The sequence below is a fragment of the Chroococcidiopsis sp. genome (assembly GCF_051657925.1).
Lineage (GTDB): Bacteria > Cyanobacteriota > Cyanobacteriia > Cyanobacteriales > Chroococcidiopsidaceae > Chroococcidiopsis.
Map to the genome: position 1 here is coordinate 1 of NZ_JBOFLP010000271.1, position 44843 is coordinate 44843.

The following is a 44843-nucleotide window of genomic DNA, read 5'->3' on the forward strand; positions in this document are numbered from 1 at the left end:
ATGACTAATTCCCCACCTCCCGATCCTCGGTCTTCCAGAACTCCTTTAGGATTTGATGAATTTCTTGCAGTCGTGCTGGCTTTGGCTGCGCTCGGCGGAATACTATTTTGGTCGCTATCTCGTTCGGGGCGAGGTTTTCAGATTCCCAATATCTTACCGTTGGTGACTGCTCCAGAAGCGCGATCGCCTGTGGCTTTGACTCCCCAGCCGCAAGCTAGCCCTGAACCTAGAGCGGAGCTAGCGCCGATCCCCAGTCCTGTCCCAGAAGCGATCGCTCCAGAAACGCCTGTCACGCCCCGCAGACAGCCCGTAGCTCCACTTCCGGCGATCGTCCCTGTTCCCACCACACCAACCACTCCAGCATCTCCAGAATCATCTCCAGCGCAACAAGTTAAGTTTCAAGATGTGCCTGCGGATTATTGGGCATATCCATTTATTTCAGCCTTGGCTGAGCGTGGCATTGTCAGAGGTTTTTCCGGCGGCTACTATAAGCCTACCGACCCTGTGACTAGAGCTGAGTATGCTGCGATTTTGCAAGAAGCCTTCAATCAATTGCCTGGAGTCGATAACCAGACTAAATATATAGATGTGCCCGATACTTTCTGGGGAGTTCCAGCGATTAATCGTGCCATTCAAACTGGGTTTTTACGGGGATATCCTGATAATACATTTCAACCCCAGCAAGAAATTCCTAAAGCTCAAGTTTTAGTGTCTCTTGCTAGTGGCTTAAACCTCGCACCACCTGCTTTACCAGAGCAAGTCTTGAAGGAAGTGTACGTCGATGCAGACCAAATTCCCAATTATGCTAGGGAAAAAATTGCCGCAGCGACTACCGCTGGGTTAGTTGTAAATTATCCTGATGCAAAACAGCTCAATCCTAATAGCAACGCTACCCGTGCTGATGTAGCGGCGATCGTTTACCAAGCTTTGGTAAAAGCAGGACGGCTCGACCCGATTCAATCTCCCTACATTGCAGGAGTTCAACAGCAGTAAATGGTAAATGGTAGTTGGTAATTGGTGAGTGGATAGTGACGCTTTGGCTAGACTCTTCATCCAGTTACTAGTCACTAGTCACCAGTCACTTCACTGTCAACTGAAAAAGCGATCGCGCCAAGATATATTTATTTGGGCGATCGCTTTTATTTGTTTGTGTTTTTATTCCGATCTTCGCTACTGCTGCGGACTATCTCTTACTACCAACGACTTGACTGGTAATAGCTTGAATTTCTTGCCCCAATTCTTCCCGTGTCTCTACTTTGAGTAGGTAACGATAGACAAACCAAGCAGAATAACCGATCCCAATTAATTCAAAAGTTGGTGCAAGCAGAGGAATATCATTGAGAGCATCTAAGATTGCCAAGACGACTTTAACAGTGACAAATGCTGCCACAATCAAGATAGCAACAGTAATTGGCTTTTGGTTTTCGTTATAAAACTTGGCAATGTATTCTGGTAGTTCGTCCAGAAAGGCTCGGACTTGAGCGCCTAGTTTTTTCAATTGCGTATTTGACTGAGGAGCGGGAGGAAGCGCCAAAGTGCCTGCGGGTTCGCTAGCTGGCATTCCTTCAGGTGTGGTGGTGTATTCTTGTTGTTGTATCTGAGATTCCATAGTTTTACCTTGTTTTTGATGATGACTACTTTAATATCGCTGATTTAGCAACTGTCTGCATGTACTACTGAACTGATTAGTTTGAAAATCAAAAATTCAAAACAAGTTCTTGGTTATTGTTCAAATATACTTAACTTCCGCGGACGACTCGATCGACTTCAAGATAGATAAATCAGATCGAGTTTGTCAGCACTCGGATTGTCATAAGTTGTAAATTAAGTTACTTGACATTGCTAGCAACCGCTTGAGGAGACTCTACTTTAATTTGATTAGGACAAGGTTTTCCGCTTTCAAAATCGCTAATATTGGCAAGGGTAGTCTGGGCAATACTAGTCAGCGCATCTTTGGTAAAAAAGGCTTGATGACCAGTAATCAGGACGTTGGGAAACGTCAGCAACCTCTGTAATACGTCATCTTGCACGATGGTGTTTGAGAGATCTTCAAAAAAAATATCTCCTTCTTGCTCGTAGACATCTAAACCAAGATATCCAATTTTACCGGATTTTAAGCCTTTAATAGCTGCTTTTGAGTCGATCAACGCTCCACGACTGGTATTAATCAGCATTACACCTGTTTTCATCAAGGCGATCGCTTCAGAATTAACTAAATGATATGTCTCTGGTGTTAGCGGACAGTGAAGGCTGATAATGTCAGTATGGGCAAATAATTCCTGAAGCGAGACATACTGCACGCCTAAAGCTTGACAGTCAGGGTTTTGATATTTGTCATACGCTAGTACATGACAGCCGCAAGCATGGAGAATTTGCGCGACGATAGCCCCAATCTTTCCAGTGCCAACGATCCCCGCTGTCTTGCCGTGTAAGTCAAAACCCATCAAACCTTCTAGCGAAAAATTCCCCTCGCGCACGCGATAATGAGTGCGGTAAATTTTACGATTCAAGGCAAGAATCATCCCTAGAGTATATTCTGCTACTGCATAGGGTGAGTAGGCTGGCACGCGCACGACTGGTAAACCTAATTCAGTAGCAGCGATGATATCTATGTTGTTATATCCGGCAGCACGCAAAGCAATTAACTTCGTACCGCGATCGGCTAGACAAGTCAAGGTTTTACAATCTAATTGGTCGTTGACAAAGACGCAAACTACTGGATAGTCTTTTGCTAAAATGCTCGTTTCGCAGGTCAGACGAGGTTCAAAAAATACCAGTTCGTGTTTGTATTCGGCGTTAGCAGTTTCTAAAAAGGTGCGATCGTAGGATTTGGTGCTAAATACAGCAACTTTCATCCTTGTTCCTCTACTCAGTAAGTCAACAGTGAAAAGTCAAAAGTCAAAAGTCAAAAGTCAAAAAAGCGAACTTTTAGCTGTTGTGCTGTTGTAAAGATGTCATCCTGATGTGGCAAAGCTGCTTTTCATTGTACTTGAGCCAGCAGTCGTTACAGTTCTTTGCGAACTTATTCGTCATTTGTCATTTGTCATTCGTCATTTGTTAGTAGTTGGTTAATTGAATCGTTAGTTAATTGGCTCTTGCGTCTTGCCGAAAGAAGATGAGTGCTGCGATCGCACCCGATGGATTGTATCGTTATTCCCTAACTAGAGTTTGGGACACCGATCTACCATGCATTGGCTTTATTATGCTCAACCCCAGTACAGCAGATGCAACCAAAGACGATCCCACGATTCGTCGCTGTATCAATTTTGCTCGTAACTGGGGATACGAAAGTCGGGAGTTGGGGAAGAGAAATAAAGACAGTCACTGATAACTGATAACTGATGACTGTCAACTGATAACTGATTCAGCCTCCAGCAGCAAATGTAACCAGAATTATTACTGAAAGCAAAATCCCAGGAGTTAAAAGCATTACTAGTGTTAATAGATCGTGGGCGTTCATGATTTTGCTGTTTGATAGCCTTACTTTACTACTCTAATCATTGTGGGGGAAAATTGAATTCTCACCATCGTCAGAGCTATTGATTTAAGATTTCATGTTGTAGAGACGTTACATGTAACGTCTCTACTTTAACCCCATCAAGGGCTGTGCTACTTCTGCCTCAGTGAGTTCCCGGCCTTGAATCAAAACGCCGAATCCGCCTAAACCCATAGGATCGAGCAGTTGATGTAGGGCATCACGCCGCCATAGGACTTGTTGGAGCGATTGGCTTGTGGTTTGAGATAGTGCCGCAATGCGATCGCCCAATCCTAAAGCCATCAAAAATAATCCTTGTTGGGTGAAACCTATGGTCTGCAGATCGCAGCGCTCGCCCCATCGCTGTAGAGCTGTAAAATCAACGTGAGCGGTGATATCTTGTTGTCCGATATTGATATACGGATCGTTGTGGTGATGGTGTTGATAGTAACACTGTAAAGTCCCTTGCGATCGCGCTGGATTGTAGTATCGACTTGCAGGATAACCATAATCAATTGTCAATACATATCCGCGCTGCAACTTCTGAGCTACTGATTGCAACCAGTCTAAAGCAGCCAAATTTACCTCGCTGCGATATCCATCTGGATAGGTAGAAGAAGTTATATTGATGCCAACCAAGTCGAAATATTCTTGCAGTCTGGGTGTAGATATCTCATCTGTAATTTCTGTAAAAGGAGAGTGGCTAGTGGCTAGTGGCTGGTGGCTAGAATTGCTGCTTCCTTGTCCCCCTTGTCTCCCTTGTCCAACGTACACCTCTCGCAGCACACCTCGTTCGATCGCAATTTGATGTACGGGTAGTGCGTCTATGAGTTCGTTGGAAAAGAAACAGCCAGCGATCGAATTATCTGGGATTTCTTCTAAACTGCACCAGCGGATAGATCCCCCTGCCTGCGGCGACCCCCTTTTTAAGGGGGTTGTAGAGGAAATCTTGCCCCCCTTGAGAAGGGGGGTTGGGGGGATCGTCTTGCCCCCCTTCTCAAGGGGGGATGCCGAGGGAACATTGCCCCCCTTCTCAAGGGGGGTTGGGGGACTCGCCTCGCCTTGCTCAAGGGGGGTTGTAGAGGAAATCTTGCCCCCCTTGTCAAGGGGGGTTGGGGGGATCGTCTGCTGTTGTAACTCTCGCAAAGCAGGAGACTGCTCGACAATGATGTAGTCCAGTGCAGCGAAAAACTCTGGATAATTCAGTTGGACGTATTGGATCGAATCTAAAGCCAGAAAACCTTGTCCCGCCCCCATTTCGACCAAAGTAAAGGGCTGAGGTTTTCCTAAGATCTGCCACATTTGGACGAACTGCTCTGCGAGCAACTCGCCAAAATCAGCACCCAGATGAGTAGACGTAAAAAAATCACCCTGCTTGCCCATTTGGACGGCTTTAGTCGTGTAATAGCCGCAAGTAGGGTGATATAGTGCTAATTCCATATACTCAGCAAAAGTGATTCGCTGCTGAGAACTTGAGGCGATTCGACGTGCGATCGCCTCCTTCAACTCTAAACTGGAGTCATTTGTCATTGGTCATTGGTCATTTGTAGCTATTATGTCTAACTTACGACTTACGACTTACGACTTACGACTTATTTATCGGTCTACCGATCCCATGATGATGTCAATACTACCCAGGATCGTGACAATATCGGCAACCTTCACGCCTCGGAGAATGTGAGGCAGAATTTGCACGTTGTTGAAATCAGCTGCGCGGATTTTCCACCGCCAAGGGAAGACATTATCATCGCCGATAATATAAATGCCTAATTCCCCTTTGCCACTCTCGACACGGACGTAGTGTTCGCCTTTGGGAATCTTGAATGTGGGGGCAACTTTCTTACTGATGTATTGGTAATCAAAACCACTCCATTCAGATTTTGGACCAGCTTGCATCCGCTTGGCTTCTAGGTTTTCGTAGGCTCCACCTGGTAGTCCGGCAATGGCTTGGCGCAGAATTTTCACCGATTCGCGCATTTCCCGAATTCGCACTAAGTAACGCGCAAAGCAATCCCCGGCGGTTTCCCAGTGAACGTCCCAGTCGAAGTCGTCGTAGCATTCGTAGTGGTCGACTTTCCGCAAGTCCCACTTTACGCCACTTGCCCGCAGCATGGGACCGGAAATCCCCCAGTTAATGGCTTCTTCTCTTGTAATCGTGCCTACACCCTCGACACGACGACGGAAAATCGGGTTGTTGGTGATCAGGCGCTCGTATTCGTCTACTTTGGGCATGAAGTAGTCGCAAAAATCGAGGCACTTATCGATCCAGCCGTAAGGTAGATCGACGGCTACACCACCAATGCGGAAGTAGTTGTTATTCACCATCCGGTAGCCTGTAGCCGCTTCCCAGAGGTCGTAGATCATCTCGCGTTCGCGGAAGATGTAAAAGAAAGGAGTTTGAGCGCCAACATCAGCCATAAACGGACCCAACCACAGTAAGTGATTGGCAATCCGGTTCAGTTCTAGCATGATGACGCGGATGTAGCTAGCGCGTTTGGGAACGGGAATATCGGCTAATTTTTCGGGGGCGTTGACAGTAACAGCCTCGTTGAACATCCCCGCTGCATAATCCCACCGACTCACGTAAGGAACGTACATGATGTTGGTGCGGTTTTCGGCGATTTTTTCCATTCCTCGGTGCAGGTAGCCGATGACGGGTTCGCAATCGACCACATCTTCGCCATCCAGAGTCACGATCAACCGCATCACACCATGCATGGAGGGGTGATGCGGTCCCATGTTGAGTACCATGGGTTCTGTTCTGGTTTCTATCCTTGCCATATGTTTAGCGATCGCTCCTTGACCAAACAGTTGTCCGTTGTCAGTTGTCGGTTATCAGTTATCAGTTATTAACGATTGCCGATCGCTAACCGCTAACTGCTTTTATTGCGTTTCTTTAATAATTATAAGAATTGACGGCTCCGAAAAAGTTTTATAAACCACTGATATTCATAAACTTTGGCAACTGCTGGTATAGATGGTTTAGCTGCCGATCGCCACTTGCTGCTCGTCGGTCTGTCGCAGGCAAATCCGTAAATGACTTGCCGTTCCTTCGCGATCGCGCACGACGGTTGCCGTCAAGAGTGCGTCATAGGGTTCCCATTTGTGGGGTTGGATGCGGACTTGCCAGTTTTGCAGTCGGTCAATTTGGTAGCATAGTCGATTGAGTTGAGAACGAAAGGATGAGCGATCGCCTCGTTCGACAAACAAGACAAGTGGTTTGCCAACTAAATACTCTGGCGCTGCATTCAGTAGACTAACAGCAGCACGGTTAGCTTCAAGAATAACTCCCGCAGCATTGGTGACAAAATAGCCATCTGGAGCCAATTCAAATAAATCTTGGTAGCGTTGGCGCTCCTGCTCGACTAAAAATCTAGCTGCTGCCAATTCTTCATTTTGCTGCCGCAGCTCCTCAATAGCAACATAAATCTCTTCTAGAGAACAACTGAGTTCTCTAAAAGATTCTGCCAGTAACTCGGCTGGCGACCAAGCTGGCGCTTTTGCACGAATATACAAATTTTCTAAGCGCCAGCACATTGCTTCTAACTGACTCGTCAGCTCGTCTGGATGCTTGGCAAACTTATTTGGATTGATTGGCATTGTCTGCAAAAATAGCAATTTTTCTACAACACTTTAACTCTCAAGTATGACATTCGCTATGGAAAGCAAAAAAAACAACAACTTCTGACCTCCTATCTCAATACTTTTCGGTTAAGGCAAGATTCCCCCTAACCTTGCCTTATAAAGGGAGAACGAGAGAAAGTTGCACATTGGACAAAACTCTCCAGAAACCCACCCTTTCCATGCAGCAAAACCATGAAAATCAAAGTCATCAACCCCAATACCACAGCTAGCATGACCCAAAAAATCGGGTTAGCAGCAAAAGCCGTCGCAAGTCCTGACACTGAGATTATTGCTTGCAACCCCACTATGGGACCAGTTTCGATCGAAGGACATTACGATGAAGCACTCAGCGTAGTTGGCTTACTTGAAGAAATTCACCAAGGAGAAGCGACGGGGGTGGATGGTTATGTCATCGCTTGTTTTGGCGATCCTGGCTTGCTGGCTGCCCGCGAACTAGCACGGGGTCCCGTCCTCGGGATTGCGGAAGCGGCGATGCACGCTGCGAGTTTTGTGGCTACTGGATTTTCCATCGTTACCACCCTCAAACGCACGCGAGTCATTGCTCGGCAATTAGTAGAGAATTACGGTATGAGTCGCTTTTGTCGTAATATTCGCGCGATCGATCTCCCCGTGTTGGAACTGGAGATTGCAGGATCTCCAGCTCGCAAGGCAATTATTCAAGAGTGTAAATCTGCCCTAGCTGAAGATGACTGCGGGGCGATCGTTTTAGGATGTGGTGGTATGGCTGACCTACCTGCTGAAATTAGCGACGAGATTGGTATTCCCGTCATTGATGGTGTTACTGCTGCTGTCAAATTTGTAGAAGCTTTGGTAAGTTTGGGTTTAAGTACTAGCAAAGTTGGTGATTTAGCATATCCCATTCCTAAACCCTATACTGGTATGCTTGCCCCTTTTGCTCCCAAAAAGTAACAGCGATCGCCTTTAGCTTTCGATCGAACTGGTTTTGTAAGCAGCCCACCCACCAAGATGCGAAATATCAGTCCAATTGTATTTTTCGATTAATTCTTTCGGATAAAGAAATGCTGTCAAGACTTCTCCATCCTCTAGAACGATATCGCTTGCATACATATTCGGTGGCTCATTTGCCGACAAATATTCAAACTGCTCCTTCGTCATTTCATAGACTTCCCCAGGAATAGAAATTCCACCTTCTGCTACTTCATAAATCGCCGGATGCCAACCGTCACCAGCAGCATGAAGACGATAGCGGGGTTGAGTTGCTGCTGTTTTGACAAACTTTGCTGACTGAAGATTTTGATGATCTGGTTGTCCGCGCAATGCCGAACCACAAATAAAAACTTTCTTCATACCTGAATTGGTTGTTGTCATATTGAGGGGTAATTGGTAAGTCGTAAGTCAGAATTAACTGGTCACTGGTCACTGATAACTGCTCGTGCGCTCCCTGCTCCCTGCTCCCCTGCTCCCTGCTCGTGCGCTCCCTGCTCCCTGATAACTGTCAACTGTCAACTGATTTCTGTAATTGCTCGACTTCTTGTACGACTCGCGCTTTACTTGCTCTTAAGTGGGCAACCATTGCCTCAACTGCTGCTTTTTCATCTCGCTGCTGTATGGGTTGGTAAATTTGTCGATGTTCTGTACGAATTTCTAATACATCGGGGTTATGTTTGGTTGTCTGAATCCTTAACAGTTGCATTTGATCGAAGACTCGATCTAACAGGGAGACAAGCCAGGGATTGCTGGAACTCTGCGCTAATAACCGATGAAAACGGTAGTCAATATCTAATAAGCGAAAGCTAGTCAGTTGTGTAGGTTTACTATTCACTAACTTTTCTGCTTGCTCAACCATGCTTTCAAGTTCTTGCAGTTGCATTTCTGTCGCATGGTGACAGGCTCCCCGGACAGATAATTCCTCTAAAGCAATTCGACAATCGTACAATTGCATTGCATCCACAATTGAGATCGTCGCAACCCGCAGGACTCCATCTAGGTCGCTTGTAGCTAGATTTTCATGCTGAAGCAAGCGAATTGCTTCTCGGATCGGCGTTCGACTTACCTGAAGCTTGTTCGCTAATTTGGTTTCTACTAGTCGCTCTCCTGGTGCTAGTTCCCCTGAGAGTATGGCATTCCGTAACGCCTGATATGCTTGTTCTTGTAGCGATCGCTGTCGCTGGAGCGACTGAGGAGACAGGGACAAAGCGGGACTCCTTAGCATCTGTCTGAAGAGGGATATTTTAGCTATTCTTATTTTATGTTTTTGACGGCACGATCTCCCTTAACTGTATTTGTACGTGTGATTGAGGAAGAAGTCAGGCGATTGGAGCCAGAATGAATTTTGTGCGGCTAGCTCCTGACCTCTTTAGAAGTTTTGCATACAGTATACAATTTTTTCTGGACGAGCGTGAGTTTTTGCTAGCGATCGCCACCCTCAATGATTAAATAGACATCCTTAATCATCGAGATCCCTCGCCTGATATAGACATGCTCTTTCTATCGGGGAAGATTGTAGTCCAACATACAGTTTATTTTTTCGATTTATTCTTATATATCATCGTATACAGCATACACAGTTCTCAGCTAGACTTCTGAGTCCAAACGTGCATACCTGCTGATGAGTAAAGTGCAAAGACAAGAGCGAACTACTGTTACAGCTTTTCTAGCATCGCCCGTTCGCAGCAGGTTTGAGTCAAGCTAGCAATTGCACTACAGAACTAATCATGACAACAACTGGAGTTAGACAAGAATTCCTCCAAACGAGTTCAGCAACGCAACAAGCCTTAGCTGATGCAGCGGCTGGCGTATCATTGCGATCGGTGACGAAGAAATACGGCTCGTTTACAGCAGTTGAAAATTTGACCTTAGATATTCCTGCTGGAAACTACTGCTGTTTGTTGGGTCCGAGTGGATGCGGCAAAACTACGGCACTGAGAACGATCGCCGGACATGAAGAAGTAACAAGCGGTGACATTTTAATTGGCGATCGGCGCGTCAACGACATTCCAGCAGCGAAACGCAATACTTCGATGATGTTCCAAAGCTATGCCTTGTTTCCACATAAAAGCATTTGGGAAAACGTCGAATTTGGCTTGAAAATGCGTAAACTCCCAGAACAGGAACGCCGTACCAGAGTGGGAGAAATGCTAGAAATGGTGGGTTTAAGCCATGTTGCCGAGCGTAAACCAAATATGCTCAGCGGCGGACAACAGCAGCGGATCGCTTTAGCAAGAGCCTTAGCCACCCGTCCCCAGGTATTGATGTTAGATGAACCTTTAAGTGCCTTGGATGAAAACTTAAGAGTCAGGATGCGGACAGAGTTGCGCCGAATTCAGAAACAATTTGGTATGACATTCATTCAGGTAACTCACCACGTTGAGGAAGCTTTTTCTCTCTCTGATATGGTGGTGGTGATGACCCACGGACGGATCGATCAAGTTGCTACACCTTCAGAACTTTTCAACACTCCTGCTTCCCAGTTTGTAGCTAAATTTATGGGAGACAACAATATCTTTACAGGTAAAGTTGTCAACAGCGTTGCCGATACGAGTTTGGATTTAATTCAACTGGAAGTAGAGGGCATTGGCTCGCTATTTTGTCGCGGTTACGCTGCACCAGTAGGATCTACAGCAGCGTGTTCGATCCGTCCCGATTTAATGCAGGTCGAGCCTCATTCACCTATGGTTCCCGTTCAGTCTTCTCTCGCTGCCAATCAAATTACAGCTCGGATTATTGCTGTAGAAATGACGGGTTTTGTAACGCGAGTTTCCTTGATGGCAGAAGCTACAGGGCAAGAAATATTATACAAAGCCCGTACAACTGATTGGGATGCAAACGCACTTGCAGAAGGGCAATTAGTCGTACTCAGTTGGTCGAAAGATAACTGCGTTTTCTTAGCTGCGTAGAAAAGTCAAAAGTTATGGCGAAAATTAGTCGGCGCAAGCTGCTTAAAACAGGTTTGGCAGCTGGGGGAACCGCGATCGCGGCTGCTAGTTGTTCCAACCGTGGTCCAACAGTTATTACTAACAAACTTCAAGATGTGACGCTGCGATTAATTGGCACGGGTGCGGCACAAATTAACGATATTCGCGTTCAAGCAGAGAAAGATTTGGGTTTCAAAATTCAAATGCGGGCATTGAGTACGGCAGAAAATATTCAAATTGCCATTACTCAACCCAAGCAATACGATATTTTCGACGGTGAATATTTTGCCCTGCCATTAGTCGCTCCTTCTAGCAATCTTCAGGCAATTGATACTAGAAAAATCAAAGAATTCGATAAAATTACGCCGATCTTCACGACTGGAGAATTATATCCAGGGGCAAGAGTTAACACCTCTCAGGGAACGGCTCCACGCAAAGTCATGTTTCTGAAAGGCAAGGATTCAACTGAATTTGCTTCAGAACCGACTGACTGGGCGACGATGATTCCATTTCAGTACAACGCCGATACGCTGGGATATCGTCCCGATCTAGTAGGTAAGAAAATTGAATCTTGGGCAGATTTATTTGACCCTCAATTTAAAGGCAAAACATCTCTGCTCGATATTCCTTCCATTGGCATTATGGATGCAGCAATGGTGATGGAAGCAACGGGACAGATGAAGTTTGGCGATAAAGGTAACATGACCAGAGAAGAACTCGACAAGGTGACAAACCTTCTAATCGAGCAGAAGCAAGCTGGTCAATTTCGTGCCTTTTGGAAGACCTTTGATGAGTCTGTCAACCTAATGTCATCTGGGGAAGTGGTGCTGCAATCGATGTGGTCGCCTGCGGTTACTGCTGTGAGAGCAAGGGGAATCCCTTGCGTTTATGCACCCTTGAAGGAAGGCTATCGCGGTTGGGGTGGTGGTTTGGGTTTGTCGAAGAATCTTTCGGGAATAAAATTAGACGCTGCTTACGAGTATCTCAACTGGATGCTAGACGGTTGGGTAGGCGGATTTCTCTCGCGTCAAGGTTACTACAGTGCAGCCCCCCAAAATGCCAGAAAGTTCATGAAGCCGGAAGAATGGGACTTTTGGTATGAAGGAAAACCTGCGGCGATCGACATTATCGATCCTTTTGGTAAAAAGATCGAGTCTAAGGGTGCGGTGCGCGATGGTGGTTCCTTCACAGAACGAATGGGTAATGTCGTCTGTTGGAACTCTTTTATGCAGCAGCAAGTTTATCTCGTTTACAAGTGGACTGAGTTTATTGTGGCGTAATTAATTTGTCATTTGTCATTTGTCATTTGTATTTTTACTACTCCCGACTCCCGACTCCGGTACGGGCGGGTTTAGCAAAGAGATTGACAACCAAAGCCTTCAATTTTTAGTCAAAACCCGCCCCTACGACTCCCGACTCCCCATGAACAACTCAAAAACCTTACGTAATTATTTGCTGGTAGCTCCACAAACACTGGTGTTTGTCTTGTTTTTGGTGCTGCCAATTATCGCGATCGCAATTGTCAGTTTTTGGAATTTTAACGGCTTTGCGATGACCCCAGGATTCACTTTAAATAACTACCTGGGAATTTTTAGTTCGAGAGTTTACTTGTCAACTTATCTCAATACCTTTAAATTTGCTTTCCTCGTTTGGTTGTTTTGTTTACTGATTAGCTATCCGGTTGCTTACTTTTTAGCTTTTCACATTAAAAGCCCGAAATGGCAAACAATTTTATTTTTAATCTGTACTGTTCCCTTTCTGACATCCAATATTATTCGGATGATTTCTTGGATTCCATTTTTAGGTAGAGAGGGGTTAATTAATCAGGCATTAATGGGGCTAGGTATCACTAATCAGCCAGTGGAGATTTTTCTGTTTTCCGATTTTTCCGTCATTCTAGCAATGGTGCATCTCTACTGTTTATTTATGGTTGCCCCAATCTTTAATAGCATGATGCGGATCGATCGCTCTTTAGTAACGGCGGCTGAGGATCTGGGGTCTTCTCCATTTCAAATTCAAAAGGAAATTATTCTACCTTTATCTGCTTCGGGAATTGCGATCGGTTCGATTTTCGTGGTGACGTTGGTGATGGGAGAATTTGCCACGATGCGGATTATGAGTGGTGGTAAGTCTTCTTCTGTTGGCTATTTAATTAAGAACCAACTTGATAGCTTGCAGTATCCACTAGCAGCAGCAAATGCGATTGTGTTGTTGATTGTTACGCTGATAATTGTCTTTGCTATTTTGCGCGTGGTTGATATTCGCAAAGAGTTATAAAAAGTCAAAAGTTAAAAGTTAAAAGGTAAAATGACTGACCACCAGCTACCAACTACCACTCTTTACTGGTCACTGGTTTCTACTCCCTACTCCCTAATTAATATGGCTGAAAAAAGACGATCGCTTTCATATTATTTGCTAGCAGGATTTTTCGGATTATTTGTCTTATTCCTTTATGGTCCGATGTCGGCAATTTTTCTCTTATCGTTGCAGGGACCGGAAGGACAATTAACTTTCCCAATGCGTGGTTTTAGTTTTCATTGGCTCAAAGCAGTGTTTGAGCCGCAGCGGGTAGGAAACTTTGTCGATGGATTTGGGCGATCGCTTTGGTTGGGATTAATTGTCATGCTAATTACAGTTGTCTTTAGTGTGATGGCAGGGCTAGCATTTCGTCGGAAGTTTTTCGGCTCGAATTTGATTTTTTACTTGACAATTTCTAGCTTAATAGTTCCTAGTATTTTAGTCTCATTAGGAATTGGAATTTTGTTTAGTATAGTTGGGTTAGATAATCAGTGGTATTCTTCAGCACTTGCCGGACATTTAACCTGGACGCTACCTTTTGCTTTCCTAATTATGCTAGGGATATTCGGTCGTTTTAACCCTGCTTATGAAGAAGCTGCCCGCGATTTGGGAGCGAGCGACACGACAACATTTTGGCAAATTGTATTTCCTCTAATTGCCTCTAGTGTCATTGGTGTAGGGTTACTAGGATTTACACTTTCCTACGATGAGTTTACCCGCACATCATTAATTTCTGGAGAGACTAACACCTTGCCACTAGAAATTTTTGGTATGACAACAAATGTCACTTCTCCCGCACTCTATGCCTTGGGAACATTGACGACTTTATTTTCTTTTGCTTTGATTGCGATCGCATTAGTGGCAATTAATTCCCTATCTCGACAGCAAACAAGGTAAATTCAGATCGCAAATCGGGCAAGATAATAATACAACCAGCGAGATACACAAATGTTTCGGTCATTTTTAGCTTGGACTTCCGAAAACAACACTTGCAGGTTACGATTAAACGTAGCGATTCCCACAACGGGTATCGATGTTGAATTGCTCCAATTTTATGGACACGGATCGAAGTCCATCCCCCCACAGTAATATTCTCCTCTGAGCTGAGCGAACTAGTCTCTCAGAGTAGGGGAGACTTAGGAGGTGTTTATGCTCACTCAAGAAGGACGTATTGCCCTAACCGATATTACCGATCTCAACTTACTCAAAGCAGAATTAAACCGGTTGCCCCCTGTAGATGCAGGGGATTATATTGCGGAACTTTCTCCCCAGCAACAAGCGATCGCCTTTCGCTTGCTCAACAAAAATCAGGCGATCGCTGTATTTGAATACTTACCTCAAGAAGTGCAGGAAGAACTCATCGGTTCTCTGCACGATGCCCAGGTATTTCACCTGGTAGAGTCCATGAGTCCTGACGACAGGGCAGAATTGTTTGACGAGTTACCTGCTGGTGTTGTCAAGCGGCTGCTACAGCAACTTAGTGCGGAAGAACGACAGGCAACAGCAACAATATTAGGCTATCCCGAAGGTACGGCGGGACGGGTGATGACGACGGAATACGTCCGCCTGCGCCAAGGTTTAACTGTAGGAGAAGCCCTCAATAAGATCCGTCGCAATGACGAAGATAAGGAAACGATTTACTACGCCTATGTCACCGATGATAATCGCAAACTGGTGAGCGTGGTTTCCTTACGACAATTATTATTTACTATTCCTGATGTTCTCATTCGCGAGATTGCCAGTCAGCGTGTCGTGCGAGTCAGAACCGACACCCCCCAAGTAGAAGCCGCCCAGTTGATGAAACGCTACGACTTGATCGCCATCCCTGTCGTAGATCGGGAGGATCGCTTGGTAGGAATTATTACCGTTGACGACGTGGTAGATATTTTAGAAGAAGAAGCCACGGCAGATATTCAAAAGTTAGCAGGGGTCAGTGGTGGTGACGAAGCGGCTTTGTCTCCTCCCCAGGTAACGATCCGCAAGCGATTGCCTTGGCTGTTGGCGAATATTGGGTTGTACGTTGGGGCAGCTAGCGCGATCGCGCCTTTTCAACAGGTGATTTCCGTTGTGCCAGTATTAGCCGTAATTATGCCGATTTTATCTAACACTAGTGGCAATGTTGCCATACAAGCTTTGTCGGTGACGGTACGCGGGTTGGGTGTAGGCGAAGTGACACCTCTAGATACGTTAAAAATTCTCCGCAAAGAGATCTTGGCTGGGCTAGGAACAGCCATAGCTTTGGCGATCGCTTTGGGGATTCTTTCCTTAATTTGGTCGCCACCCCAAGAACGCTGGGTAGCGATTGTAGCTGCTTCGGTGATGGCAATTAACGTATTTGTAGCGGCAAGTTTAGGGACAATGCTACCGATGGGATTAAAGCGATTGAAACTCGATCCGGCATTGATTAGCGGTCCTCTACTCACAACTATTCTGGATGCCGTTGGGTTCTTAACTTTCCTCTCATTAATTTCTTTAGCTTTACGGATGGTAGCAAAATGACAGCAGCATTAATCTTAGTCGCTGGTGCAACAGGCGGAGTCGGACAACTAGCAGTCGCTAAAGCACTGGAAAAAGGTTTTAGCGTGCGCGCCCTCACCCGTCAAGCCGATAAAGCCAAGCAGATGTTTGGCGATCGCGTCGAAATTGCTGTAGGCGATATTCGTCAACCCAACACCCTACCAGCAGCAGTACAGGATGTAACGCACATTATCTGCTGTACTGGTACGACTGCCTTTCCTTCTGCCAAGTGGGACTTTCAAAACTTTTTCTCAGCCCAAAATAGTCCGCAGCAGGTTGATGCTATTGGCGTGAAAAATTTGGTGGCAGCTGCACCGCGAGATTTGCAACGGTTTATTTTTGTTTCTTCTTGTGGCGTTTTACGCAAAAAGCAGTTTCCTTTCAGTATTCTCAATGCTTTTGGCGTACTCGATGCCAAACAAGCAGGAGAAGAGGCGATTATGGCTTCGGGTTTGCCTTATACAATTATTCGCCCAGGACGTTTAATTGATGGTCCTTATACTTCTTACGATCTCAATACATTATTAAAGGCAAAGACTGACGGTAAATTAGCTGTCGTTGTAGGTACGGGCGATACGTTGGTAGGAGACACTAGCCGGATTGATGTCGCTACGGCTTGCGTAGAGTGTCTATCTTATCCGACAACGGTAGGAAAGACTTTTGAAATTGTCAATTCTGGTGCTAGACCGGAAATAACCGACTGGGAAGTGCTTTTTGCTCAGTTGAATTAAGCTCTAACTATAGGCAGCTTCTAGACGAGACAAGTCCCCTTGAACTAAAGCCTCCACCGCCGTTGCTTTAGTCGGTAATTCCGCCGTCAAGACTTCTCTGCCAGTCTCGGTAACTAACACGTCATCCTCAATCCGAATGCCGCGCACGTCGGCAAATTGAGCTAAGCGTTCCCAATTGACGACATCTCGATACTTTTCCCGCCGATCGCGATCGTTTAAAATTGCCGGGACTTGATAGAATCCTGGTTCGATCGTCACTAACATCCCAGGACGGAGAGGACGATTCAACCGTAAATAATTTAACCCAAAGCGATCGCTGCGTTTGCGCCCTTCCTCATATCCAGCAATATCCCCTAAATCTTCCATATCGTGAACGTCTAGCCCTAACAAATGCCCGATGCCGTGGGGAAAAAATAGGGCATGAGCATCCATTTCGACTAAATCTTCCGGTTGACCGTGCAAAATGCCTAGATCGACCAAACCTTGAGCAATAACCGTCGCCGCTAGCAAATGTATGTCTCGATACTCTACATCGGGACGAATTTTCGCAATACAAGCATCGTGCGCCGCCAATACGACATCGTAAATCGCCCGTTGAGTAGCTGAGAATTGCCCAGATACAGCCCAAGTGCGGGTGACATCCGCCGCCCAACCTGTAGATGTTTCTGCTCCTACATCCACCAGTAACAAGTCTCCCAACTGCAACGGGTGATGGTAGCGATCGTTATGCAACACCTCTCCATGCACCGTCACGATACTGGTATAAGCACAGCTCATGTTATTGGCAAGAATGACGTGTTCCATCGTTGCGCGCACATCTGCCTCCCATGAGGCGTTAGTTGTAACTGCCATACCAGCAATGTGAGCTTGGATTGTCACATCAGCAGCTTGCCGTAATTGAGATAAAGCAGCGCGATCGTGACTGAGCCGCAGTGCTACAATTGCTTGAGCTAAATCCAAATCGATGCCTTGCAATACCTTAGCTGGTGAAACTGGACGGTTAAGGATGCGAGACTGTTGGAGAGCGGTCATGGTATTCTGTGCGGCAATAGTAGCTGCCCCCACAGCATGAGATTCCAACTCGCTCATGGGTAAAGCTGCATCTGCACCAATCTGAGTCGCAATGTCCGTTCTGCTGGGCATTTCTCCATGCCAAAGGGCGTTTTCTGGTTTGAGATCGTCTACAAATAACGTCATTTTCCCCCCTTCTAGACGAATCGCAGCCATTTCCAGGGGAATACCAGCAAAATAGAGAAAGTGACTGCTGGCACGAAAAGGAAAGCAATTAGCAGGAAAATTACGCGCGCTACTGCGTCCCGACCATAGTATAACCGGTACATCAAGGCGATCGGCTAGTTGCTGTCGCCGCTGCCGCAGAGTTTCAACTTCAGTGTCATGAGTCATTGAAAAGTAAGTCGTGAAGAGTGGATAGTGACTAGTGACTGGTGGCTAGTGACTAGCCACTCACAAATGACCAATGACCAATGACCAATGACCAACGACCAATAACCAATGACAAAATCAGTCATCATCTTGGTTATCTGTGTTGGGCGCTTCGTTGTCCTCATCATCGCCGTCTGCTTCGTTCTCGTTGTCTTCTTCTACATTCTCGTTCGTGTCTCTGACTCTTTCATCTCCACTAGGAGTACAGCTAACAAGTCCGCCTGCTACGCTCAGCAAAACAATAACACTTAGTAAACTTCCGATCGCCGCTCTAGGGTTCAACCATTTACTTAGGTCTTTCATTCGCAACCTCCGAGGCGCAGAACACATCAATATTTAATTATTAACAAGATTTTAATATCTTGCGTTCATCTATAGAATAGTTATTCGTCATCTGTCATTGGCAACAACAAACGACGAATGACCAATGACTAATGACTTTTTACTAAAACCCCATTGAGGAAAATATCAGCCAATCCTTCCGCCATCTCTTTCATTTGTTGTGGGGAGGCGTTGGGTTCCATTAACGTGTTGTGGCTGAAACCAGAGATGGCAAACATGCCTAAGAATACTTGGGCGACAATGCGCGGATTCATCGGACGGTAAATACCACGTTCCATCGCTGTTTGAAAGAAAGCCTCGGCTACATCCGTCATCTTGGCAATTACCTCGGATTGAACGCGATCGCGTAAATCTGGGTGAAATTGGGCTTCCATGAAGCAAACCCGCATCAAATCGGCATTCTTCTGAAAGTTCCACATTCGGCGCTGCATCACTTGTGCTACAGCTTTATAGCTACCCATTTCGCTCAATTCCGTCAGCAGATCGGTGAGAATTTCTACCCAACCTTGGGTTGCTACCTCGACCAAAATTGCTTTTTTATTAGAAAAGTGACGAAACAGCGTACCTTCCGCCACACCAGCAGCTTGTGCTAAGTCGCGGGTTGTCGTACCGTCGAACCCTTGACGGGCGAACAATCGCTGCGCCGCTTGTAAAATGCGATCGCGAGAAGAATCTGCTGGCTGTGAAGCACGGTTGAAAACTTGCATAGAAGGTATTTATGGTTGTATCGATGTTAATACAACTTGTAGGGACATTCTCTTACATCCAGCTGCACAACTGGCAAACTTTAATAGATCGTTAATAGATCTATCTCGAACGCACAATTGAGTCCAATCTATGATGCATCAGATCGTACGTTTTATCCGCTCAATTTTATCCGCATTTAAGATCTGGCAACGCTTGCTTGCCATATTAACAATTGTAACTATCTTGTTTTGGGTTGTCTGTTCGGAAACAGCTTTAGCTGAAATAGGGAGCAGGGAGCAGGGAGCAGGGAGTAGGGACTCTTTAATTCCGAATTCTGAATTTCGACTTCCGAATTCTGCTCAATCGAAGTCAATCCAACCTTATTACAAGCGGGTGAGCCAGGATTTAACTGAATTTCGTCTCAGTAATGGGATGAAGTTTATTATCTTGGAACGCCATCAAGCACCGGTTGTATCTTTTCTGACCTATGCTGATGTGGGTGGAGTTAACGAACCAGTAGGTAAGACGGGTGTGGCTCACTTTTTGGAGCATTTAGCATTTAAAGGCACGGCGCGGATCGGTACGCGAGACTATACCGTAGAAAAACCGCTGTTAGAACAATTAGACAAATTAGCAGCAGAAATTACCGCAGCTAAAGCAGCGAAAAAAGACGCAGAAGTTACCAAATTACAAGCGCAATTTGAGCGAGTAGAAGCTGAAGCAGCCCAGTTAGTCAAACAAAATGAGTTAGGGCAAATTGTCGAACAAGCTGGTGGTGTAGGTTTAAATGCTAACACTTCGACAGAAGCAACGCGGTATTTTTACAGCTTTCCCGCTAACAAACTAGAAATGTGGATGTCGTTGGAATCGGAACGATTTCTCGAACCCGTATTTCGGGAATTTTACAAAGAAAAAGATGTAATTTTAGAAGAGCGACGGCTGCGGGTAGAAAATTCACCCATCGGACAAATGGTGGAAAAGTTCCTCGATACTGCTTATCAAGTTCATCCTTACAAGCGTCCTGTCATCGGTTACGAACAAGATATTCGTAACTTAACGCGGGCTGACGTGCAGCAGTTTTTTCATACTTATTACATACCAAGTCAATTAACGATCGCAATTGTCGGTGATGTGAATCCCCAACAGGTAAAACAGCTAGCTCAAGTTTATTTTGGACGCTATCGCGCTAAGGCTGCTCCTCCCAAGTTGACAACAGTAGAACCAAAGCAGCAAAAAACGCGAGAAGTGACGCTCAAATTACCGACTCAACCTTGGTATTTAGAAGGCTATCACTGTCCGGCAATTAACGATCCAGATTATGTGGTTTATGAAACGATTGGTAGATTGTTGAGTAACGGACGGACATCGCGGCTCTATCAATCTTTAGTAGAGAAGCAACGTTTAGCTTTATCAGCTCAAGGTAGCAGTGGATTTCCTGGTAATAAGTATGAAAATTTAATGCTATTTTATGCTTTAACAGCTCCAGGGCATACAGTTGATCAAGTGGGAGCGGCGATGAGAAAAGAAATCGATCGCCTTAAAACCGAACCAGTTTCAGCTATGGAATTGGAGCGGGTCAAAACACAAGCTAAAGCAGATTTATTGCGATCGCTCGACTCAAATATGGGGATGGCACAGTTGTTGTTAGAGTACGAAGTCAAAACAGGTTCCTGGCAAAATTTATTTAAAGAACTAGAAGCGATTTCTCAGGTGTCGTCAGCCGATATTCAACGAGTTGCACGACAAACTTTCATCCCCGAAAATCGTACGGTCGGGCGGTTATTATCTTCTTAAAAAAGTGGTGCGTGGTGCGTGAAAATAGCTCTCACCTCTCACCTCTCACCTCTCGCCTCTCACCCATTACCAATTTCCAATTTCCAATTCTCATGGACAAACTACAAAAATTACTGCAAGATGACCTTCCCCGCCTGGGTACTTACTTTTTAGATATGACAGCAGTACAGGGAGATGGGGTATTACTCGTCAATTACTACCCTAATGATGCGATCGCCCAAATGGAGGCAAAATTTCTGAAAGCAAGTGTTATTCCCAAATATTCAAGACAAATGGGATTAGCCGATCTAGTAGCACAATTTGAAGCACACGATCGCCAAACTCAAATGGTGGTGGCTGTCGTTACACCAGAAACGAAAGGAACGATAACTGTAGATGTGTCGTCTACATCCCCACCAGCACCAGAACCAGAAACAGCCAAACCAGAATCAGCTACATCCCCGGCTAAATCGACTACTAAGCCTAAAGCCAAGGGGAAAACTTCAACTCGGACAACTTCTAAATCTCCCGCACCGGAATCCGCACCAGAACCCGCACCAGAACCAGAAACAGCCAAACCAGAATCAGCTGCGCCCTCAGCTAAATCGACTACCAAATCCCCAGCTAAATCGACTACTAAGCCTAAAGCCAAGGGGAAAACTTCAACTCGGACAACTTCTAAATCTCCCGCACCGGAATCCGCACCAGAACCCGCACCAGAACCCGCACCAGAACCAGAAACAGCCAAACCAGAAACAGCCCCACCCCCAGCTAAACCAGCTAAACCAGCTACCAGACACAAAGCAAGGCGCACTCCGCCTCGGACAGCTGCAAGGCGAAGAAAGGCAACTTAGAGTCAAGATGCATTTGCTAAAGATTCGGCAAATGTTTCCAAAAATTAGCACAAGAAACTGTAAATTTAGCGCTGTAGGATTGTTTGCATAGCTGTAAGCCGGGATGCAAATGACTCTTCACTCATATACAGTAAAGCTGATTTCAGTCGCTTTCGCATTGGCTAGCATGGGACTGGATACGACAAGAGCGATCGCGCAGACGATATATCCATTCAACGGTAACTACGATACAAAAATTGATATCATACCGATTGACGAGGAGCTATCTCAATCAATTGAGTTAGCTACGAGTTCCGATCCTGAAGCCCCTTATGGTCTAACTCAGTATGAAGGATTAATCTACGCGCGAACCGATCCTGCAACTGGTGCGCTTAACTTTGATACCAATCCCGCTACGTTTGGCTTACCAGATCTGCCACCAGGTTACATTGTATTTGAGGGAGAAGGAACTGATAACAAATTGCGGGGAACCGCCACGGCTACGGCTACATTTGACCGTGAAAATCTGACGGGATTTGGTTCCGGTACGCTAACGATTACAGGCGGTGAGGGCATATTTACAGGCGCGACTGGGACGTTAAATTTCACTCAAGTTGACCAACTCAACCCAGATCCGAACGCTCTTTCGCTTGAGGGTGATGCTGTCATTACTGGCTCAATAGAAACAGTTCCAGAACCAGGAGGTGTTGGAACGCTGGCTGGTGTCGGTGCAATTGGCGCTGGTTTGCTACTGCATCGCCAACGCCAAAAGTTGACCAAAAACACTTAAGACGATCGCCGCCGCCCTTGACCGAATAAAATCGCTTTAGATTCTTCAGTGACAGATGGCGCAGTACTAATTTCGTCAGCCTTAGCATAGGCACGTTGCACGGCGGGACGTGCTTTTATGCTCTCAAACCAGCGTTTGAGATTGGGAAAGTCAGCCAAATTTTGTTGCTGCGTTTCGTAGGGTACGATCCAGGGATAAACTGCCATATCTGCGATCGAGTAGCTGCCCGTAATAAATGGCAGATTTGTCAGCCGTTCGTCGAGTACGCCATACAATCGCTCGGTTTCTTTCACATAGCGATCGATCGCATAAGGAATTTTCTCCGGTGCGTAAGTGACAAAGTGGTGGTTTTGTCCGAGCATTGGACCCAATCCACCCATTTGCCAGAACAGCCATTGCATTGTCTCGACGCGATCGCGTAGGTTATCTGGTAGGAATTTTCCAGTTTTTTCTGCCAAATATTGCAGAATTGCCCCCGACTCAAATACGCTTATCGGTTCGCCACCATCAGGGGGGTCGCGATCGATAATCGCCGGAATTTTATTATTAGGTGAGATCTTGAGAAATTCTGGGTCGAACTGTTCGCCCTTAGCAATGTTGACAGGCTTGATTTCGTAAGGTAGCTCTGCTTCCTCAAGAAAGATGGTAATTTTATGTCCGTTTGGAGTTGTCCAATAGTAGAGTTCGATCGTCATGGCAATTCACTCGGCATGCATAAACTCTTCGATCGTAACTATAAATTGTCATTGGTTATTGGTCATTGGTCATTGGTCATTCGTGTAGAGCAGATTGCCAGAAAAGTTTAATGACTAATGACAACCCCGAGAACCTAACTCTCCTCTGGTGGCAAATCCACACTGTAGAGGGTGTCTCCAGCTAAATTGTGTAGGGTGACGGTCATCACTTCACTATCGCGATCGATTTTGACCATACCAAAAAACTGTAGACCTTCTGAAGGGGGACGATTTGGCTTAGTTCCCTCTGGCAAACTGTTAAATTTCACCTGCGGTCCAAAAGTATTATCTAGCTCATTAGGTCCAAATGTGCCTGAGTTTAGAGGACCCGCAACAAACTCCCAAAAAGGCTTGAAATCAGTAAATTGAGCTTTGCTAGGGTCGTAGTAGTGAGCGGCAGCATAATGTACGTCCGCTGTCAACCAAACGACATTACGGATATTTTGCCGTTGGATGAACTGAAACAAATCTGCAAACTCTAGTTCTCGCCCTAGAGGAACGCCGTTATCTCCATTTGATAGCGCTTCATAAGCTGTCGTTCCATCAGGAATCACCAGTCCAATAGGCATATCGCTAGCGATAACTTTCCAAGTGGCAGTAGAGGTGAGTAACTGCTGCTTCAACCAGCTGACCTGAGCTTTACCTAAAAATGCTGTCTCGTCGCTTGCCTCAGTTTGACGATTTGCCGAGTTTGCGCCTCGATAGCTGCGCTTGTCGAGCATGAAAATGTCTAACATCGCTCCGTACTGAAACGAACGATAAATCCGCTCTGGATCGTTAGGATCGAAGCGAATTGGCTGGTATTCTAGAAATGCTTGTCTTGCCCGTTCTGCCAGAAGATTCACATCTTTAACCTGATAACGGGCATCTGTACCAACATCTGTCAGAATCTCGCCTGGATACCAGTTGTTTGTGGTTTCGTGGTCGTCCCACTGGACGAGTTGAGGAACTTCGGCATTGAAGCGGCGGACATTTTCATCGAGTAGGTTGTAGATGTAGTTGCCGCGAAACTCAGTCAGTGTTTCTGCTACTTTTGCTTTTTCTGGTGTGGTGATGTTTTTCCAAATGCTACCATCATCGAGTTTGACTTCAGCCAAGATTGGATTATCAGCGTAAATCGTATCACCAGAGTGGATGAAGAAGTCTGGATTGAGTTGTCGCATGGTTTCATAGATCTTCATGCCACCAAATTCTGGATTAATTCCCCAGCCTTGTCCGGCTGTGTCTCCTCCCCAAACAAATTTAATGTCGCGTTTTTTAGTTGAAGGCGTGCGAAAAGTTCCCATGACAGGAACACTAGAAATGCTGGAGTTGTCCAAATCCTGAAAAGTGAATCGGTAGAAGATTTGCTCGTCGGTTGGCAGTCCTGATAGGTCAACGCGAACTGTAAAGTCAGTTGCTTCTAAAGCTGGCGCTCCGATAATTCGTCGGACATGGCGAAAATTTTCACTCGTACTGTATTCTACGATCGCTCGTGCGGGGCGATCGCAGCGACTCCAAACTACGGCGCGATTCCCCGTTATATCACCACTGGCAACTCCATAAGGGATTGTCGGGCGCATTTTGTCTGAGGTCACAATTCCTGGGGCTTGCGCCTTCACTTGTCGAGATGGCGACAACAAACTAGCAGCTACAGCCCCGCTGGTGAAAGCCGAACCGAGCAGAAATGAGCGACGGTTAATGTGTCGCAAGTTGAAATTCATAAACATGCCCTCGATCTTTACAAAAAAACAGAAAAGTTTTTGAAAAAATTAATTTTTGTCAAGCCAAAATAGGCTGTTGAACAGATACAATTCAGCCGCCTTTAAATTTGACGCGATCGCTATCCCGCTAGTAGTTAATGATGTGAAAGTAATCTTGAGAAAAAAGAGTTTACGGCAGTAATTTAAACAAATCTCGATCCACAGTCAAGCAGCAAAAATTAACCTTGACTTAACTATTTGATGATGTTAATTGTATTTGCGATCGCCCGAACTTACCTTTAGGAGCAATTACCTACAATTGAAAATTTGGCATTTGTTGTGAATTTCTCCATGTAGTCGGGCATCTTAACTATAGAAGCTATACAAATTAGCTGCGATAGCTTTATTTTCACTTTCTCATACTCCTGAAAATTCATACAATTAAGCAAAATTACTCAGAGGAATTCAACATGAATTTGGCTGGACTAAAATGGACTAAAAATGTGAAAAATCAAGATGGTAGATATTGGGCTTATAAGGATAAAACTGAATATATTGAACCAGCGGAAAATATTTTTGGGTTACATTGGAAGTTCAATCAATATGAAAATGCTTGCAAGCCTCAAAAAGACGATTTCATTATTTTAAGACAACACGCCAGAGTCACTCATGTTGTTCGAGTTTTAGATAGTGAGTTGTACAAAGACTTAACAGCAACAGAATTTAGCCTTTATCGGATGGTAAAAACAGTTTGGATGGCTGCTGATTGGCACAATCCACCAACTTACGAGCAAGTCTTCGGTCAAAAAATCTTTTTTCCGAGAGATGGAAAGGTTATCGACTTAGAAAATATGAATGTTTTTCAAGAAAGCTGGAATTCCAAAGCAGGGCTGCTAGGCTTTCAAAAGCACGTTCAACAATTATTTGAAATTAATTAGTTATCCTAGAGCTTGCACTGGAGGCAATCGCCGTCAGTGAATGAACTCACTGGTTTATAACCCAAGTCGAATAAAGCTGACTAGAATATACTTTGACTGAATTGTCCGCTCGTCTTAAGTGTAGGCAATAAAACGTCCACAAATAACAATCCCCATCCAAGCAAGTAAGGAGATAATGGCAATTGCTTTTACAAAAATTAATTGTTTAACTTGACGTGGTGGGGAAAATTTCCAGTGGAATATGACTGCATTTAATAGGGCGATCGCTAGTAGTAGCAGCTTCAATCGAAAAGCTGGGTTTACAACTAGTAGAGTTGCTTGCGCCGCAAAGAGGAAAAATCCTGATACGGCTGCCACAATAAAACTCATCCGTGCCAACCGCAGCAGGTACAGCACGCCGTCAGCAATAGAAAGGCGGCGATAATAACCCAACAATCGTAAATCGAAAATGGTGATACAGCCAATTAGCATGGAAAATCCGAGAATGTGCATCACCTCTAGCCAGGGATAAAACTGTCGTGCGGTTTCGCCAATTGCAGAATACTCCAGCCATTCTAGAATATTCATTGACTCAACTGGAACATCCATTGACTTGATTGGCAGTTTTTGCCCGTGCAACTGTCGTACCATCAGTCAGACGCGCTAGCAGTATCCTGAATTGATTAGGCGGTTGGCAATTACGCAACACGACGAGTTGTATCGAATCTCCTACTTGTAAGCGGTTTTGCAAAGGAGCGACCATTGAGGATACTGGGGGAAATTCTACCCGCGATCGCGTGCCTAACAAGTCGGCGGAGACTGTCAATTGTTTTTGAGTATCCGAGCCTAATTCGCTGCCGGATAACTGGCGAAACTCTGGTGGTACTTCTAGATTTTTGGGCAATTCCACAATTAGAGTACTGTGGGGAGATTGCCAGCGCACTTGCTGCACAGTTCCTTGAATGTACAGCGGGCGACTGGCATCGTATTCTCCTGTAAAGCCGTGATGGGCTGCGACTTTAGGAACGCTTCCGGCTGAAAGTAGCACAATTACAGTAGTTATTATTCCCAACCGCATCCACTTTTGAGAAAAAAGCATGGATTCCTCCTCGACAATTTTTAGGGAATTAACTTGACAATGTGAGCGCCGCGCATCACGGGTACTTTGATATCCAGTTGCACTAACTTGGGTTCTACACCGTCTACCACCCGCCAAAAATCAATCGTTGTCTGTTCTATAGGTCGTTGTGGGTTGAATTGGGCGAAATTTGCTACGGCAAGAAACTGACCGGAAGCATCAAAGGTAATTCCTTCGGCTAAAATGGCTTCAAATGGATACGTGCCTCTAGGGGTGAGAATTCCAGTTTGGCGATCGAAGTCGAGTAACGTTAGTGAACAGTAGTAAGTCAAGCGCGGGTCTTTAGGTGGTAAAAACGAATTTTCCATATTCAGCGATACGATTCGTCGCCCATCGGGACTAATAGCAAATTCTTCTGCCGAAGCACCTACAGGGGCAGTTGAAACGATTGTATGGGTGACTTTTCCAGCTTGCGGCGTATCGTTAAAAGCAATCACTGTCAGCGTCGAATTACCAACGCCAACATAAAGATCGGCAGTTCCGCCAAACCAATACAAATTTGTGACGATGAAGTGACGACCATCGGGAGTCCAATGCCCGACAGAGGGAAATTTTCCGGTAATCAGTGGTTCGCCCCAAGCTTCTAGCTTGACGCTATTACCTGTAACTTGATACCGCGCAAATCGGGCTTCATTCTGCATGGCAAAGGTTGCAGCTAAAAAATTACCACGGGGCGAAAACTCAATGTGCAGTGGTGCTTCAGCCGCGCCTGGAAATTTTAAAACAGAAGGCTGACCTAGTTGCCCGTTGCCTTGAATTGGATAAAAATAAATATGCTCGTTTTCGTTACGCGATACGCTGACGGCGAGTAGCTTACCATCGGGGGACAATGTTGCCGCTTGAGTCCGTCCTCGTACTTGCACTGTTTGCACGATCCGAGGCGAGGTAGGGTTGGAGAGATCGATCGCATTAATATTCTGCCCTGGTTGTAGTTGCGTTCTCTGTGTTGCCCCAGATGGCGGTGGGCGATCGACTTCTGTTACGTAGGCAAAGCGTCCATCTTGAGAAATAGCCAAGTTTGAGGGCCAAGCTGTAACTGCATTAGATACGGGTAAGCGAATTGGATTTAACTCTCGTAAACCATTAGTCAGGGGAATCAGCGATAGTTCGTCTCTCATCTGGGGCGATCGCGCACCCAAATTATTATCTATGTAAGCCGAAGCTACCATATCGGCATCAGAAAGCACAGCAAGATAGCGCCCTTTAAATTGGAAATAGCTAGGAAATATTTGACCTGAAAATGTTGAAACTGTTGTTGTCCGCTCAGTATTGGATCTTTCTTGAGCGATTCCAGTTTTGGCAAATAATAAGATTGCAAATAGAACAGCACAGGCGATCGCCCAAACTTTTCTTTTCATCGACGTATTTTACTTAAATTCTCAATTCGTCAACTTTTTTTGATACTAGCTTGAGAATTAGTCAAAATTAATACAGATATCGGTCAGAATTGATTCACTATGAGTATCAATCAGTAAGCGAAATGAAAAAAGAACGGCGATCGCCATTGTTAACATATGAATACAGAATGGTTGCGTTGCTTTGTCGTCCTGGCAAAAAGCTTAAATTTCAGACGCGCTGCCGAACAGCTACACATGGCGCAACCATCCTTATCGCGGGCGATCGCTCAACTAGAAACAGAACTGGGAGTTAAACTTGTCAGCCGCACCACGCGCCAAGTCCAACTGACAACGGCAGGAAAAGTTTTCTTAATAGAAGCGCAAGCAGTTTTGCTAAGAACAGAACAAGCAATTCGTACCGTGCGTCAAACTGCTATCCAAGCATCGGGAAGATTGGGTGTAGGATTTACAGAAATGGCACTACAGACAATCGTGCCGAAAGTCCTATCTGTATTTCGCGATCGCTTCCCCCAGATCGAACTCGACATTCTCGAAGCCTGTACGGAAAATCAAGTAGAAGCCCTACAACTTGCCAAAATCGATGTCGGATTTCTACACCCACCACTTCGCACGTCTTTTTTGACAGTCCTACCAATTTATCGAGAACGCATGGTATTTGCCTTACCAGTCAGTCATCTGTTGTCGCTACAAGAAGCGATCGCTTGGTCGGAACTGGCTAATGAAACACTCATACTACACCAGCGTCAGGATGGACCTGTATTATACGATTACATCATCCATTGCTGCGAACGAGCGGGATTTACTCCCAAAATAATTCATAGAGCCACAGGACAAACTTTTATCGGCTTGGTGACAGCTCAACTAGGAATTAGCCTCTTAGCGCCCAGTATGCAGCAGGTAAAAAACCCAGGAGTGGTATTTGTAGCGATTGCCCACGACGCACCAACTTTGGAGTATGCTTTTGTATGGCGGCGCGAGGACGCATCGCCCATAGTTGAAGCATTTCGTCAAGTGGTTGAAGAAGTTGCTGTTGAATGGTAGTGAGTTCTTGGTTGTTGGTTGTCAATCGGAGCATAGTGCGTGTGGTGTTGGGGGCGGTTGCATCTGGTTGGTGAGTTCGATGTATGACCCATTTTCGACCTGGGGAAACAGTCAATCTACGAGTGAAAGTTGAATCCGAGCAAACCTGCCCGCACAAGTACTTTGTTTGTTAGAGATCTTATGCCACAGATTCCATACCAGCTTTTTGACTGAGTTCTTCAACTATATGGAGAAACTGCTGCACAATGGGCGAGAAGTTATCGCGACGACGAGCGATCGCCAGTTGTAATTTTGGTGCAGCCCCCTTATCAGATCGATAGCTTGAATGATTTAAAGGGTCTACGATTTCGCGCAACTGGCGTAGCCGCAGATGTAATGTCTAAGTTGGGAGTCCGCCCAGTATCGATGGATTTAGAGGAAATTCGTCAAGCCATGCCAGCGGGAAAGCTAGATGGATTTGAGCTAGTCGGTCCGCTGGTCGATCTGCATTATGGTTTGCACAAAATCGCGCCGTATTATTACTTCCCGTCCTATAATCAACCCTCCGGTTTAGTTGAGTTAGTTGTGAATCGGGAAAAGTATGAAGCACTACCGACCGACTTACAGCAAATCGTAGCGATCGCTGCTCAAGCAGAGTATGAGCAGGGTTTCGTAGAAGCCAATGCTGGGAATGCCAGAGCGCTCCAGACGTTGATCCGCGATTATGATGTCCAGGTTCGGCAGTTGCCACCAGATGTCATGCAGGCATTAGGAAATGCTTCTGGTGAGGTAATTGCAGAAATGCGATCGCGTGGCGATCGTTTAACGAAGCGAACCATTGATTCATTTCTATCCACTCGTCAAGTCTTGATGCAATGGAGCCAGGTAACAGAGCAAAGCTATTTAAGCGCACGAACGTTACCTTTTACTTACGGTTAACTGACTTGTATCGCGATCGTGCTTCACGTCGTAGCTCTTGGGCTGCCTAAAAATCGGTGTAGATCCTCTACCAGATATAGGGACGTACATTCGAGCAGCCATTTTTTGCTAGATCTCTCAAACCTACATTTCGTAGGTTCATGCAGGAGGTCCACTACTCACTCCTCACTCCTCACTCTATAATGACTTGGCAAACACTTGGATTAGAGCCACATTTATATGATTACTTATTATCTGTTTCATTGCGAGAACCAGAAATTTTGACGCAACTACGTCAAGAAACTGCTCGTCATCCATTAGGTAAAATGCAAATCGCCCCGGAACAAGGTCAATTTATCGCCTTATTGTTGCAATTAATCGGAGCAAAGAAAACTTTAGATATTGGTGTATTTATGGGCTATAGTTCTTTATTAATGGCATTAACATTACCCATTGATGGTATAGTAGTATCTTGTGAAAAAAGTGAAGAATATGCTGCGATCGCGCGTCACTGGTGGCAGCAGGCAGGCGTAGCAAATAAAATTGACTTGCACGTTGCACCAGCCAAGGAAACCCTTCACGATCTCATAAAAACAGGTGCATCTGAAACATTTGATTTTGCTTTAATTGATGCAGACAAGAGTAATTACGATAGTTACTACGAACAAGCACTTCAGCTTATACGTCCAGGCGGATTAATTGCCATTGATAACGTTTTATGGTCGGGACGAGTTGCCGATCCACAAATCCAAGATAATCGCACTAAGAAATTACGTTCTTTAAATCAAAAACTTCATCAAGATCGGCGTATTACTCTCAGTCTTGTACCAATTGGAGACGGTTTAACTTTGGCAAGAAAGGTGTAATTAGTCATTTGTCATTTGTCATTAGTTGCTACTCACTTGTTTAGTCTTGCCTGCTGGCGGCTTTTTTTCTCCTCGGTAAGCGTATCAAAGCAATCAGGACAGGAAATTCCCTCTTCGTACTTTTCGGATTGTCGATCTAATTCCGAAATTGGGTGTCCGCAACTACGACACATTTCATAATTACCTGGTGCTAAACCTTGTTGTACAGCTACCCTTTCGTCAAATACAAAACACTCTCCTTGCCACAAACTTTCTTCAGATGGAACTTCCTCTAGATATTTCAAAATTCCACCTTTGAGGTGATAAACTTCCTGAAATCCTTGAGACAGCATGAAAGATGAAGCTTTTTCACAGCGAATTCCTCCCGTACAAAACATTGCTACCTTTTTATGTTTGTCGGGATTGAGATGTTGACGCACGTATTCAGGAAATTGGCGAAATGACTGAGTTTGTGGATTTTGCGCTCTTTGGAAACTCCCAATTTTTACTTCATAATCATTGCGGGTGTCAATCACAACGACTTCAGGATCGCTAATAATTGCATTCCAGTCTTGAGGGTTGACATAAGTACCGACTTGCTGGCTCGGATCTGCTTCCGGTATTCCAATGGTGACAATTTCCCGCTTCAACTTCACCTTCATCCGCTCGAATGGGGGTGCTTCAGCACGAGATAACTTGTACTCTAAGTCTGCCAGACGCGGATCGGAGCCGAGAAAAGCAAATAGGGAATCAATTACCGTTCGGGAAGCAGCCGCAATTGTGCCATTAATTCCCTCCTCTGCGAGTAGAATCGTCCCTTTCACCCCTTGAAACAGGCAGTAAGACAGTAACGGTTCGCGTATTTCGGCGCAGTCTGGTAAGCTGACAAACTTATAAAATGTAGCAACAACCTGAGTCATGGCTTTGAACTGGTAGAAATTTCGGGAATATCTTTGGTAATTTTGCTCGTTTAGCTCTTGACCATATTGTTTTAGAGTAGCTATAATAACAAAGTTGTCGAAAAAACGACAGCAAACTCATGACTCGCGGGGGTTTAGCTCAGTTGGTAGAGCGCCTGCTTTGCAAGCAGGATGTCAGCGGTTCGAGTCCGCTAACCTCCATATTTAATGACTAATTACTTAATCCCAACTACCGAATCGACTCGACGCTCCTGACTTGCTTGTCAAATAGATCGGTCAAAATACTCATAACCGATCGCTTGCGGATAATAATCCCAGCATTGACTCCCATCCCAGATTGTAAGGAAATTGGTCTGCCATTCACCGATAAATTTTGCGATTCTAATTGAATTTTGGCAGGAAAAGCGTAGTATTGTCGCTCTTGAGTTGGTGCTAAAGCATCGGAACCAACCCAAATAATTTTTCCTTTGAGTGTACCGAATTCTGTTGAGGGAAAAGAATCGACGCGCACGTCTACTTTCATTCCCTCGCGCACGAAGCCAATATCTCGATTTGTCAGATATACCGAAGCAACCAAATTATCGTTGGGAACGATCTTTAAAATCGGTTTCGTATCACCTATCACAAAACCCGCCGCACGGGGTTGTAAATCAAATACAGTTCCATTCACTGGAGATTTAAGCTGCTGATATTTGACAGATTGTACGGCTTTACTAATTTGCGCGTCAATTTCTGCTAGCTTCGTCTTATTTTCCAATCGCTTCTGGCTTAATTGACTATCAATCTCCGCTATCTTTTTGTGATTTTCAGCAATTTTACTATGAACTTCTTTGGCTGATGTGGCAATTGTATTTTGTAATTCTTCCTTAGCTCGATCGATCGAAATTGCTAACTTCTGTTGTTCGCCTGTTAAGCGATCGACCTCTCCTTGTTTGGTAATAACTTCCTGTTGCTGGCGCTCGTATTGAATTTGAGAAATTGCCCCTTCTCCAGTTGCCAAGGGAGTAATCCGCTTTAAAATTTGGTTGTTGACCTTTAAAATTTGCTTTGCCGTTGCTAGTTCTTTTGAAGTCTGCGATCGCTGTTTTTCTAATTCTTGAACTTGCTTTTGCGCTGCCTGAACTCTCGATTGAATTTCATTTTGACTGGCTGTCAATAATTGACTTTGATTATTCGCAAAATCCGTCGTTTCTCCAGAAGCAATATTACCACCCTTTAAAACATTTTGAAAATAGCGATTTTCCGACATCAAATCGGCGCGCAACTTCAACAGAGAAACCAGATCGGCACTTCCAGAAATTACGGGTTTGCTACTATTAATCGCCTGGTCGTAAAACTGATTTTCTTGTACTAAACTAGAGCGAACTTTTGTGAGAGAATCTAAGTCAGCTTGAGGTGAAGTCGGGTCTAAAGTGACTAAAAGCTGATCTTTTTTCACGCTCTGACCGTCTTGAACGTGAATTTCTCGTACCACTCCCCCAGTGGGAGCTTGAATTTCTTTAACTGCCCCTAACGGCTCTAATTTTCCCGTTGCGACTACAGTTTGATCGAGTTTAGCAAATGTCGCCCAGGCGATCGCCGAAGTTGTCGCGCCAACAATCAGCCAAATAAACAAATGCGACCACAAAGCAGGACGATTCAATACTACCGATGAATTCAGAAATTGTTCTTCAGGTTTTGCTAACGGTTCGGTATTCACAGTTGCGACTCCTGTTCTAGATAATTTAGGTATCTGTAGGGGCGCACAGCTGCGCGCCCCTACAAGGGAATTCACAGTTGTGACTCCTGTTGTTGATAGAGGCAGAAATAACGCCCCTTAAGTGCCATTAATTGTTGGTGAGTGCCTTGTTCTACCACGACCCCTTTATCCATTACCAAGATCGCATCGGCATTTTTTACCGTGGCGAGGCGGTGGGTAATGAAAAATACGGTGCGAGAGTGAAATGCTTCTGCCAAATTCTGACAAACCTGCCGTTCCGAATCGTAATCGAGGGCGCTGGTGGCTTCGTCTAAAATCAGTAGTTTGGGGTTCTGTAATACCGTACGGGCGATCGCAATCCTTTGTCTCTGTCCCCCCGACAGCGCCGAACCCCTTTCCCCAACGTTGGTGTTGTAACCGTTGGGTAAAGACATAATAAAGTCGTGGGCGACGGCAATTTTAGCAGCGGCAATAATTTGTTCTGGACTCGCCTCTGGATTCGTCAGGGCAATATTTTCCTGCACCGTGCCGTTGAATAACAACGTGTCCTGTAACACCATGCCGATTTGTCGTCGCAGGGAATACAACTCAACTTTGCTGATGTCGTAATTGTCAATTTGAATCGTCCCTGTCGTCGGTTCGTACAGCCGCGGTAATAACTTCGTTAGGGTACTTTTACCCGAACCACTCTGCCCGACAATCCCGACAAACGTACCTGCGGGAAATTCTAAATTAATATTGGTCAGTTGAAACACACCGCTGTTGCCAAAGCGGAAAGACACGCCATCAAATCTGACTGCCCCTTCAATTTCTGGCATTGGCAGTTGCGCCCGGTTTGCCTCGTCTACTTCTGGGTGTGCGTCGAGAATATCACCCAAACGCTCGATCGATAAAGCAGTTTCTTGGAAGTTTTGCCACAGCTGAATCAATCGCAATAAGGGACTGGTGGTATAGCTAGAAATAATCCGAAAGGCGATCAATTGTCCCAGGGTTAATTGTTGGGCAATCACCAGATATGCCCCAACCCACAACAGCAATAGCCCAGAAAACTTATTGAAAAATCCGCTCACCGAACTTGCCGTAGTCGAAGTCACCACCGTATTAAACCCAGCGCTGATGTAACGGGCGTAGCGTTCGTACCAGTGCCAGCGCGATTTAAGTTCGATGTTTTGCGCTTTGACTGTTTGAATTCCCGAAACAACTTCTACTAAATAAGATTGGGTATCGGCGTAGCGTTCTGCTTTCACCCGCAGTTGCTTGCGGACGATGGGCGCGACGAAAATTGTCAACAGGGCAAAGATCGGGACTGTTGCCAGGGCTACAAGTGTCAGTATCCAACTGTAAAAGAGCATCACGGCGATGTAGATCACCGAGAACACGGCATCTAATACCACCGTTAGAGCAGTACCCGTGAGGAATTGCCGAATATTTTCTAACTCGTTGATCCTTGAGGCTAATTCTCCGACGCGGCGGCGATCGAAATAACTTAAAGGTAGACGTAGCAGGCGATCGATCACTTCCGAACCTAAAGCAATGTCAATGCGGTTCGTGGTATCGACAAATAAATAAGTCCTGACTCCCGTGAGCAAGGCTTCAAATAGCGCTACCCCAAGCAACAAAATTCCCAGGACGTTTAATGTATCCAAAGCGCCATTGACCAAAACTTGGTCGATGATGACTTGGGTAACAAGGGGATTGGCTAAACCAAATAGCTGCACGAAAAATGACGCGATCAAAACTTCAATCAACACGCCGCGATGATGGGCGATCGCAGGCAAAAACCAGCGCAAGCTAAATCTTTCCGTCTTTTCCCCTGGACGCGCTTGTAACAGCAATACTTGCCCTCCCTCGCCCCAAGCGCGAGCAAAATCGGCAGGGGTTTGACGGTGGATGCCGATTTCGGGAACGGCGAGCGTTAGTTCTTTTTCGTCGCAGGCGTAGAGAATTGCCAAACTATCGTGATAGCGGATTAAAGCAGGAGTTTTGAGACGGGCGATCGCTTTGCTGGAGACTTGAATTAATTGGGCGCTCATGCCCAACATCTCGGCGATCGCGCCGCAGCTTTGCAAAGAAATTGTCCCGAGAGACTTGTGCTGATTTTCCAATACCCGCCGCACCGTGTCCCGTCGCCACGATACGCCCAAATATTGACACAACATTTGGAAACAAGCCATTGACGCGCCGATTTCTCCCTGTCCGCGCACGAAGGGATATTTAACGGGTTTGGTGTTGGTTGCTGGGGCTACTGGGGGTTGTTCTGGGGCGTAAGGAACTTCTAGATCGGTAGGAGCAAGTACGACGGGCATAGTTCGTTCGACTTCCTGGGGTAATTTCACGCCCAGCAGCCGCACGCCTGGATCTGCAATAATCGGGGCTGAACCATTCACATCTAAACGGTTGCCCACGATCGCCTCTTCACCGCTACTAATCAGCCAAGTGCGATCGCCTTTCAATTGCGTCCGATCTGCTTGTCCTGGTGCTAAATTCAGTACCTCGACGGACGGACTCAGTTGAAATACCAAGTCTTTCAATTTCGTGGCACTGTCGGCGCGACGTTGTAGTTCTAAACTCAAGAGTTCGCACAATTCCGCTGGAGAAAATTGCGCTTTGACGTGTTGGGCAAAAGTCGGTTCGGCTGAAAGACTTGCTAAAAAGTCGGCGGCGGGAATTGCGATACAAATAACTTCCGTAGAGGCGATCGCGGTTTCACAGGGAATGTTGCGAATCAAACCCGCCCAACCTAAGACAGTTTTCGATTCGACTAAACCCAAACTTACGGGGCTTTGCTGTCGGCGATCGTAGCCTATTAATCTAGCAGTACCTTGGTAGATAACTAACACCTGCGTCGGCATTTTTTCCCGCACGAGTAGCGGTTGCCCGATCCGATAGCGCCACAATTGACATTTCGTTGCTAATTCCTGTAAAGTCGTTGCTGGCAGCGGATGGAATAAATTTGTTTGAGCGAGAAATGCCTGAAATTGAGAGCTAGAAATAGTAGCTGTCATGACGAATTCAAAAGTTAAAAGTCAAAATATTCCAAAATCAGAATTTGCAGATCGATCGGCTTGATACTGTGCGGGGTCTGACTTGGCTACGGGCAAACGCTAAGACCAAGAAAATTGCAATGGTTCGAGCTGCTGAATTTGTTCGTTCAGCCAGGTTTCAAACATTTCGTTGAGCAAACGCTGTCGCATATTTGCGTCTAATTGAGCTGGTAGCAACTTTTCCAGTCGGACGATCGTAAACCAGTTTTCGATCCGAGTCGGTCGCCAAAGCTGCCCTGGTTGACCGATGGAAAGAATTTTGGCAAGAGTTGGATTGAGTTGACTTAATGGTACGGGTCCGATGACTCCGGCTGTATTTGCCTCCGATCCTTTGGAGTATTGTTGTGCCATTTCAGCAAAGGTTTGCTCCCCTTCGAGAATGCGAAAGTAAATTTCTTGTGCCAGCAAACCGTCTGTTGTCCGCAGTAAGGAAAAAATAACTTGGTCGAAGGCTGCTTTGCGACTCATAAAATAAGACTCGACCTTTGCACCCCAAGTATCTTGTTTGAACTTCTCAATCAGGAGCGATCGCACGGCGACTTCTGCCATCTGTGCCTCACTCATGCCAGCTCTTTTTAACCAGCCCTCTCTTGACTCTGGATCGTTTATGTGATACTGTCTCTCAAACTGCTCGATTGCTTGTTGGCGTTCGGCTTCGGTACAAAAATAAGGAGCGATCGCGCGATCGATAACAATTCCCCGCATCAACTGCGGTAGCAATTGATAGCGACTCAATAGAGACGGAATTTCTTGAGTGGGAATGATGCTGTTTAATTGAAACTCTTGTGCCATATCAATATATAGATATATAAATTTACAGCCCTAGCTGGAAAACGCATAACATGATTTGTGTTCGACTAGGGTTGCTCATAATTGTCCTTGCGAATACTAATACTAATCTTGATTTAGCCGATCTCGCGGTAAAAGGTAAAAAGTCTTTATTCTTTACTCAATTGGCTTCCCTACTAACTTTTGATTAGCTCTGTATAGGTAAAAATTCCCCACATTAGCTGCATACTAAATTTACTCCCATCTCATCTTATCCATGTCACCTTTAGCGGAATTAGCTTTTCTTTGGCAATCTTTGATTTTTCTTATGACGTTATACTCCAGCTATGGAAAATTAAATGACAAAACAACTAAAGTTATAAGAATTTCGGATTTCTTGATAAAAGTTTATTTGCACGGAGTAGGAAGCAGGGATCGAGGGAATCTCGTAGCGAGTGCGATCGCGCTAGGTTAGAACAAGTGGAGTAAGCTGAAGTTACTCCGCTTGTGCGCTTTGCTTGAGATCTACGAGAGGGTTAGGGTGTTATTTGCACAAAATCGTTGGCTGTAATTTGACTAGCTTGAATCCCTTCGAGAGTAGTCGTGTGTATCTGATTACCCAAATCTCCCATCCCTTCCAGCTTCCAGCGGATTTCAGTATTCTGCCCAACCTGAACGAGATCGAGAGCGCTGAAGCTCAGAGGAGTGTTATCGATCGCAACTGGTAGCCCCAACAAATCTCGACCATCTTGAAAGTCTTGAATCGTATCTTGACCGCTACTGAGATAAAATTTATTCAACCCAGAGCCACCTTGGAGTACATCGTCGCCCGTACCTCCATTCAAGCGATCGTCACCTGCTCCAGCAATCAAGATATCGTTACCCGAATCGCCATCAAGTTTGTCATCTCCATGACCTGCACGCAACTCATCATCGCCAGCGTCGCCGTAGAGAATGTTGTTGCCTTGAGTGTCTTTTAAGCGATCGTTACCCGCACCACCACTGAGAGTATCGTTGCCTTTGCCGCCGCTCATCGTATCATCTCCACTAGCACCGATTAGGGAATCGTCGCCGTTGTCCCCTTCTAATACATCGTCGCCTCCATCCCCATGCAGAAAATCATGCGCTTCACCTCCATGTAAAGAATCGTTGCCGTCATGACCAAATAAATAATCATTTCCGCTCTCACCGTATAGGGAATTATCCCCTCCACCTCCGTGTAAGGCATCGCTGCCATCACCTCCTTTTAAGACATCATTACCTCCACCTCCATAGAGCGAGTCATTTTCTCGCCCACCACAGATCTCATCATCACCATCTTTGTCAGACAGGAGATTTTCTCCCTTATAAGATTGGGCAATAACTTCTGGATAGGCTTCTGGAAGCGGAAAGGAACTATCAGCAAACAGAGGACTTTCTCGATTTTTTAGATAGCGATCGAAAAAAGCAGTGAGATAGTCATTAGTAATCTGTGTAACTCGATTGGGATCGATTAGTTCAAAGTTCTCATGTTCGTAAGTTTCAATAGCCGCTTGAGGATTGAAAAAGTAATTCAAGAATTCTGTTAGAGCGCCTAGCTCCATCCCAGAATCTCGCAAAAGCGGAAATAGAAAGGGGACATCACTGGTATAGTGCAAGTGGGTTGTCCCCTTAGTGGTCACTTCATATCCTTCATTTTGGAAATTATTGTATAGGGTTCGATCGTCGAGTTCTCTTGATATTTCATCAGAACTGATTTCTGTACCAAAAGCTACGTTGTTGAACTGCAAATATGGTTGAGAGAGGCTAGCGTTAGGCGTATCACCCCGCAACGTGCCATCTAAGTTTGCTCCTGCTTTGAAACGAGGATCGATTGATAAAATTTCAGCGGCAGTCGCACCACCTGTAGACACTCCAAACACACCGAGTCTATTCAGATCTAATTTCCCGTTAAACAATCCTGTTGGATCGCTTCCGGCATTGAATTTTTCCAGTTCGTCTAAGACGAATTGGATGTCTTCGGCTCTGGCAGCTACGTTGTCAGCTGCATCAGGTAGAGGAGAGTGGGGAGCAACTCGCCCATCAGAAAGTATATTCACGGCTGATTCGTAAGTATGGTTAATCGCCACGACGATATAACCCTGACTGGCTAGTTCTTCTGCCCTGACGGTGTTAAATTCAGGCATATCGCCACCGCCGTGAGACAAAAATACGACCGGATATTTGGATTCTGCTGTGCCGACTGGAGCGTTCTCGACACTGTGAGTAGAAATAGATTGGATAAATTTAGTAAAATCTTGCGGCGGTACTCCAAACCCAGATGCAAGCGCACGACTCAATTCTTCACTCATGTAAGGTGCGGTTGTAGCTCCTGGAACTTTTTCGCTGGGATACCAAACTTTTGCCGTTATCTCCCGCTTGTCATTGGGATCTTCAGTGAAAGTTTCTTCTCGCTCTGGGTCGGCAAAGTATAAAGAGGTGGTTCCTACAGCATAATCACCAGTTGGCTTTGGGAATGTAGGCGCTTGAGTTGTATTTGTTTCCATGGCAGTAGTCTCCTGTTTCGTATTTTGGACGACTTGTTCTCAGTGCTATTTGTGTTGGTGTTTATCCTACGAATGGAGTAACTGCGTGCAAATCGGTCGCCCAGTCAAATTGGTAAGACCAATCGGTTAATATTAAATTCATCCAATCGGTCAGGGTCATTCGATGACAGCCATTGCATCGATGCTCGATCTATCCCATTTGGTTTTATGTTTGCAGTACAAGAATTTCTGAAACTACCGATAGCTGGAAGTTTCAAAATCCAAAATGGTATAACCGATCGGTCAATTCCAAGTCTAAATATTGTGGTGTAGCATCATGAAGTTGAATATCCCTAAAATTTAAAAATTTATGCGGCGATCGCTCTGGTTAGCTCAATGGTCGCAATTTATTCAATTAATATGGAACTGGTTCAGCCAGCACGCTCAATCTTGGTTGACTCGCCTCAAATCGCACCCAGATTCAGCGGATTACTTGACCTGGAGGCATCAATTTTTACAAAAGCGATTGCGCCTAGGAATATGGCTGGCATTATTTTGGCAGTCGCTCGTATCGGCTGAAGGTTTATATTCTGTTTTGTTTGAGTTTGAGAGATTGAGAGCAGTTGCCTTCAGTACCTATGGAGATGCATCGATCGCGGATCGATGGAGAGGTGCAGCAATTGTTTACTACGTCAGCGCTATTGTCATTTTATTGGCTTGTTGGATCGGGCAAAAAACCACCTGGGGACGACGGTATCCCGAAGCAATATTTCTGCTGTTTGCCTGTTCCTTGAGCAGTCTTACACAGATTATTTTCACTTTCGTCGGTCTGCCTGAAACACCACCATCTCTCTTATTTCTGATTATTGCGGTTCTGGTTCCCGTGCAATGGGGATTGCATTTCATCTATCAGGCCGTAGCCATTGCCTATTATGCGATTTTTTATCCCATCACTGGTCTGGCTACCCTTGAGTATGCAAAAATCCGCGATCTTTACTCAAGAGAACTTATTATTCAACTCGCTTGCGCTTGCTCAATTAGTCTTCTATCGGTATACCTATACGAACGCTTGAAGCGATCGGAGTTTGAAGCCAATCGCCAATTACGAATATTTCTGCATTCTGTGTCGCACGATTTACAAACTCCAGTTGTAGGCAGCTCAATCGTGTTAAAAAGCTTGTTGGGTAAAGCTACAAATGAAGACGATACGCTGATAGTCAAGCGATCGACACTCGAACGGTTACTGCAAGGGAGCGATCGCCAGCTCGCCTTAATTAATTCTCTTCTCGAAGCTCACACTGCTGAAACACAAGGTGTTATCCTCCATTGCGAACCGACTCAACTAAAGCCTTTAGTAGATTCAGTCCTCATTAATTTAAACCACAATTTAACCAAAAAACGCATTCAACTGATCGATCGCATCACGGACGATCTGCCTATTGTGAACGCCGATGCCAACCAGCTTTGGCGGGTGTTTAGTAACCTGATCGAGAATGCACTTAAGCACAACCCTCATGAAATTCAGTTAACGTTGGATGCGAAAGTGGTGGAATCTAGGCAGATCCGTAGGCAAGTGAGAGTATGGCAGAGTAACGCAGTGGAAAGCGTGAAACTCGTTCAACCTCAAACTCCAATGCTACTTTGTGTGGTGCAAGATAGCGGCATCGGTATTGCTCCAGAACAATACCAATACTTATTTGAACTCTACGCCCGCGGAACAAAGGCAAGATACACGCCAGGATTGGGATTAGGGCTGTATCTTTGCAAGCGAATTGTGGAGGCGCATGGTGGCAAAATTGGCGTTGTTAGTCGCCTGGGTGAAGGCTCGACATTTTGGTTCACCTTGCCCTTATACCCAACCCGATCGTAGCGCCACAACTGCTGCTTGCACGCGATCGTCAACTGCTAACTTGTTCATAATGCTGCGAATATGGGCTTTTACAGTGCTGAGACTAATGTGCAGCGTTGATGCAATTTCAGGGTTGCTGCACCCTTCCACAATTAGCTCTAACACCATACGCTCTCTTTCACTCAGCGGATTCGCCGCTTTAGCACGAGCGGCAGGCTGCAAGTGTTTAACGACGCACTGAGCAATTTGAGGATCGAGATAGGCGGCTCCATCTTGAATGCAGGCGATCGCCATTACCAGCTTTTCTAATCCTAAGCCTTTGACACAATATCCATCTGCTCCGCTCGACAGAGCTGCGATAATTTCCTGTTCTGATTTATGCGAAGTGAGCATCATTACCCGTACCATTGGCAAGCTAGCTTTAATTTTCTGAGTAGCCGCAATGCCATCCAGCTCTGGCAAGCCAATATCCATAATCACCAAGTCTGGCTTCAGTTCAAGCGCTGCCTCAATAGCAGAATAACCATCTTCCACTTGACCGACAATTCGCAATTGAGGATATTCTTCCAAAAGATGCTCTAAACCCAAACGCATTACTGGGTCATCTTCCACAATTAAGACGTGTAGAGCGGAAAGTTGAAGGCTAAAAGTATTTGTTAAAGAGGCCATGAGCAAGAATCAATTATCGCCTACCGAGCAAATTAAGCAATGACTTTGGCTAACCGGAGAGATAGCACAAGACAATTTCTTACATCAAATCCGTCTGAAAAAACATCTTTTATTTTTGTTAAATCCTTGTAACGTAGAACTCTCTAAAAATAAATTCAAGGATTTTTAATCTAAATTTCGTTCGCTTGTTTGGTAAACAATCAATACTATAGCAATCTCATTTAAATTTTGAAAGAATTAGGAGAAAAAACGGAGATCGGCATTGGAATTTCCTCAATTTTGTACCTGAACGAACAATCTCAGTTAAAAATTAGAGTATTCTGTATACAGAAATGTCTGGGAATAAATACTCTAATCTGAGATAGTGCCAATGGTAGATACTTTATCCCAACTGTCGATAAACAGCGATCGCCTCATCCAGAGCATCGAACAGTTAGCGCAAATTGGCGCTTTGCCTGGTGGAGGAGTGCGGCGGATTGCCTACAGCGCTACGGATATGCAAGCTCGCGATCGGGTGCAACAATGGATGCAAGCCGCAGGGATGAGCGTGAAGATCGATCCAGCTGGTAATATTATCGGTAGATATCCAGGCAAATATCCCGATGCAGCAGCCTTAGCAACGGGTTCCCATATCGATACCGTACCGAATGGCGGACGCTACGATGGTGCGTTTGGAGTCTTGGCAGGCTTGGAAGTGGTAAGAGTCCTGCAAGAACAGCAAATTCAACTGAATCGCTCTCTAGAAGTCATTGTCTTCACCGATGAAGAGGGGACGATGATCGGCAGTAAAGCAATGTCCGGTAGAGTCATTCTCGATCCGGCGACATATCCGCGTGTTGATGGCATAGACATTCAAACTTGTTTGACGCGGGTTGGCGGCGATTGGAACCGACTTACAGAAGCACGTCGCACCGCCGCAGACATAGCAGCTTTTGTCGAGTTGCACGTCGAGCAAGGACCCGTTTTAGAATGTCTTGGCAAGCAGATCGGTGTTGTAGAAGGAATTGTCGGGCAAAGACGCTACATTATTACCGTTAAAGGTAGCTCCAGCCACGCGGGTTCTACACCAATGCAAATGCGGCAAGATGCCTTGATAGCTGCCTCAAGAGTTGTACTGGCAGTGAATAAAATTGCGCATACTCCAGGCGGACAACAGGTAGCCACAGTAGGCTGGATGGAAGTTTTACCTAATGCTGCGAATGTCATTCCTGGGTTAGTGAAGATGAGCTTAGATGTTCGGGATTTATCTAGCCAGCATCTCGATAACTTGATGGCACAACTGCAAGCAGAGATTGAAACGATCGCCGTTGAAACTCAGACTTATATCGATTTACAACCCCGTTTGCGAAACGAGCCAGCCTTAGCAAAACCGCAGATCCAACAGGCGATCGCGCAAGTGTGCGAAGATTTGAGATTGAGTTACACTCATCTACCCAGTCGCGCCAGCCATGACGCTCAAGAACTCGCCACTTTCACCGATATGGGGATGATTTTTGTTCCGAGTAAAGCGGGTGTCAGTCATGCTGAAACGGAATTTACTTCGCCAGAACAGTGTGCTGAAGGCACGAATGTTTTATTGCATACGTTTTTGGAATTGGATCGGCAATATTGCTGTCGTTAGTCCTTGGTCATTAGTCATTAGTCATTTGTCATTGGTGGCATCACGAGCGAGTTTACCAAGGCAAAACTTCGCCATTGCTGTGCCAAAAAGTCCCCGTATTATCTAATGACAATTCATCAATTCGGGCTAGCAATCCTTGCACCGATTCTTCCGGGGTAATGCCAGAGGCACTAAAGTTTGTCATGCGGGTTTGGACTAACCCTGGATGGAGAATAGCAACTGCAATTCCCATCGGTTTGAGATCGCGTGCTAGAGACTTACCCGCCATCGATAATGCAGCTTTAGACATCCGGTAGCCGTAGGAACCGCCAGAAGTATTATCGCCAATCGATCCCATGCGGCTAGTCATCATCACGACTTTGGAACCCGCTTTGAGATGGGGTAAGAATGTATGCGTTACTCGTAAAGCACCGAGGGCATTGACTTCAAATTGTTCTCGAATGCTATTAAAGTCGAGATTTTCTAACCCAACCCGTTTTATAATTGCCGCATTGTTAATTAACACGTCAATTTGTTTTTGTTGCAGGCGATCGCGTAGTTCGGTAACAGATGCATCTGAGGTAATATCGATACCAGCTTCGATTTGTACGCCTAATTCTTTTAATTCATCCGAAACCGCACGACAGACCGCAATGACGTTTTCCCCTCGCGCTTTGAGTTGACGACAGAATTCGTAACCAATACCGCGATTTGCTCCCGTGACTAAATATGTTGCCATGTTTTTCTCCTCGTCATTCTGTCTTAGAAG

40 protein-coding genes, 1 tRNA gene and 1 pseudogene are annotated in these 44843 nt (G+C 45.4%); 19 read left to right on the forward strand and 23 right to left on the reverse strand.

Annotation, left to right across the window (positions count from 1 at the left end; all coding sequences use genetic code 11):
• Positions 1-993 (forward strand): S-layer homology domain-containing protein (locus ACRC32_RS22330; RefSeq protein ID WP_438556034.1); only part of this gene is annotated, 993 nt, incomplete at its 5' end.
• Between the two features lie 190 nt (positions 994-1183).
• On the opposite strand, the gene ACRC32_RS22335 is transcribed toward ACRC32_RS22330, so the two are convergent.
• Positions 1184-1609, reverse strand: a complete 426-nt coding sequence (locus ACRC32_RS22335; protein ID WP_438556035.1) for a CAAD domain-containing protein — start codon at positions 1607-1609, stop codon at positions 1184-1186.
• A gap of 220 nt (positions 1610-1829) precedes the next feature.
• On the reverse strand, positions 1830-2855 hold the full coding sequence (locus tag ACRC32_RS22340) for a 2-hydroxyacid dehydrogenase (protein ID WP_438556036.1): 1026 nt from the start codon (positions 2853-2855) through the stop codon (positions 1830-1832).
• Between the two features lie 260 nt (positions 2856-3115).
• On the opposite strand from ACRC32_RS22340, the pseudogene ACRC32_RS22345 reads away from it, so the two are divergent.
• Positions 3116-3286: pseudogene (locus ACRC32_RS22345) on the forward strand (DUF1643 domain-containing protein); the annotation flags it as partial.
• Positions 3287-3583: 297 nt separating this feature from the next.
• On the opposite strand, the gene ACRC32_RS22350 reads toward ACRC32_RS22345, so the two are convergent.
• From ACRC32_RS22350 to ACRC32_RS22360, 3 genes are all read right to left on the reverse strand, one after another.
• Positions 3584-5005 (reverse strand): class I SAM-dependent methyltransferase, encoded by a 1422-nt coding sequence (locus tag ACRC32_RS22350; RefSeq protein ID WP_438556037.1) that lies wholly within the window; start codon positions 5003-5005, stop codon positions 3584-3586.
• A 66-nt stretch (positions 5006-5071) separates the two neighbouring features.
• Positions 5072-6256 carry an NAD(P)H-quinone oxidoreductase subunit H gene (locus ACRC32_RS22355; protein WP_438556038.1) on the reverse strand — a complete coding sequence of 395 codons (1185 nt, stop codon included), beginning with the start codon at positions 6254-6256 and terminating at the stop codon, positions 5072-5074.
• A gap of 201 nt (positions 6257-6457) precedes the next feature.
• Entirely contained in the window at positions 6458-7075 is a 618-nt protein-coding gene (locus tag ACRC32_RS22360; protein ID WP_438556039.1) for a PAS domain-containing protein, read from the reverse strand.
• A 216-nt stretch (positions 7076-7291) separates the two neighbouring features.
• On the opposite strand from ACRC32_RS22360, the gene ACRC32_RS22365 reads away from it, so the two are divergent.
• Positions 7292-8029 carry an aspartate/glutamate racemase family protein gene (locus ACRC32_RS22365; protein ID WP_438556040.1) on the forward strand — a complete coding sequence of 246 codons (738 nt, stop codon included), beginning with the start codon at positions 7292-7294 and terminating at the stop codon, positions 8027-8029.
• Between the two features lie 12 nt (positions 8030-8041).
• Here ACRC32_RS22365 and ACRC32_RS22370 read toward each other — a convergent pair whose 3' ends face one another.
• Together ACRC32_RS22370 and ACRC32_RS22375 are read right to left on the reverse strand one after the other, a co-directional pair.
• Positions 8042-8449: an allophanate hydrolase-related protein gene (locus tag ACRC32_RS22370; protein WP_438556041.1), complete on the reverse strand. Its 408-nt coding sequence runs from the start codon at positions 8447-8449 to the stop codon at positions 8042-8044.
• A 127-nt stretch (positions 8450-8576) separates the two neighbouring features.
• Positions 8577-9293 carry a GntR family transcriptional regulator gene (locus tag ACRC32_RS22375; RefSeq protein ID WP_438556042.1) on the reverse strand — a complete coding sequence of 239 codons (717 nt, stop codon included), beginning with the start codon at positions 9291-9293 and terminating at the stop codon, positions 8577-8579.
• Positions 9294-9795: 502 nt separating this feature from the next.
• On the opposite strand from ACRC32_RS22375, the gene ACRC32_RS22380 reads away from it, so the two are divergent.
• From ACRC32_RS22380 to ACRC32_RS22405, 6 genes are all read left to right on the forward strand, one after another.
• Entirely contained in the window at positions 9796-10977 is a 1182-nt protein-coding gene (locus ACRC32_RS22380) for an ABC transporter ATP-binding protein (protein ID WP_438556043.1), read from the forward strand.
• 14 nt (positions 10978-10991) lie between these two features.
• Positions 10992-12275 carry an ABC transporter substrate-binding protein gene (locus tag ACRC32_RS22385; RefSeq protein ID WP_438556044.1) on the forward strand — a complete coding sequence of 428 codons (1284 nt, stop codon included), beginning with the start codon at positions 10992-10994 and terminating at the stop codon, positions 12273-12275.
• A 142-nt stretch (positions 12276-12417) separates the two neighbouring features.
• On the forward strand, positions 12418-13272 hold the full coding sequence (locus tag ACRC32_RS22390; protein ID WP_438556069.1) for an ABC transporter permease: 855 nt from the start codon (positions 12418-12420) through the stop codon (positions 13270-13272).
• A 102-nt stretch (positions 13273-13374) separates the two neighbouring features.
• Positions 13375-14190 carry an ABC transporter permease gene (locus ACRC32_RS22395; protein WP_438556070.1) on the forward strand — a complete coding sequence of 272 codons (816 nt, stop codon included), beginning with the start codon at positions 13375-13377 and terminating at the stop codon, positions 14188-14190.
• 252 nt (positions 14191-14442) lie between these two features.
• Entirely contained in the window at positions 14443-15792 is a 1350-nt protein-coding gene (gene mgtE / locus ACRC32_RS22400; protein WP_438556045.1) for a magnesium transporter, read from the forward strand.
• On the forward strand, positions 15789-16541 hold the full coding sequence (locus tag ACRC32_RS22405) for an SDR family oxidoreductase (protein ID WP_438556046.1): 753 nt from the start codon (positions 15789-15791) through the stop codon (positions 16539-16541). The genes mgtE and ACRC32_RS22405 overlap by 4 nt, the downstream gene beginning before the upstream one ends.
• Positions 16542-16544: 3 nt before the next feature.
• Here the strand turns inward: ACRC32_RS22405 and ACRC32_RS22410 are convergent, their stop codons facing one another.
• The 3 genes from ACRC32_RS22410 to ACRC32_RS22420 form a co-directional block, all read right to left on the reverse strand.
• On the reverse strand, positions 16545-17945 hold the full coding sequence (locus ACRC32_RS22410; RefSeq protein ID WP_438556047.1) for an aminopeptidase P family protein: 1401 nt from the start codon (positions 17943-17945) through the stop codon (positions 16545-16547).
• A gap of 117 nt (positions 17946-18062) precedes the next feature.
• Positions 18063-18287: a hypothetical protein gene (locus tag ACRC32_RS22415; protein WP_438556048.1), complete on the reverse strand. Its 225-nt coding sequence runs from the start codon at positions 18285-18287 to the stop codon at positions 18063-18065.
• A gap of 128 nt (positions 18288-18415) precedes the next feature.
• Positions 18416-19033, reverse strand: a complete 618-nt coding sequence (locus tag ACRC32_RS22420) for a TetR/AcrR family transcriptional regulator (RefSeq protein WP_438556049.1) — start codon at positions 19031-19033, stop codon at positions 18416-18418.
• 130 nt (positions 19034-19163) lie between these two features.
• Between ACRC32_RS22420 and ACRC32_RS22425 the strand changes: the two genes are divergently transcribed.
• The 3 genes from ACRC32_RS22425 to ACRC32_RS22435 all read left to right on the forward strand — a co-directional run bounded on the left by ACRC32_RS22425 (position 19164) and on the right by ACRC32_RS22435 (position 22409).
• On the forward strand, positions 19164-20807 hold the full coding sequence (locus ACRC32_RS22425) for a M16 family metallopeptidase (protein WP_438556050.1): 1644 nt from the start codon (positions 19164-19166) through the stop codon (positions 20805-20807).
• Positions 20808-20818: 11 nt separating this feature from the next.
• Positions 20819-21640, forward strand: a complete 822-nt coding sequence (locus ACRC32_RS22430) for a hypothetical protein (RefSeq protein ID WP_438556051.1) — start codon at positions 20819-20821, stop codon at positions 21638-21640.
• 157 nt (positions 21641-21797) lie between these two features.
• Positions 21798-22409 carry a hypothetical protein gene (locus tag ACRC32_RS22435; RefSeq protein ID WP_438556052.1) on the forward strand — a complete coding sequence of 204 codons (612 nt, stop codon included), beginning with the start codon at positions 21798-21800 and terminating at the stop codon, positions 22407-22409.
• Here ACRC32_RS22435 and ACRC32_RS22440 read toward each other — a convergent pair.
• Both ACRC32_RS22440 and ACRC32_RS22445 read right to left on the reverse strand, forming a co-directional pair.
• Positions 22406-23104, reverse strand: coding sequence for a glutathione S-transferase N-terminal domain-containing protein (locus ACRC32_RS22440; RefSeq protein ID WP_438556053.1), 699 nt, complete (start codon positions 23102-23104; stop codon positions 22406-22408). The genes ACRC32_RS22435 and ACRC32_RS22440 overlap by 4 nt on opposite strands.
• A 134-nt stretch (positions 23105-23238) precedes the next feature.
• The gene (locus tag ACRC32_RS22445; protein WP_438556054.1) at positions 23239-24846 is read right to left on the reverse strand and encodes an alkaline phosphatase D family protein; all 1608 of its coding nucleotides are present in this window, start codon (positions 24844-24846) and stop codon (positions 23239-23241) included.
• A gap of 449 nt (positions 24847-25295) precedes the next feature.
• Here ACRC32_RS22445 and ACRC32_RS22450 point away from each other — a divergent pair, with 449 nt between their 5' ends.
• Positions 25296-25763: a hypothetical protein gene (locus tag ACRC32_RS22450; RefSeq protein WP_438556055.1), complete on the forward strand. Its 468-nt coding sequence runs from the start codon at positions 25296-25298 to the stop codon at positions 25761-25763.
• A gap of 114 nt (positions 25764-25877) precedes the next feature.
• Here ACRC32_RS22450 and ACRC32_RS22455 read toward each other — a convergent pair whose 3' ends face one another.
• Genes ACRC32_RS22455 through ACRC32_RS22465 form a run of 3 tightly spaced genes read right to left on the reverse strand, consistent with a single transcriptional unit; the run spans position 25878 to position 28238 of the window.
• Positions 25878-26351: a DUF6644 family protein gene (locus ACRC32_RS22455; protein ID WP_438556056.1), complete on the reverse strand. Its 474-nt coding sequence runs from the start codon at positions 26349-26351 to the stop codon at positions 25878-25880.
• Positions 26335-26841 carry a DUF6152 family protein gene (locus tag ACRC32_RS22460; RefSeq protein WP_438556057.1) on the reverse strand — a complete coding sequence of 169 codons (507 nt, stop codon included), beginning with the start codon at positions 26839-26841 and terminating at the stop codon, positions 26335-26337. Before ACRC32_RS22460 ends, ACRC32_RS22455 begins: the two co-directional genes overlap by 17 nt.
• 20 nt (positions 26842-26861) lie before the next feature.
• Positions 26862-28238, reverse strand: a complete 1377-nt coding sequence (locus ACRC32_RS22465) for a hypothetical protein (protein ID WP_438556058.1) — start codon at positions 28236-28238, stop codon at positions 26862-26864.
• A gap of 156 nt (positions 28239-28394) precedes the next feature.
• On the opposite strand from ACRC32_RS22465, the gene ACRC32_RS22470 reads away from it, so the two are divergent.
• The gene (locus ACRC32_RS22470) at positions 28395-29279 is read left to right on the forward strand and encodes a LysR family transcriptional regulator (RefSeq protein ID WP_438556059.1); all 885 of its coding nucleotides are present in this window, start codon (positions 28395-28397) and stop codon (positions 29277-29279) included.
• Positions 29280-29457: 178 nt separating this feature from the next.
• Here ACRC32_RS22470 and ACRC32_RS22475 read toward each other — a convergent pair whose 3' ends face one another.
• Complete coding sequence (locus ACRC32_RS22475; protein WP_438556073.1) at positions 29458-29634, reverse strand: hypothetical protein; 177 nt, start codon at positions 29632-29634, stop codon at positions 29458-29460.
• Between ACRC32_RS22475 and ACRC32_RS22480 the strand changes: the two genes are divergently transcribed.
• Positions 29574-30197, forward strand: a complete 624-nt coding sequence (locus ACRC32_RS22480) for a hypothetical protein (protein WP_438556071.1) — start codon at positions 29574-29576, stop codon at positions 30195-30197. The genes ACRC32_RS22475 and ACRC32_RS22480 overlap by 61 nt on opposite strands.
• A 182-nt stretch (positions 30198-30379) precedes the next feature.
• Complete coding sequence (locus ACRC32_RS22485; RefSeq protein WP_438556060.1) at positions 30380-31042, forward strand: class I SAM-dependent methyltransferase; 663 nt, start codon at positions 30380-30382, stop codon at positions 31040-31042.
• Between the two features lie 32 nt (positions 31043-31074).
• Here ACRC32_RS22485 and trhO read toward each other — a convergent pair whose 3' ends face one another.
• Complete coding sequence (gene trhO, locus ACRC32_RS22490) at positions 31075-31941, reverse strand: oxygen-dependent tRNA uridine(34) hydroxylase TrhO (RefSeq protein ID WP_438556061.1); 867 nt, start codon at positions 31939-31941, stop codon at positions 31075-31077.
• Positions 31942-32069: 128 nt separating this feature from the next.
• On the opposite strand from trhO, the gene ACRC32_RS22495 reads away from it, so the two are divergent.
• Positions 32070-32142 (forward strand) — tRNA-Ala (locus ACRC32_RS22495).
• Between the two features lie 28 nt (positions 32143-32170).
• Here the strand turns inward: ACRC32_RS22495 and ACRC32_RS22500 are convergent.
• The 4 genes from ACRC32_RS22500 to ACRC32_RS22515 all read right to left on the reverse strand — a co-directional run bounded on the left by ACRC32_RS22500 (position 32171) and on the right by ACRC32_RS22515 (position 39977).
• Positions 32171-33640 carry an HlyD family efflux transporter periplasmic adaptor subunit gene (locus tag ACRC32_RS22500; RefSeq protein ID WP_438556062.1) on the reverse strand — a complete coding sequence of 490 codons (1470 nt, stop codon included), beginning with the start codon at positions 33638-33640 and terminating at the stop codon, positions 32171-32173.
• Between the two features lie 71 nt (positions 33641-33711).
• Positions 33712-36645 (reverse strand): peptidase domain-containing ABC transporter, encoded by a 2934-nt coding sequence (locus ACRC32_RS22505; protein WP_438556063.1) that lies wholly within the window; start codon positions 36643-36645, stop codon positions 33712-33714.
• Positions 36646-36744: 99 nt separating this feature from the next.
• On the reverse strand, positions 36745-37476 hold the full coding sequence (locus ACRC32_RS22510; protein WP_438556064.1) for a peptidylprolyl isomerase: 732 nt from the start codon (positions 37474-37476) through the stop codon (positions 36745-36747).
• 512 nt (positions 37477-37988) lie between these two features.
• Positions 37989-39977 carry an alpha/beta hydrolase gene (locus ACRC32_RS22515; RefSeq protein ID WP_438556065.1) on the reverse strand — a complete coding sequence of 663 codons (1989 nt, stop codon included), beginning with the start codon at positions 39975-39977 and terminating at the stop codon, positions 37989-37991.
• 349 nt (positions 39978-40326) lie between these two features.
• On the opposite strand from ACRC32_RS22515, the gene ACRC32_RS22520 reads away from it, so the two are divergent.
• Positions 40327-41826 carry a sensor histidine kinase gene (locus ACRC32_RS22520; protein WP_438556066.1) on the forward strand — a complete coding sequence of 500 codons (1500 nt, stop codon included), beginning with the start codon at positions 40327-40329 and terminating at the stop codon, positions 41824-41826.
• Here ACRC32_RS22520 and ACRC32_RS22525 read toward each other — a convergent pair.
• Positions 41806-42474, reverse strand: a complete 669-nt coding sequence (locus tag ACRC32_RS22525) for a response regulator (RefSeq protein ID WP_438556067.1) — start codon at positions 42472-42474, stop codon at positions 41806-41808. The genes ACRC32_RS22520 and ACRC32_RS22525 overlap by 21 nt on opposite strands.
• Positions 42475-42844: 370 nt before the next feature.
• Between ACRC32_RS22525 and ACRC32_RS22530 the strand changes: the two genes are divergently transcribed.
• Positions 42845-44095, forward strand: a complete 1251-nt coding sequence (locus tag ACRC32_RS22530; RefSeq protein ID WP_438556068.1) for a Zn-dependent hydrolase — start codon at positions 42845-42847, stop codon at positions 44093-44095.
• Positions 44096-44147: 52 nt separating this feature from the next.
• On the opposite strand, the gene ACRC32_RS22535 is transcribed toward ACRC32_RS22530, so the two are convergent.
• Entirely contained in the window at positions 44148-44813 is a 666-nt protein-coding gene (locus tag ACRC32_RS22535; RefSeq protein ID WP_438556072.1) for an SDR family oxidoreductase, read from the reverse strand.
• Positions 44814-44843: the final 30 nt, after the last annotated feature.

What these genes read in the sequence shown, in the direction of transcription:
- ACRC32_RS22440 (WP_438556053.1), bottom strand. Translation starts at nt 23,104, where the DNA reads ATGACGATCGAACTCTACTATTGGACAACTCCAAACGGACATAAAATT.
- ACRC32_RS22470 (WP_438556059.1), top strand. Translation starts at nt 28,395, where the DNA reads ATGAATACAGAATGGTTGCGTTGCTTTGTCGTCCTGGCAAAAAGCTTA.
- ACRC32_RS22515 (WP_438556065.1), bottom strand. Translation starts at nt 39,977, where the DNA reads ATGGAAACAAATACAACTCAAGCGCCTACATTCCCAAAGCCAACTGGT.
- ACRC32_RS22410 (WP_438556047.1), bottom strand. Translation starts at nt 17,945, where the DNA reads ATGACTCATGACACTGAAGTTGAAACTCTGCGGCAGCGGCGACAGCAA.
- ACRC32_RS22530 (WP_438556068.1), top strand. Translation starts at nt 42,845, where the DNA reads ATGGTAGATACTTTATCCCAACTGTCGATAAACAGCGATCGCCTCATC.
- ACRC32_RS22465 (WP_438556058.1), bottom strand. Translation starts at nt 28,238, where the DNA reads ATGAAAAGAAAAGTTTGGGCGATCGCCTGTGCTGTTCTATTTGCAATC.
- ACRC32_RS22525 (WP_438556067.1), bottom strand. Translation starts at nt 42,474, where the DNA reads ATGGCCTCTTTAACAAATACTTTTAGCCTTCAACTTTCCGCTCTACAC.
- ACRC32_RS22450 (WP_438556055.1), top strand. Translation starts at nt 25,296, where the DNA reads ATGAATTTGGCTGGACTAAAATGGACTAAAAATGTGAAAAATCAAGAT.
- ACRC32_RS22335 (WP_438556035.1), bottom strand. Translation starts at nt 1,609, where the DNA reads ATGGAATCTCAGATACAACAACAAGAATACACCACCACACCTGAAGGA.
- ACRC32_RS22370 (WP_438556041.1), bottom strand. Translation starts at nt 8,449, where the DNA reads ATGACAACAACCAATTCAGGTATGAAGAAAGTTTTTATTTGTGGTTCG.
- ACRC32_RS22380 (WP_438556043.1), top strand. Translation starts at nt 9,796, where the DNA reads ATGACAACAACTGGAGTTAGACAAGAATTCCTCCAAACGAGTTCAGCA.
- ACRC32_RS22420 (WP_438556049.1), bottom strand. Translation starts at nt 19,033, where the DNA reads ATGCAAGTTTTCAACCGTGCTTCACAGCCAGCAGATTCTTCTCGCGAT.
- ACRC32_RS22390 (WP_438556069.1), top strand. Translation starts at nt 12,418, where the DNA reads ATGAACAACTCAAAAACCTTACGTAATTATTTGCTGGTAGCTCCACAA.
- ACRC32_RS22340 (WP_438556036.1), bottom strand. Translation starts at nt 2,855, where the DNA reads ATGAAAGTTGCTGTATTTAGCACCAAATCCTACGATCGCACCTTTTTA.
- ACRC32_RS22485 (WP_438556060.1), top strand. Translation starts at nt 30,380, where the DNA reads ATGACTTGGCAAACACTTGGATTAGAGCCACATTTATATGATTACTTA.
- ACRC32_RS22350 (WP_438556037.1), bottom strand. Translation starts at nt 5,005, where the DNA reads ATGACAAATGACTCCAGTTTAGAGTTGAAGGAGGCGATCGCACGTCGA.
- ACRC32_RS22535 (WP_438556072.1), bottom strand. Translation starts at nt 44,813, where the DNA reads ATGGCAACATATTTAGTCACGGGAGCAAATCGCGGTATTGGTTACGAA.
- ACRC32_RS22360 (WP_438556039.1), bottom strand. Translation starts at nt 7,075, where the DNA reads ATGCCAATCAATCCAAATAAGTTTGCCAAGCATCCAGACGAGCTGACG.
- ACRC32_RS22395 (WP_438556070.1), top strand. Translation starts at nt 13,375, where the DNA reads ATGGCTGAAAAAAGACGATCGCTTTCATATTATTTGCTAGCAGGATTT.
- ACRC32_RS22445 (WP_438556054.1), bottom strand. Translation starts at nt 24,846, where the DNA reads ATGAATTTCAACTTGCGACACATTAACCGTCGCTCATTTCTGCTCGGT.
- ACRC32_RS22460 (WP_438556057.1), bottom strand. Translation starts at nt 26,841, where the DNA reads ATGCTTTTTTCTCAAAAGTGGATGCGGTTGGGAATAATAACTACTGTA.
- ACRC32_RS22520 (WP_438556066.1), top strand. Translation starts at nt 40,327, where the DNA reads ATGCGGCGATCGCTCTGGTTAGCTCAATGGTCGCAATTTATTCAATTA.
- ACRC32_RS22505 (WP_438556063.1), bottom strand. Translation starts at nt 36,645, where the DNA reads ATGACAGCTACTATTTCTAGCTCTCAATTTCAGGCATTTCTCGCTCAA.
- mgtE (WP_438556045.1), top strand. Translation starts at nt 14,443, where the DNA reads ATGCTCACTCAAGAAGGACGTATTGCCCTAACCGATATTACCGATCTC.
- ACRC32_RS22405 (WP_438556046.1), top strand. Translation starts at nt 15,789, where the DNA reads ATGACAGCAGCATTAATCTTAGTCGCTGGTGCAACAGGCGGAGTCGGA.
- trhO (WP_438556061.1), bottom strand. Translation starts at nt 31,941, where the DNA reads ATGACTCAGGTTGTTGCTACATTTTATAAGTTTGTCAGCTTACCAGAC.
- ACRC32_RS22355 (WP_438556038.1), bottom strand. Translation starts at nt 6,256, where the DNA reads ATGGCAAGGATAGAAACCAGAACAGAACCCATGGTACTCAACATGGGA.
- ACRC32_RS22425 (WP_438556050.1), top strand. Translation starts at nt 19,164, where the DNA reads ATGATGCATCAGATCGTACGTTTTATCCGCTCAATTTTATCCGCATTT.
- ACRC32_RS22415 (WP_438556048.1), bottom strand. Translation starts at nt 18,287, where the DNA reads ATGAAAGACCTAAGTAAATGGTTGAACCCTAGAGCGGCGATCGGAAGT.
- ACRC32_RS22375 (WP_438556042.1), bottom strand. Translation starts at nt 9,293, where the DNA reads ATGCTAAGGAGTCCCGCTTTGTCCCTGTCTCCTCAGTCGCTCCAGCGA.
- ACRC32_RS22385 (WP_438556044.1), top strand. Translation starts at nt 10,992, where the DNA reads ATGGCGAAAATTAGTCGGCGCAAGCTGCTTAAAACAGGTTTGGCAGCT.
- ACRC32_RS22455 (WP_438556056.1), bottom strand. Translation starts at nt 26,351, where the DNA reads ATGGATGTTCCAGTTGAGTCAATGAATATTCTAGAATGGCTGGAGTAT.
- ACRC32_RS22510 (WP_438556064.1), bottom strand. Translation starts at nt 37,476, where the DNA reads ATGGCACAAGAGTTTCAATTAAACAGCATCATTCCCACTCAAGAAATT.
- ACRC32_RS22365 (WP_438556040.1), top strand. Translation starts at nt 7,292, where the DNA reads ATGAAAATCAAAGTCATCAACCCCAATACCACAGCTAGCATGACCCAA.